Below are 57,671 nucleotides of genomic sequence, written 5' to 3'. Positions count from 1 at the left end.
TAAGCACAGCTACGTTCCCAATCTACATAAATTTTTAATGGCATTAAAGGCACAGTAGTATTTTTTTCGATCAATACAAAGAAGATTAATAATACTGCTGCCAAAATCCCTGTCAATATTTTGTATTGCTCACCGACAATGCTATAGATTAAGAGTGATAGGCCTAAAATTGAAAGAGCAGTTCCAGCCAAATCGATTTTTTGTTCTTTCTTTTCCGTGTAATCCTTAACGAAAATAACTGTCAAAACGAATAATAATATTCCCACTGGTACATTTACGAAGAATCCCCAACGCCATGTCCAAAAACTGGCAATTAATCCACCGATTACTAAGCCAAAGCTAGCACCAATTCCTGCCGTAGCACCATAAGCTGCGATCGCACGAATCCTCATTTTACCCGTGTAACTATCCATCAGTAATGCTAAGGTCGTTGGAGCTAGAATTGCTGATCCAATGCCTTGAGCGGCACGCATAAGAATAATCATCAGACCATTCACTGATGCTCCTACAAATAATGAGCTGATGCTAAAAATTAGCAATCCAACTAAAAGCATTTTTTTGCGACCAAAAATATCACCCATCCGACCGCCGATTAATAATAATCCGCCAAAGGTTAAGGCATATGCAGTGCTAACCCAGGATAATGACGTGGCAGTTAACCCTAAGTCATTAGATATTTTAACTGTGCTTGTAAAGATTATTGAGTTATCCAATACCAACATAAAGTAGCTAATCAAGATAATAGGTAAAACCATACCAAATTTACTTCTATTTGAATTCACGTTTACACACCCTCATCCATTTCAATGTTTTCTACGATAAACCTTGAAGTGGACTTAAAGGCAAGCTGTTTGATAAAAAATATGTGTGTCATTTACTCTCAAAAAAGAAAAAAACAACAATCAAATTTACAAAAAATTCACTTATTGAATAAAATTTAGATAAATTCTGTTCTTTTCGAATAAGACATATCATATGTCCATTCAGTAAATCTTTGTGCCAAAGAATTTGCCCAAATTTGGTTATCATAGATTAGCATTGATTAATGCCCCTTCTTTTTTGAATTCATAAAAATATGGATGCTTTTTTATTTAAAAATAAAAAGCCCAATAAATTGGGCTTCTGAGCTAATTCAGATCTTATTTTTATCCTTGACTATTTCGAACGCTTGCCGGAGTACCATTCTACCATTGAATCGTACTCATAGTAATTTCTCCTTGTCGTATCAACGTTTGTCGCGTGTTGAGTTTTATATTTTATAAAATTTGTAAGGCCAATCTTACGCGTAACAGCAGTCATAACCCTTATGAATTTTACGTGAAGGTATAAAGGGTTTCATCGTTTTTTTAAAGACATCCCTTATCCTTTATCAGCGCACTGTAAAAGAAAAGATAACCTAAAATTTGATCAGCTTATCTTCAATTTTACCATTTTCCAAGTGATTTTATATAGTGACGTTGCTTCCAATAAGGAAAACTTTCATGAACTTGCGCCACCGGTACTATTTTCTAATGTAGGTTCATCACTTAAAACCTCCCGCAAAACCGGAACCTTCACTGGTTTGCCATTTAACAATGTCCCAAATCGCTTTTTAAATGTCAACGAAAAAGCGCAATCTCTTAGTGTAACAAAGATTGCGCTGATGACAATTCTATCTTTTCTTACATCAATAAAGGGCTTGCTACTAAGTACGCGTCCGAGCACTATAAACCAGCCAACCACCGATACCAAAAATAATCGGTCCGACCAACATCCATAGGGCACTTTGATAGTCACCGTTTACCAAAATCGGATGAATAACCGTGAATATGTTAGCCGCCAACACAACAACAAAGACGACCCAACTGATAATCGTAGTCCAGGTTATCGATTTATAAACTTCAAATGGTTTCATAATATCCTGATTTCGTTTGAACTTTGGAAAAGCATATAACAAAAACAAGTATGGCAGTGTCATCGAGACATTGGCCATTAACGTCAAAATATTGTAAAACGCCGATGGATCTGTTGTGGCAAACGAAGCAATCAAGATGATCACAAGCACGATTGCGCATTGAACCCACATCGCAAAGCTTGGCATCTCATTTTTATTCAATTTCGTAAACTTCGCAGGCCATAATTTCTTCGGTGTCCCCATGATCAACGTTTTCAGCGGTGAATAGGTCAAGGTGAAAAATGCCCCGGCATAGGCGAGGAACATGCCTAACCCGGTATAACGTGCGAACCACAACCCTAAATTAGCACTGGCCGCCGCACTGAGTCCCAGTGATTGACCTAAAACTAACCCTAAGTTACGCATCATAACATAACTGATATTCCCCATATTTGTTGATGAATCCGCTAATACCTTTTGCCAGTTTGCACTCACACCCCAGCACAAAATCCCTAAAGCGTAACCTAATGTAATCACAACAGCCGCGATCATAATCCCCCGCGGGAAGGCTTTTTCGGGATTCTTCGTCTTATCGACCATCCCACCAAGCACTTCCAGCCCGCCATAAGCAAAAATTGCAAAGACCGCAAAGCTTAATAGGCCCACCGGATGCTGGTAGTTCGGATTTGGTGACGATAAAATGTGAGTCAACGGCTGCGCTAACTTGCCGTGTTGTAAAACTAAAATAATACCTGAAACAACGAATAATATCACATTCAAACTCGTAACCGCAATCCCGCCAAGACTCGTAATCCGTACGATGCCTTTGACCCCTTTAATTGAAACGACGGTGACAATCACCATCCACAGACAAGATAACAAACCAATCACTTGCGTGGCATTCAAACCTAGCCCAGCAAAGTTTTGCGTTTGGTCTGACCCGAAAAACATCGTTGTAAATGGAATCCAGACCTTGGCCGATGTGGACACCATCCAAATGACATATGACGCAAACCACATGAAGGTCCCAACGAAGGCAAAACGCGGATTAACGCTAACCTCTAGCCATTTGTACATCCCACTACTATCCGATTTGATAGCCGCACCATATTCAGCCATCATTAACGCAAATGGTATAAAGAAGAGTACCGCCGCGACTAAGTAAAATAGAATAGAGCCATACCCCATCAAATAAAATGCGACGGTTCCATTCGCAAAGCCAAACACGGTCGTAAAAATCATCATGACTAATGCAATCAATGTAATCTGCTTCTCTTTTGTTGCCATCTCAAACGCCCCTAACTTCAATTATTAATTTTTAATCACATCGCCCACTAACATTTTAAAATAACTACCTTTATTTTTAGCGTTAAGCCGATGATAATATCGTGTGACAACTGGTTAGTTTTATTGGAAATGAATTAATAATTAAAGTCTCTAGGGTCAGAATCAAAATCAATTGGCATTGACACCAGCACCTAGCCTGAATAGATAAAAAAAGAGTATCTTCTAAACTAATCGCCGTATAGTGGCGCTAACCCACTACACAAAAATGATAAATTGCACTATTTATAACTGACTTATTCTGCCGGTGCGGTAACTGTTGACCGGCTGATAATATTAAAAGCCTCTTGACTAGGCTGCCAGTGCTTTTCTAATGGCGGTAAAGTCGCATCATATTTCAAAGCATCATCCACAGAAACCGCCATAACTTTGCTTTCCGTATAAGCCCAATGCTTACCGCCTAATACGCCAGGCGTAAGTTCTTTGACCATCATCGCCGCCGGAAAACTGCCATCGGGCAGACTAGCATTTAAGTCGCGGCCACACTTAAACCCACGGGCCACATAGTTATCTGGCATACCAAAGATCACCACAGTATCTTCACCTGATGCTTGCGCCAATTCAAAACTAGCCTCGATCAGCTGCTTGCCGTACCCTTGACGCTGAAAACCCGGATCAACGGACAATGGCCCAAACGTCAATATCGGTTTCACATTACCATCATCATCTGTCAGCCAGGCCCGGGTATACATAATATTCCCAATCACCTTACCGTCAACTTCCAAAACTAAATCCAGGGCATCAATGAAATCGTCTGTTCCCCGCATCGTCCGCACTAAATAGTGTTCAATACAGCCAGGCATATATTCGTTATAAAAAGCAGCCCGAGTCATAGTTTCTACCCGCGCATAATCCTGTGGCACTTCATTACGGATTATAACGGTCTGATTAGTATTTGGATTGATAAGCTTCATTGAAGTCAAACAATCGCCCCCCTATTCACTGTTTATTTCAGTTTAGCATAAGCGCCCTAAAGTAAACAAAATGATTTATAGCACTAATTGATGACAGTTGATCCAAAAGAGTGACCGTCAAGTCCTTCTATCCGGCCGCTTGCACTTGGGGCAGCCAATCTTTACCAACATCTACCCATTTCACTGGATGGGCATAAACTTCTAACTCACTCGGTGAGATTTTTACAGTACTGTTCACACTGCCACCAGACGTATAGACCGTCTTAAAGCGTTGCAATGACATATCTAAATAAACAGCCACATCAGGTTTTAAAGCAAACGGACAAACCGCCCCCGGACCATGGCCCACTCGGGATTCTAACACTGTCCTAGGCACCATTTTAGCCTTTTTAGAAAATTCTGCCTTAAATTTTTTGTTATCCACTTTAGCATCCCCGGCCATCACGATTAAGACAACCTGTTCATTTACTAAAAAAGACATGGTTTTTGCAATATGCGCCGGTGTACAACCTAATACTTGCGCCGCATGGACCACCGTATCGCCAATGGCTTCATGCACAACAACCCGCTGTGCCAACCCTTGGCTTGTAAAATACTGTTTCACTTGTTCATAAGACATGGCTAACAACTTCCTTTTATTAGATTTATTCTAATTATATAACCATTTTATAATTTAAGTAAACTAGATATTTTTAATAGGGTGTTTCTAAAAAATTAGGTATATCTTTATACTATCGCTCTAGAAAAGGGGTACCTCCCATTTAGGGCTCTAAAAAGGTATATTCATTTAATGAAAAAATCGACCTTAGACTCAATGGCCTAAGATCGATTTTTTTATTTATTTAATTCATTCACAGCGGTTTGATAAGCTTGATCATGATCACTAATCAGCTGGCTTAAGGCTTCAATTAACGCCTCCCCAGTTGCCGGATCTACCGTACCTGTAGCGCTTAAAGCACCACTGTCGTCATTGCTTTGAGCTGTTTGGAATTGTGCCACAGCCGCCTGGGTACTTTCATCATAAACCCCATTTGTCTGATCTACACTATAACCCAGTGCCTTTAAAATCTTTTGAATTGAAATAATTGTCCGGCTGCTTTGACCTAGCTGATAAGTCTTAGACGTATCAAAACCAGATAGATAAGCATAGCTTGGATAATCTGCTTTAACCGTCGGCGTCACTCCTTTTTTATTAATCCAATGACCTTTAGGCGTTAACCATTTTGCCGTAGTGATCTTCATTTCACTGCTGCTGCCTAAATCCGATACGGTCTGTACCGTCCCTTTACCATAAGATTGGGTGCCAATAATTTGATCATGGGCTGATTCTTTCAGCGCACTGGCAAAGATTTCAGAAGCACTAGCCGAATCACCATCAACTAAAACAACCGTTTTTTCTTTTACTTTAAAGCCATTATCATAAGTCTTACCCGCCTTATACGTCTCCGTATTTCCGGAACGGTCTTGGACTTTCATAATTGTCTGGCCATCTTTTAAGAACATACTGGCCGTGGCTAATGCGGTTGGTAACGTCCCACCAGGATTGCCGCGTAAGTCGATAATAAACTTCGTAGCGCCTTTTTTCCGTAATTTTTTAACCTGTTGCTTTAATTCTTTAGCCGTTGGTTCTGAAAAAGTACTGATTTGGATGTAACCTACTGTTTTGTCTGTAGCATCCAATTTACCGCTGACAGTTGTCACTGGAATCTTAGCCCGAGTCAACGTCACTGTGAAAATTTTAGTGCCGCGTTTTAAAGTTAATTTCACTTTTGTACCAATTTTACCGCGAATCTTACTGACAACTTCAGATGTGGTAAATCCTTTGGCAGATTTACCATTAATCTTAATAATCACATCATTGGTCTTTAAACCTGCTTTAGCCGCTGGCGTATTTTTAACCGGCGCATCCACGGCCACATAATTACCATCTTGTTTTACAGAAGCCCCAATACCGCCAAAACTACCGGAAATTGTCGTGTTTAAATCAGTAGCATCTTCTTTAGGCAAATATTCTGAAAAAGGATCATCCAAACTAGCGATCATCCCGTTAATTGCCCCATTAATGAGCTTCGTGGAAGATACAGGTTTGTAATAATTCTGTTTGATCGTTTGGTACACACTATTAATTTTAGAGAAACTCGAACTTTGAGGCTGTAAGGAACGGCCTAAAAAGGCAAATACAACCATTAATGTTAAAGCGACACCGGCTAAGAAAGTGACGATGCCCACAAAAACCGGTAAAAAAATCTGCCGCTTTTTTTTCGGTGTTTTTGGTACAGTTACTTTTGAATTTTTATCCTGATCTGCCAATAATTTCGCCTCATTTTAAAATTGATCCATCGCTTGATAAGCCGCAAAAGCTTGATCAAAGATGTCCATATTTGGTAAATATGCGCCGCTTAACTCTAAATATTGGGCGACTTCATGGTAATCTTCAGACTGTTTTGGAAAACTTTGATCCAGCGCCGCATTGTTAGCGAAGTTCGCCAGCTCATCTTTACCGTCTGGATTTTTTTGAGTCATCAGCCACTGATAAAAACTGCGTTTCATCTTTTTACCTCACTTACTTAATTCGTTGGCAAATAAACATTAAATTCAATTTTATCTTGTTTTAAATCAATTTTTTTAGCGGTGAACTGCATGCCGTTTTTAAGCTTATATTCATTTAACCGCAAATTAATGGTTTTATCTTTTTGATTTACGCTAACCCATTTTGGCAAATTAAAATTATGCCCAATATAGCCTAAAACAAAATTCAAAGGCAAAGCCAACTGGCCCACGGCAATTTCTTTAGCCTTCAGCTGAACATTGCCATTTTCCGTAACATAGGGATCACAAATCATTGAAAATTGAACTGGCCGGTTTAAAAACTCCACACTGCCGGTCACAATCGCATGACTTTTTAACTGCAGGCCATATTTAATCGTTTCATCTTTGAGCTGATTATCAATAAAATACTTTGTAAATCCATTAACTTGTTTTTTATTAAAAGTCACACTAAAGGATTCATCCCGAGCAATTGTTTTACTGTTTGAAACTGCTTGACTGGGACTAAATGCCTTTACGCTCACAAATATAAGCCCAAATGCAAACACTAAAATTACAGCAAAAAAAGCAATTTGCCAAGGATTATGCTTTCGTTTTGCTTTTTGAACAACTGGTTTTTCCTCTGCCAAAATAGACAACTCCTAATTTTTTTGATATAGCCATAAACTTTTATGTTTGGTCATGACTTGATAAAGCTGATTGGTCATCCGAACATAACCGGTATGATTGGGATGAAAATGATCCTTTTTATATAAATAAGGATTAACCAGTTCTTTTTTAGTATCATTTTTAACGGTCACAGCTGTAAAATCCGTTGTGCTACTAGATGACGTACTGCTGCTGGCTTTTTCTTTAGCCACCGCTTTTAACCGCTTGTTAATAATTTTTTGGGTTTTTTTATCCCCTTTTGTTAAAACGCTATCCACCGGTACAAAATAACTCTCCACATTCATCTTTAAAACATTTTTTGTATTATCATTCCAATTGGCAACTGCGGTCTGCATCGTTGTTACCGTGGGTACTAAAACATAAAAAGGATTGTATAGACCGATGACAAACACCGGAACCTCACTTTGCTGCTGCCGGACTAGGCTGATGATCTGATTTAAATTTTGCCCCATCGTCTGGGCCTGGGCGCTGACCGCTTGAGTCGTCACGTTGGCAGGATCTTTTTCAATGACATGCATAATATCATTGCCACCCATCGTCATTACCACGGCATCCGAATTTTTAACGTCTTCTTGCAACTTTTTGTTTTCTTGTACCCGTTTTAAAATCTGTGCACTGGTATCACCGCTGACGCCATAATTGTGAGTAACCACTGTCACAGATTTGTATTTCTTTTCAATTGTTTTTTTGATTAAGCCAACATAACCGTGGTTTTTAGCGCCATCACCCACACCATAAGTTAAAGAATCCCCAATCGCTGTAATTTGAATTTTCTTTTTTACTTTTGGCGTTTTTTTAGTTTTCTTTTTGGCAGCATAAACCGTGTCTGTTACTGTTGCGGAAATAACCGGACTTAACACCCCTAAGCTTAAACTGAACAAACTGAGCAAAAGTCCTATCCGCCAAATTTTTTTCACAATCAATCACACCCGCTTAATTTATTTTGTATAAAACATTAATGCAAATGCTCCGGGCCCAGCATGTGTTGCAATAATCGGATCTGTTTCCCTTAATAAAATAGGTACTTCTGGAAACAGCGGTTTTAACGCCGCCATAATATCTTGCCCAATTTTTAACCCATCCGCATGAGAAATCCCAATCGCTTTAATTGGCGGCAAATTTTGCATCTGCGTAATCGTCTTATCTACGTAACGCATGAGTGTCTTGACACCCCGGCCTTTAGAAACAACATCTAACTGACCTTTTTTTAGTTCAAGAACAATTTTAATATTTAACAAACCGGAAATCATCCCGGAAACCCGACTCATCCGACCGCCCTTCACTAAGTTGGTTAAATCTGAAACCCCCATAACTAAGTGTGTCCGATCCCGGACATCCGCAATAATTTGTAAAATTTCTGGTACCGTTTTACCTGCTTGTGCCGCCTTAGCTGCTTCAATCACTTGAAAAGCCATGCCCCGATCTGTAAATTCGCTATCGACAACGGTCACATCTGCTCGGCTAATTTCGCCGGCTTGATGGGCCGCATTAACCGTGCCGCTGATTGTTTCCGTCATATGGATCGCTAAAACTGGACTACCATCAGCCGCTAAGCTATCAAATAAATCTAAAAAAGCACCAATTGAAGGCTGACTGGTTTTAGGCAGATTTTCCGCATGAGCCATGGCGGTCATAAACCCTTGCCGCGTAATATCTTGTCCATCCACATAAGTCTTTTGATCAATTTCAATAATTAAGGGAATCACATGAATTTCATATTTTTGAACTTCTTCAGGGGTTAATTGTACTGAAGAATCTGTTACAATTTTTACATTTGCCATATTAAACACTCACTTTCCGTTAATCGGCTTTCCCGATTCCACGCTTTAATTTATGAGTCTAAAGTTGATTTCATTGACTATTATGAATCCTTTAGCTTAAAAAATAAATAAATTCAAGTTTTCTTAACAAAAAAAATCAACGCTTCACCATCGAAAAACAATCTTTTTCATGGTACGATACTATTAGTCTATAACTAATTAGTATAGCAAAAAATCAGTATTACCGCACCCCACTGTATCTAATTTTATCGGCCAAGGAGGCTTTAAGTTATGCACCCATCTATTTTTCAAGAAAGACCTTACATGAGCCGCAAATACCAAATTACAAATGAAGTTTTAAATGCGGTGACCCATGGTATTGGCCTACTGCTGGCAATTGCCGGTTTAGTCTTATTAATTTTAAAAGGCGCCCACGCCCATAGTCCAATGGCTGTCGTGTCCTATGCAATCTATGGCGCTTCAATGATTATTTTGTATCTCAGTTCCACCTTATTTCACAGTTTAATTTTTACAAAGGCCAAACATGTTTTCCAAATTTTTGACCATAGCAGTATTTTTTTACTGATTGCCGGGACCTATACCCCTTATTGTTTATTAGCAGTCAAAGGCGCTTTTGGCTGGACGCTGTTTGGGATTGTTTGGGCCACAGCAATTGTTGGGATCCTTTATAAAATTTTTAATCTCGGCAGTCATCGAGGCTTAGAGACGACCATTTATGTCATCATGGGCTGGCTGATCATTGTGGCGATGCATCCTTTATATTTAGCTTTAGGGTTTAAAGGGGTTTTATTATTAATTTTAGGTGGGGTTTCCTTTACTGTAGGGGCTTTATTATATAGCTTACGGGCCATTCCATTTATCCACGTTATCTGGCATCTATTTGTTATATTAGGCACTGCTTTAATGTATTTCTCAATTTTATTTTATATTTAATAAATTTTTATAAAATACAAAAACGCAATGTTTTGACGGCAACTTAATCGTTATGCCGCCAAGCATTGCGTTTTTTATTATTTTTTCTGTTCGATAATCGCCCGCGTTAAAAGTGCCGTAAACAAATTAAAAATTAATGGTAAGGCACAATATAACCAGACTAAGGGCCCGTTAGCCCCTTGGATGCCCACAAAAAATACTGCCGTCAGCACAAAAACCAGCAGACCGATTAACGGCTGACCATAAATAAAATAAAGGCCTATCCCCTTTGACCAGCGTTTTGTATTCATCTACTTTGACGCTCATAAATTTCAAAAGTATGGGGATATTTTTTGCTTGGTGTCCCTGGAATACTTTCAATCTGCTTAAAATCAGCCATTGGTAAATCTGGCATTTTAGTATCTCCGGCAACAGCCACCTGAATTTTAGTCACATAAAGCCGATCTACCACAGATATGAACTGCTTAAAAATTTCCGCACCGCCAATGATAAAGAGCCATTCCGTCCGGTGCTTTTTTTCATAATCCAAGATATCTTGAACATTTCGACAGACCGTAACGCTGTTAAAATCAGATACAAAATCATCTTGTCGCGTTAAGACGATGTTTTGCCGCTTAGGCAAGGGTTTACTGCCAAAACTGGCAAACGTCTTACGGCCCATTACTAAAGCATGGCCTAAAGTGGTCTGTTTAAAGTATTTTAAGTCGTCAGGGATGTGCCAAGGCATTTTTCCCTCTGAGCCAATAACATGATCCTGGGCTTCAGCCCAAATAAATGCAAACATAAAAACCTCCTAAACGGCGACTGGCGCCTTAATTGCGGGATAAGGGTCGTAACCTTCTAATTTAATATCCGTCATATCAAAATCAAAAATATCTTTTTTGTCGGGATTTAAAATTAATTTGGGGGCGGGTTTTGGTGTCCGGGTGAGCTGGGTTTTAACTTGGGCCACATGATTTTTATAAATATGGGCATCCCCTAATGTATGCACAAAATCACCAACCCCTAACCCCGTTTCGTGGGCAATTAGATGTGTCAATAAGGCATAGCTGGCAATGTTAAACGGTACGCCTAAAAAGACATCTGCGCTACGTTGATACAGCTGACAAGATAATTTGCCATCTACAACGTAAAACTGAAATAACGTATGACAAGGCGGTAAAGCCATCGTAGGCACGTCTTCAGGATTCCAGGCCGATACAATCATCCGTCTAGAATCGGGATTGGTCTTAATTAAATCAATGACATTTTGAATTTGATCAATGGTTTCCCCATTTCTAGTCTGCCAATGCCGCCACTGACTGCCGTAAACATTCCCTAAACTCCCAAATTTTTGGGCAAAAGCCGTATCATTTAAAATTCGATCATCAAACATTTGCATTTGCTGATCATATTGCTGCTTAAAAGCAGGCTCTTTTAAAGCACGGTGTCCAAAATCAGTCATATCTGGCCCGTTATAATCTGCGCTTTCAATATAATTTTTAAACGCCCATTCATCCCAAATATGATTGTTGTGTTTTAACAAATATTGGATGTTTGTATCCCCTTTTAAAAACCACAACAATTCACTTTTAATCAAACCAAAGGGAACTTTTTTAGTCGTTAAAAGGGGAAAACCTGCTGTCAAATCAAAACGCATTTGATAGCCAAATAGACTGTAAGTCCCTGTGTTGGTCCGATCATCTTTGTAATGACCTTGTTCTAAAATTGTTTTTTGTAAGGTTAGATAAGCATCTTCTAGCATTGCGTGTCTCCTTTTAGCTCAAGTTTACTTGGCGAATTCACTTAAATAGGCCCAGCGATCCATTTTTTCATCAACAGTTTGATTTAACTGATCAATTTGATGCTGCAAATCTGCCAGCTGTAAATAATCTGAACCAGCCGTTGCGGCCATTGTTGCTTTTAAATCTGTGATTTTTTGATCTAGTTTCTCTAAATCTGCTTCAATAGTTTCATATTCTTTTTGTTCTTTATACGTTAATTTTTGTTTTTTAGCTTTTTCAGGCACTGAGTTGGTTGCCGCTGGTGTCGAAGTTTCTGGTTTTGTCTTCGCCGCCGCTGCCTTAACTGCAGCAGTCTGCGCTGCTAAATAATCCGTTAAGCGCCCGCTAAATTGATTAATCTGAGCATTGCCATGAAAAACCAGCAGCTCATCGGCCACATGATCCAAGAAATAACGATCATGGCTGACAGTGATCACTGTCCCGTTAAAATCATCCAAATAATGCTCTAGCACCGTTAAAGTTTGGATATCAAAATCATTGGTTGGTTCATCTAATAATAAAACATTCGGTTCACTCATCAATAATTTTAATAAATATAACCGCCGCTTTTCACCACCGGATAAACGTTGCACTAAAGTCCCATGCATTTGTCTTGGGAAAAGAAACTGCTCTAATAATTGCGTCACGCTGATATGGGCGCCGCTTTTACTCGTAACCACTTCGCCCACATCTTCTAAATATTTAATGACCCGTTTATCCGCCGGAATTGGCTCAGTAATCTGGGTATAATACGCTAATTTTACAGTTTCACCGATATCAATCAAACCACTATCTAATGGCAACCGCCCTGCAATAGCGTTTAATAAGCTACTTTTACCTGCGCCGTTTGTGCCGGTAATCCCAATACGATCTCCTGCTTGTACTAACAAGTTAAAATCTTTTAAGATGGGCTTTTGATCAAAGGCCAAGTTAGCAGCCTTTAGTTCAATCACCTTTTTACCTAAACGCTGGGCATTAATATCAATGGCCACATCTTGATTCGTATGGTCTGTTTTTAAATTACCTTTTAAATCATTAAAGCGTTGAATTCTAGCTTGTTGCTTTGTAGACCGTGCCTTAGCACCAGCCCGCATCCAAGCCAGCTCCTGTTTATATAATTGGCGCTGTTTGTGGGCTTGTTCGGAATCCAATTGATCTTGATGCGCTTTTTGCGTGACATAAGCTTCATAGTTGCCCTCAAAAATGGACAAACGACCATCGTCTAATTCAAAAATTTGATTCGTCACATCATCTAAGAAGTAGCGATCATGGGTAACGACTAAAACAGCCCCATTATAGCCCTGCAAATATTTTTCTAACCAAGCGATACTGTCAAAATCTAAATGGTTCGTCGGTTCGTCTAAAATCAACAAGTCGCCCTTATCCAATAAAGCTTGGGCTAAGGCTACCCGTTTTATTTGACCCCCAGAAAGCTGATCTGTCGGCTGATCAAAATCTGTGATTTTAAGCTCTGTCAAAATTGTTTTTAGTTCGGTATCCACTTGCCAAGCATTTAATCGATTCATAGTACTCTCAGCTTCAAAAAAGCGATCTTGCAATTTTTGACTTTCGGGTTCTAAATTATAGGCCTTTAACGTGCGTTCATAGTTTCTGATCGCCTCAAATTCTGGACCAGTTCCTCGCAAAGCCGCATCCAAAACCGTTGTGGCCTTTAACTTATTATCTTGTCGCAAATAAGAGATCTTATAGTCATTGGCGCCGGTTAATGTGCCGCTATCCGGTTTTTCTAAGCCCGCAATTGTATTAAGTAACGTTGTTTTACCCGTGCCATTTAAGCCAATTAAGCCTATTTTATCATGGTCATGAATCAAAAAATTAATTTTATCAAATAGGACTTTTTCGCCATATGCTCGGCTCAAGTCCGTCGCAGTTAATGTTCGCAACGAAATACCCCTTCTTTAAAAACGTTAATCTTATCTATTTTAACATACCTTTTCGCAGTCAATCTACGCATTAACCCCATTTTAAAACCAAATAAAAAAGATTGGGTCAAAATTTTACTTTTGACCTAATCCTTTTGAAATCTATCGGGCTTCTGGATATAATTCAAAAACCGTTCTTTCCGCATCAATGACAATATACAAATGGCCATTTTTGGTGGAAATATAACTGGTTTGATAAATGTTATCTAAACCAGAAGTGTCTTTATTCTTAAATGGGAAATAAATTTCGTTAGGCTTTTGGTCACCTTCAAAAATAATTTCACACCGCTCGATATCTTGGTACTTCATAGCTCGACCAAACATCCCCATTTCTAAAGACCCAGTATTAATGTCTTCAGTATTGGCATGGTCAGCTTCTGGTAAGATATCCGCTTTGAAGCTCTTGCAGGGATGAATTTCTTTCATTGGGCCACCTTCAATTCGGCCATAGCTTGTGGTTACCCGAGAAATCCACAAATCATTAAATTCATCATGGTTTACGACCCAGTCGTCACCATTTCTGAAATAAAATTTTAGTTCTTTAAAGACATGCTCCATAATCGTCATCCTTCCTTGAATATGCTTACATTACTATTCTAACACACTTCAATTGGAATTACATAATCTCAATTTTGGAGGATTGCTAACAGCGCTTTCGGCTGATTGGCCACTTTTCCAGCGACCACTTGCCGCTGCAATTGCTGCAGACTCTGTCCAATTTTAGGCCCCGGAGTCAGCCCGGCTGCCATTAAGTCCCGGCCATTAACTGCTAAATCTTGCGCGCAATGAATTGGCAAAGTGTCATAAATCTGCTGCAAATGCTGCTGCTGTGCAGAATCTATACGGTTGACCTGCCGCAACACCGCCAGCCCATCACGAACCGCCTGGGCCCCACTTTGATATAAGACCCAATCAATATCTGCTGGTTGTTTTTGCAATGTCAAACACAACTGTAAAGTCAGCTCACTTTGGTTAATCACCTGATTGGCCGTTTTCCACGTCTTTAAGCCCTTTTTCAACTTGTCAGGGGTTAGCCCTAAGTTCCAGGCTAAAAAGACCCATACTTGGGTTTCATTGGCAAATACGCCATCATAAGCTAATGCCTGTTTTAATTGTGCTTGATAAGGTAAAAATAAGGGAACGGCTGTGGCTAGTTTTGTTTCAATAAATGTTTGTAGTCCCGTAGCCCAATGTGGACTTAACATCATTTTTAAAAATTCACTGTGGATACGTTCAATTGCGATCTTAGTTAACAGCTGATGATTACTCGTAATTGCTGCTTTGGTGTTTGCTTCCAGCGAAAAATCTAATTGCGCTTCAAAGCGAACCGCACGCATCATCCGCAGAGCATCTTCATGAAAACGCTCAAACGGCTTCCCAACTGCCCGTAAGCGCTGCTGTTGCATATCTGCCAGTCCATCAAATAGATCAATAATGGTTCCGTCGGCCTTCATTGCCAGCGCATTGATCGTAAAATCCCGCCGTTTTAAATCTTCATCTAGAGACCGGACAAAAGTGACTTTATCCGGCCGCCGATAGTCTTGATAGGTGGATTCTGTTCGAAAGGTTGTGACCTCGTAGCCGGCACCATGGTCTAAAATGGTGACCGTCCCATGTTTAATTCCAGTGTCCACTGTTCTTTTAAATAAAGCTTTAACTTCTGCTGGATAAGCACTGGTGGCAATATCTACATCGTGAATTGGCCGCTTTAATAAAGCATCCCGAACAGCACCACCTACAAAATAAGCTTCAAAACCGGCCGCTTCAATGGTTTCTAAAATAGGCTGGGCGACTTGAAAATCTTGAGGTAATTGTGTTAATTTCATAAAACGTTTTCCAAACCAACCTTCAATGTTGTTAAGCCTTGAACTTTTCGAACTGCTAAAGCGACCCCTGTCATAAATGAAGCCCGATCATAAGAATCTTGACGAATGGTTAAGCCTTCCCCTACGCCGCCAAACTGCACTTGCTGATGGGCAATTAGTCCAGGCAGCCGTACGGAATGAATCCGCATGCCCTCATAATTACCGCCCCGAGCACCTGTTAGCGTTTCTTGTTCATCACTGGCACCTTGTTGTTTTGGTTTCCGGACAGCCGCCATTAATTCCGCAGTCCGTAAAGCCGTACCGCTGGGGGCATCTTTTTTATTATCATGATGTAATTCAATAATTTCCACGTCCGGGAAGTATTTTACAGCTTCTTGGGCAAATTTCATCATCAAGACTGCACTTAAAGCAAAGTTAGGGACCACTAGACCACCTAGCTTTTGTTGAGCCGCAGTCGCTGTTAAAGCGTCAATTTCAGAGGCTGTTAAACCGGTTGTGCCGATAACTGGTGAAATTTGATGTTCTAAACAAAATTGGGTATTGCTTTGAACAGAAGCTGGGGTTGTAAAGTCCACCCAAACATCCGGTTTTGCTTGTAATGTTGCTTCAATTTTTGAAAAAGCGGGAATTTCAGAACCATCTGTTAAATTTAATTGCTGACTCAAATTTTGATTTGGGTCACTATAAGGATCAAAGCCACCAACTAATTCAAATTCTGCTGAATGTTCCAAAATCATATGACAAGTTGTCTGACCCATCCGGCCTTTAAAACCTGCAACTAATACTCGAATTTTTGCCATCTTCATCACTCCATCATAATTGTTCTTCATCTAATAAGGTATCTAATAACTCCTGCCGCTCAAAGTCGGTTGGTTCTAGTTTAACATAATTTTTTAAAGCCACAATTTCTTCTTTGACTAGACCCATTTCTTGGAAGAAATTAATTAAATCTCTCAAGAAATTTGGTTCTGTTTTTAAGCTGTTGTAAGCCAATAAATAATTTTCCTTAGCACTGTCATAATCTTCCAACGCTGCTTGGGCCTGGGCTAAATTCCAAAGCATCTGCGGATCTTTACCATTTTGACCATAATCCGTTAATAACTGAACCGTTGCTTCATAACGCCGCTGTTTAAGATAGAGATTACTTAAAGCCAGCACCGTACCTTGATTGTCTGGATTGATCTTTAATAATTGTTCTAAATACTGTTGAGCTGCAGTTTCATCCCCTAATTTAGTTGCTAAATCAAAGGCTTTTTGATATAAAACTTCATTAAATTCATCATAACCAATCCCCATTTGCACCGTCGCAAAAGCCCCATTTAAATCACCATTTTGTTCCTGAGCTTCTGCTAAATAAGCATAGAGGGATGTATAGTTAGGATCTGCTTGCTCCAGATGCTGCAAGACATCAATCGCTTGATCGTAATCTTTTAACTGCAAGTATAAAAAGCCCAGTTGAAAATTAGTATCTTTGTCTAAAGCTTCTTGGGGCAGCTGTTCTAAGGCGGCCACTGCTTCTTCATAAGCCCCCATGCCCGCTAAACTGGCCCCCATTCGCTGCAAGATCAATACCCCTGCGAATTCTGTTTCGTCTTCATCTAATAATTTTTGATACTGCGCCACCGCTTCTGCATAGCGGCCCAAGCTAAAATACAATTCCCCCAGGGCAAACCAAATCACAGGTTCATCTGAATAAAGCCGTTCTGCTTCTTTAAGCTTAGCCTCACTGACTTCCGGCAAACCTAATGTCTGATAAACATCTGCGGCGGTTAATAGCGCTTGACCATAGGCTGAAGAAGTGTTTTGAATTGTCTCTAAATAATTTAAAGCTGTATCGCTTTTACCCTCACCAATGGCAATATCTGCCAAAACGGTCTTTAACGCATCTTCCTGAGGATAAGCTTTTAAAAGCTGCAAATACACTTTTTTGGCCTGCTGCACAAAACCTAGAGCATAAAGTTCTTCTGCCAAGCTATAAAGGGTATCGTCATCATCACTGTGCAAGGCTCTTGTGAATAAAGCATCCGCCTGTTTAAGATCACCATCTTCTAGCATCTGCAGCATTTGTTCACTGTAACTCATCTCAAAAAACCTCTCTTCTCGTCAACACATAAACAAACATTTATATAATAAAAAAGAACTAGGGCAAAATCAAATTTTACCCCAGCTCCTTTAATGACCAAGCTATGTATTCCTACATGGCTCGCTTAATACTTTTACTATTTAACAGAATCCTTTAATGCTTTACCTGGTTTAAATGCAGGTACTTTACTAGCTGGAATTTGGATTTCTTCACCAGTTTGTGGGTTACGGCCTTTGCGGGCTGCACGTTCACGTACTTCGAAGTTACCAAAGCCAATTAATTGAACCTTTTCACCTTTAGATAAAGATTCTTGAATTGAGCCAAAAACAGCATCAACAGCAGCAGTTGCATCTTTCTTAGTTAAACCAGTTTCAGCAGCAACACTGTCGATCAATTGAGCTTTATTTGCCATGTTCGGATTCACCTCCTGAAACAATTCGTCTGAGTTATCTATCTTGAGTGGTCCAAGAAGATAAACAATGGCGATGACGATCACCATTTCACATCTTAACTTATCATACGAATGCTGTCATAGCAAGGTTTTTTATCATTAAAACCAATTTTTTTGTACTTTTCTAAAAAACTTAACGAAAATTTATATTGAAAGCACGCTCTTGTGCGTCACTACTTCCGTTTTCGCGGAATAATTTTGATTGGTGTCCCCGTGAAATCAAAGGTTGAACGCAATTGATTTATCAAAAAACGTTGGTATGAAAAATGCAGTAATTCTGGATCATTTACAAAAACAACAAAAGTTGGTGGTTTAATAGCAACTTGTGTCATGTAATAAACCCGTAATCGGCGACCGTGAATACTTGGTGTTGGTGTAAGCGCCACTGCATCCAATAAGACATCGTTTAAAACAGAAGACTGTATCCGCCGGATTTGATTATCATGCACCGTTTTAATCATCGCTGGTAAGGTTTGCAGCCGTTGTTTCGTCACTGCCGAAACAAAAACGACTGGCGCGTAATCTAAATATTGAAACTCCTGACGAATTTTAGTTTCAAACTTATCCATAGTGTGATTGTCTTTTTTCAAGGTATCCCACTTATTGACGACAATAATGATCCCGCGGCCAGCCTCATGGGCATAGCCGGCAATTTTTTTATCTTGCTCCCGAATGCCTTCTTCCGCATTCAAAACAACTAAAACAACATCCGAACGATCAATGGCCCGCATCGCCCGCATAACTGCGTAACGTTCTGTATTTTCATAAACTTTGCCTCGTTTACGAATTCCCGCCGTATCAATCATTGAAAATTCTTGACCGTCTGGATCGGTAAACTTCGTATCAATGGCATCTCGAGTGGTCCCTTCAATACTAGATACAATCACCCGATTATCTCCTAAAATCGCATTGACTAAGGAGGACTTCCCAACGTTAGGTCGGCCAATTAAACTAAAATGAACAGATTCATCTTCATCTTCTTGTTTTGGTTCTGGAAATTTAGAAATAATTAAATCTAATAAATCCCCTAAACCTGTACCTTGTGCACCGGATACGGGAATTGGATCTCCAAAACCCAAAGCATAAAAATCATAGATGTCTTGACGCTGTTCAGGGTTATCTGTTTTATTAACCGCTAAAACCACCGGCTTATCTGAACGGTATAAAATTTGCGCTACTTTTTCATCCGCATCTGTCAACCCTTCTTGTGCACTCACAAGAAAAACAATGACATCTGCTTCTTCAATGGCAATTTCAGCTTGTTCTTGAATTTGTTTCACAAATGGGGCATCACTGATATCAATCCCCCCGGTATCAATCAACGCAAATTCATGGGTCAACCAATCTCCCCGGGCGTAAATTCGATCTCTTGTTACCCCAGGTGTATCTTCTACAATCGAAATACGATCGCCAGCAATTCGGTTAAAAATTGTTGACTTGCCTACGTTAGGGCGCCCAACAATCGCAACAGTTGGTAAAGCCATCTTATCACCTCTAGTTCCTTTATATCATTTCTAATTTATGCCAAAAACTAAGAGGGCGATTCAAAACAAATTGTTTTGTCCCACCCTCTCAATCATTAAAAACTAACGATTAATCTTTATCGTCATCGGTGCTTTGTTTTAAAGCGTCACCGATCATTTCGCCAATACTAAAGCCGCTATCGTCATCATCTGTTGAGACAACATTGTTTTTTGGTTCAGCTTTAGGTGCTGGTTTTGCTGCAGGCTTTTGAGCTTCAGTATCACCTTGTTCAGGTTCTTCCAAAGCTTTGATAGATAAAGCTAAACGATGTTGAGCAGGATCAACACTCAAAACTTTAACTTTAACATCTTGGCCTTCTTTTAAAACATCATTTGGTGTTGCAATATGTTTGTGTGAAATTTGTGAAATGTGTACTAAGCCTTCCACGCCAGGGAATACTTCCACAAAAGCACCAAATGTTGTTAAACGACGAACTTCACCATCCAAGATAGCGCCAACTGGGGCCTTATCTTCGATGTTTGTCCATGGTTCAGGTAAAGTTGCTTTGATAGATAGTGAAATTCTTTCTTTTTCAGAATCTACGTTTAAGACTTTAACTTTAACTTCTTGACCTACTTTTAAGACATCAGAAGGTTGGTCAACATGATCATAAGAAATTTCAGAAACATGGACTAACCCGTCTACACCGCCTAAATCAACAAAGGCACCAAAGTTTGTTAAACGTGCAACTTTCCCATCAACTGTATCACCAGGCACTAATTTAGCCATAACGTCAGCTTTTTGAGATTCTTTTTCTTTTTCTACAATCGCTCTATGAGATAAAATCAAACGATTTTCGCTTGGTTCAATTTCCATAATTTGAAGTTCTAATGACTTACCTTTATAAGCATTTAAATCTTCAACGTAATGGTCTTCAACCATAGAAGCTGGAATAAAGCCACGGACACCAGCGTCTACTACTAAACCACCCTTAACCACGTTAGTAACTGTTGCTGTGATTGTTTTGCCATCTTTGAATTCTTGTTCGATTTCATCCCATACTTTACGAGCTTCTAGACGACGCTTAGATAATAGATAACTCCCGTTTTCTTTATCCTTGCCCATTGAAGAAATTACAACTAAGTCTAGTTTGTCACCGACATTAGCTTGATCTTTGATATCTGCACTTGAATCAGCAGTTAATTCCTTTAAAGGAACAACCCCTTCAACACCTGTACCTTCGATACCAACGATTAATTGACCGTCGTCAATAGCTAATACTTCACCGACAACTACGTCCCCAATTTTCACTTCGTGGACACTGTTTAAAGCATCTTCCATTAATTCCTTATTATTGTTCGTGTTTGCATCTTCGCTCATAACTAAAATCCTCCTTGCGACTAACTACGGTACTATTCTACTTGAAATTCATGCGTTTTACCAGAAAAAAGAATAAAAAATAAGAATCAATTCATTTTTTGCCGAATTATTCCAAGGATTTTAGCCGTAGATTGTTCGATATTTAAATCTGATGTATCAACGACAATCGCATCTTCTGCTTGTCGTAGCGGTGATACGGCGCGATGACTGTCTTTGTAATCACGATGTTCAATATCTGTTTTTATCGTTTCCAAAGAAGTTGTCATCCCTTTAGCAATATTTTCCTTATAACGCCGTTGTGCGCGCCGTAATACGCTGGCCGTCATAAATATTTTAACTTCTGCATCCGGTAAAACCGTTGTGCCAATGTCTCGACCGTCCATCACAATATTCGTCCGATCCGCAATTTGACGTTGCTGTTGGACAAGCGTCTGTCTGACTTCTGGTAAAGCAGCCACTTGTGACACTAAGCCCGTAACTTCAGCAGAGCGAATGACTTCTGTAATATCTTCACCATTCAAAAATACTTTTTGATCATTTTCCGGTCCATTTTGAAAGTCAATTGTCGCTTTAGCCAAAGCCTGGGCAATTTTAGGGGCATCATCTAAGGCAATTTTTTGCTGCAGCGCTAAGTAAGTCGTTGCCCGATACATGGCACCTGTGTCTAAATACGTAAAGTCCAAAGCCTGGGCCACAAGTTTAGAAATCGTGCTCTTTCCTGCGGAAGCCGGGCCATCAATGGCAATTTTCAAAATCTAATCTCCCCGTTTTACAAGCCGTTTTGCTTGATACTTTAAAACGCACTTATAGTTTATTTGATTGGCCTATCTTTATTATTTTACCCGTAATTGCTGACCAGGTGAAATGCTAGATCCTGAAGACAAACCATTTAATTGTAACAGTTCACTTAACGTCAAGCCGTTATTCACAGCAATTCGATACAAGTTTTCACCCTTTTGAACCGTGTGATAACCGGCACTGGCTGAGGTACTACTGGAAGCAGCTTGCGAACTGGCCGCATCTTGGGCCGCTTGGGCTGAACTGCTAGAAGCAGCCGCTTGCGATTGTGCGGCAGCTTGTTGACTCGACTGTGCGGCAGCCTGGGCATCTGCTTGAGCTTGAGATTCAGCAGCCGCTTGAGAATCAGCTGCAGCTTGGGATTTAATTTGGGCACTTTGACTTTCAGCCGCTTTTTTAGAGCTGGCAATAGATGCCTTTTTAGCCTTGGCTTTGCTTTCTGAACGTGATCTAGATAAAGAAGCCGATTCAGAATTTGATTTTTTAGATGAGCTTACTACAATTTTATTGCTATTACCGCTAGATTGTGCCGGTTTGTTCATATTCACAATGTAATAACCCACTGGAATCGACATAACCACCAATAACAATACCGTTAGCCCCACTACAAAAAACGTATTATTTTTTTCTTTTTTCTTATGGGCTACTCGTGAAAGACTGCTGTCTTCATCAAATTGTTTTTCCCACGGTTCTTGGGCATCGGCTGTGGCATCATCGTCTTTGGCCGTTTCATCTGCGGCCGCTGCCCCAGCTGCGGATTCAGTTTCTGCGGCCTTTGTTTCTGTTTCTGATGTTGCCGTCGTCTTTGGCGTCGCTTCAGATTCAGTGGCGTCTGACGCTTTTAGATCCTTTTCATCTTGTTTTTTATTATCGTCGCTCATTGATGGTCCTCCTAAATTCGTCTCATTTAATTGTATCATATCAATTTTTAAATAATTTTAAAGTTATTCAAAAATATGCTTTAAGACTTGCGGCCATTCCAAAGTATCTAAGTTTAAATCGGCGTCTGACGGGACTTCTTCTACATTGAGATGATAAAGCTTTAATTTTTCTAAAGTTGCCGTAATCGCTGTATCAAACCCTAGCGCACAGCACTGATCATCATGAACAATACGCTGCTGTTCACCAAAATAATGCACTAAATGCTGTCGCCGACAAGTTGTTAAATTAACAAACCGATTAAAAGCCCACAAACTTTCATTTTTTTCACGACGTTTATTTTCTAGCATTTGTGTCACTTCTGATTCCGTGAATCGATTTCTATAAAGCTGATTTAACAATTCAAACGCCGGTTCTGGACTGTTCTTAAACCTGTCTGGCCGTTTAAAAAAGGCTTTTACCATCACTGGCGTTGGTAACCCCATTTCCAATAAGCGGGCTTGGCGACCAGATTCATCCGGTAGCGTTAATAAGATCGCAATACTTTGATGCCCATCTCGCCCCGCTCGCCCCACTTCTTGAAGATAACTTTCAAAACTCACTGGCGCATGATAATGGATTACAAAGCGAATATCAGCTTTATTAATCCCCATCCCAAATGCATTGGTAGCACAAATTACTTTTAATTCACCCGTCATAAATCGCTGTTGAATTAAATAACGATCCTTTGTACTTAAAGCCCCATGGTAAAAGGCGGTTGGAATATGACATTGCTGCTGAATTAACTGTGCCATTGTTTCTGCACTTTGACGGCTGGAAAAATAAATAATACCTGGCAGCTGGAGTTGATGGATCAAGGTTAAGAGTTGCGCCTGCTTGGCTTGTCGATCTGCACATTGAATCACATCAAAAAAGATATTTGGCCGATCCACACTATAAATAACCTTTTGGGCTTTTGGCAACGCTAATTTTTCTAAAATATCCTGCTGCACTTTTGGCGTGGCTGTAGCCGTCAGCATCAATGTTGCTTTAGGCTGCAGCTGCTGGCGAATGGCGCCTAATTTTAAATAGCTGGGTCTAAAATCTACGCCCCATTGAGAAATACAATGGGCTTCATCAATGACTAAAGTCTGAATGTTTACTTGGCACAAAGCTGCCAATACATCTGGCCGATTCAATGTTTCTGGGGCACTGAAGAGGAAACGATAATTTTTCAAATGCGTTAAAACGAATTTTTGTGCCGACCAATTTAATGTTGAATTTAACGCAATACTTTGTTTTTCTCCTTGCAATTGCAACTGAGCCACTTGATCTTGCATTAACGAAATTAACGGTGACACAATAATCGTCAGCCCCTGCTGAATATAGGCCGGTAATTGATAACACAATGACTTACCTGAGCCGGTGGGCAAAATTCCCAATGTATCCTGACCCTGCAATATATTTTCAATAATCGCCTGTTGTCCTGGCCGAAACTCATAATAGCCAAATTTCTGCTCCAATGCCGCCAGTAAATCAACACTCATGTTTATTCAACTCCAAAATTTCATTTAATCGATCTGTAAAGTAGATATCTGCGGCTAAATCATTTCTCTTAAGCAGTGTTGTGACGTCAAAATCCGGTATTAATAACGCCGCTTCTAATAAATGTTCCCGGACAGTTCCGGCCTTCAACCGACGGCTTTGGCAGATTTGACTAAGTGTCAGCCCTTGTTGAAATAAAGCATAAGTGGCCTTGGTACTTCGACTTAATGGTAACTGCAAAAAAGCTTCTGATGGCAGTAACTGCTGGCACAAAGGCCAATTTTTGGGGACCTGCTGCAATTGCAGTAATAAACAGGCTATGGCATCTAACTGTACTAAAGTCCCATCATAAGCACTATACTTAAATCGTGTTGCCAATTGCGCTTGACTGAAACCAAACTGATAGCCGGAAAAATTAGCCGCCACAAAATTACTTTGGGCTGATGGCAGTAATGTGAACCAATGCGTCAGCTCTTGTTCAAAACGTTGACTTAAATTTTCTGTACGCTTGACCCTTTGAAACCATTGACGGACTTGCCATTGAATACTAAAATCAGTAACGACTGGGAAATACTGTTTGTTTTTATGTTGAAATTGGGAAAGGACTTGAATCGCTAAGTGTAACTGGGCTAACGCAACATTTAGCTTAGGCATTGTCAACCCGTTATAGTATTTCGTTAAAAACGGTGGTTGCTGTACGCACCACGCCTGGCCTTTTGCTGTTAAACACCATTCATTTTTTGAAACTGGTTGAATCAGCTGTTCTCGCTGCAGTTGACCTATGTGATGCTCAAACTGTCCCCAAGTTAAATCAGCGGCACTGTGAAAATATATTAAATAACCATGTTTCTTAGCGGCCAATAAATTAGAAAATGTCTTTTTGCCTCGTAAAGTATAATAAATCGGTTTTACCCGCTGAGGATCGGTACTAAAAAATCTTAATAAATCGGTTGTGATCATATTAATCTCACTTTCTAAATATAAAGGAGCTGTAAATTTGTATACTAAAGTGTGTCAAATTGATTGTATTGCTTGTGGCCTTTGTCAATTAAAGGCCCCTGAATTATTTGACTATGATCCGCAAGGTATTGCCTTTTGTAAACTGGATCATAATCAAGGCACTGTTGAAATACCAACGGCACAGTACACTAATTTTAAAGCCGCCTATCAAAAGTGTCCCACCGGTGCCATTAAACGCCAAAATACCCCTTTTACCGAGTAGTCAAATAATTGCCTGTTTAACTCCAATAAGTATAACAGGCAAGCACTAGTAATTGAAGTTGTATCTATAGCTATCGCTGCCCTTTTAACCGCAAAAAAAAAGCTCAAGTACACTATTTTTTCAGTGCACTTGAGCTTTTTTGGTTTAGTGTCTAAAAGCGGCAGCCTGGTTTTTAACCCAAGGCATCATCTTCACATAAACGACACTGAAGACGGCGCTTAAAATGACCCCTTTAATTAAGTTAAATGGTACTACAACAAATAATACGTATTTACCAATGGCCATTCCTAAGCTCATCCCCAAAACGCTCATATATAACGGGGTAATGATAATTAAGTTCAAAAAGCCCATTACGGCTGCTAAAAGAATGGTTGCTGTCCCAGATGCAAAAATTTGTCGTCTTGGATTGCTGCCCTTGCGAAGCATGAAATACATCGGTAATAAGAATGTGATTGAAGCTAAAACGCTGGCCACATCCCCGATCAAACTGGCAACATTAGCACCGGTTGTAATAAAGTGCAGGGTTGACCGTAATGTTGCGATCGCAATTCCACCAACTGGGCCGTAAATAAATGTCCCAATTAAAACGATTAGATCGCTTAAATCTGTTTTTAAATACCCAAAAGCCGGAATCAGTGGAAATTCAAAAAACATTACCACGTAAGCAATTGCGGCCATCATCGCGATACCAACTAATCTCTTGATCTTTGTACTTTGCACCATCAAGACCTCCATCAATTAAATCTAGTTTGGTAAATGAATGGGTGGTTAAGTCTTCAGTTCATTAAAATAGCTCATCCGCCAAATAATCAGGGGATGAGCTATCACGTATATACATACAAAATAAACTCTATCTTCTTCCAGCTAGACTATACTATCGGTTTTGGAATTACACCAAATCAGCCACAATGTGGGTAGCGGACTATACCGCCGGTCGGGAATTGCACCCTGCCCTGAAGACAATCAGTTATTCAATTACAGTTTTAGTCTAGCAAAGGTCTTCAAAAAAAGCAAGCGCTTTATTTAGCGTATTTGCTTACCTTGTGCCTGTTGTTTTAACAAATCAACTTCTTGGTGTGTCAATGGTCTATATTGACCAGAAATTAAGCCCTCTAAATTTAAAAAGCCTAACGATTCTCGAGACAGTTTAACCACATTACTGCCCACCGCTTTAAACATATTTTTGACCTGATGATTCATACCTTCATGAATCGTTAATCGAACAATCGCTGTTCTTTTACGTTTATCCGTTGAAATGATATTAACTCGAGCCCGGGCAGTTTTTCGTTTGCCTAAATAAACCCCTTTACGTAACTGCATCTGAGCCTGCACAGTAGGAATATTTTCTACCTTAGCCACATAGCTTTTTTCAATTTCATAACGGGGATGCATGAGCAAGTTCGCAAAATCACCATCATTGGTCATAATTAATAAACCTGATGTATCGTAATCTAAGCGGCCTACCGGATAGAGACGCTGTGGTATATCTTTAAAATAATCTGTTACAATTTTACGGCCCTTGTCATCAGCCGCTGCGCTAATAACGCCCCGTGGTTTATAAAATAAATAATAAGCCAGCCGTTCTTTTTCAATGGGTAAGCCATCTACACTAACTTCATCCCCACTGTCTACTTTAGTCCCTAATTTGGTAACGACTTGGCCGTTAACTTTAACGTGGCCTTCAGTAATTAAAACTTCCGCTTTACGTCTAGAAGCAACACCCGCGTTGGCAATCACTTTTTGTAACCGTTCTTCACTCATCTTCTATACTCCTTGATCATTATTGTCGTCGTTTAAAATATTTTGAAATTTATCAAAAAATAAATTCACATCAGCACCATCCGTATCGTCAGTCCCTTCAACTTCCGTTAATGGTGGCAGTTGTTTTAAATCGGTTAAGCCAAAATAATCTAAGAAATAATCGCTGGTAGCATAAAGAATTGGTCTCCCAGGAACTTCTTTACGGCCAGTTTCTTGAATCATCTGACGGGCTATCAGCGTTTGTAAAGCGCCTGAACTATTAACGCCACGCACATCATCAATTTCTAAACGGGTGATGGGCTGTTGGTAAGCAATGATTGCTAAAACTTCTAGGGCGGCTTGACTCAGATGCTGGCCCACATTGCCGGATAAGAAACTTTGAATAGCCGCTGAAAATTCCGGTTTAGTCGCAAGTTTAATAATTTTGCCATGTTCTAAAATGACTAACCCTTGGGTTGTATCAGCGGCTAAATTAGCCTTTAATTTTGCAATGGTTTGACGCACTGGGGCAATATCCATCTCCAGTGCTTGGGCCAACACATCCACTGTCGTACCGTCATCACCAGCAACATATAATAAAGCTTGTATCGCTGCGGTATAGTCCAAAAATCAAGCCTCCTTTAGCTTTTGAATCCATAAATCATCTTGGTAATCATTTTGCTGGCAATCTACTTGCCCGTTTTTAGCCAATTCTAGTACAGCTAAAAAAGTTGTTACAGTATCATCCAAAGCCTGTGTTGCATCTGCTGGCTCTGGGATTAATAAAGCGGAAAATTGAACTAAACCTTGATTCATTTTTAAATAATCTAAAATTTTAGTGATCTGTGCCCGAATCGAGACATTCTCTCGCTTAATGGCCCGTTTCACCGGTGCTTTAGCTAATTTCCGCTGTAAAATTAGATTCATTGTCTGCTGGAGCTGATTTAAGGAAACAACCCCGGTTTGTAACGGAATGTCTAACCGATTTGTCGCTGTTGTTGCTGACTTTACATGGTACTGTGCCCGAGCAGCTTCTTTAGCCTTTAAATCCGCAGCAGCCGTTTTATAAGCTTGATAACTTAATAATTGACTGACCAATTCATCCCGTGGATCCATTGCAATTACTTGGTCGTCTTCTGTCAAAATTTCTGGTTTTGGTAATAATAATTTACTTTTGATTTCCATTAAATTTGAAGCCATAACTAAATAGTCACCAACCGTCTCTAGCTTCATAACATTCATCTGATGCAAATAGGCTAGATACTGATTGGTGATCTCAGCAATGGGAATATCATAGATATCTATCTTTGAAGCTTTAATTAAATAAAGTAATAAATCTAACGGACCTTCAAATTCAGGTAAAACTAATTTTAATCCAGTCACAATTATACCTCAGTGTTAAGATGTCGATTATGTTCGGTCCACTTTGCGACCAATTTCGTTGTATCAAACGAGCCCATCATATTTTGATCTGGATACAATTGATGCAATTCATCTAAAATCTCTAAAGAATTACCCGTACCTCTTTCTGAAGGGATCAAAGAAATTTGACGAACAACAATATATTTATCCGCAACTTCTACCCCAACAACCCCTGAAAAATCATTATCTTTATTTTTCCAGAGATACAAAACATGACTCTCATCTTTTTGATACAGCGTCATCTCATTTGTTAGATTATTGAGATCCTTTAAATCTGGTATAAAAGAAAGCAACCCCATGGCTACTTTTTCATAACTGCCCCTATACTTAACTAACATGATGACCTCCATTTTCAGACGCCCAATATACCCTAACACTTTAGCACATAACCTTAATTTACTCAACTCAGCGTTATGCCCGGGGGTGCGTATGATTATAAACCTCTCGAATTCTTTGGGTTGATAAATGAGTATATATCTGCGTTGTTGAAATATCAGTGTGTCCCAATAAAGTTTGTACCACACGTAAGTCTGCGCCATTTTCTAACAAATGAGTCGCAAAAGAATGACGCAATGTGTGGGGTGTGACATCTTTTGTAATACCGCATTGAATGACATATTTCTTAATAATTTTCCAAATTGCCTGCCGGGTCATCCCTTGCCCACGAAAGTTTAAAAACACAATCGCACTTTGTGGGGCGTGCTTTGCTGCTAAATTCGGACGTACCTCTTGTAAGTATTGCTGCACCCAGCGACTCGCCACATCACCTACCGGCAGCATTCGTTCTTTATTGCCTTTACCAATGGCTTGGATTAAACCTATCGCCAAATGTAATTGTTCCAGCGTAATATGGGTCAGTTCGCTCACCCGTAATCCCGTCGCATATAAAATTTCTAAAATTGCCCGATCTCGAATACCCAAGGGTTTTTGCGTATCCGGCGCTTTTAACAGCTGTTCAACTTCGGCCATTGTTAAAGTTACCGGTAAAGCCTGTTGTTTTTTAGGTAATGTAATTTGCGTCATTGGATCAACTTTAACAACATGTTCGTTGATCAAATATTGATAGAACTTCCGTAACGTTGAAACCATCCGCGCCATGGAACTTGTTGCTTTACCTAATTGCCCCTGTTGTTTTAGGAAGATCGCAATTTCACTGCTGTCTTCTGGGAATTTAACTTGTTTTTGAGCCGTAACAAAGGCCACAAACTGCTTTAAATCCTCATAATAACTCGTTTGTGTTTGCTTTGATAGTCCCCGTTCAACCGCTAAATAACGAATATAATCCTGTACAGACTCCTGTAGTGTATCAGGCATTATTTTGTACCGCCACTTGGGTCACACATTCTGAGCAAAGGCCTTCAATATGCACATTATTAAAATCGTCATTCACCATAAAATTATAATCTTTTGCGATTACCTTAGAGAAATAAGTCATGAAATCCTGATCCACTTCAATAACGCGACCGCAGTTTTTACAAATCAATTGAATACCTTGATTTTGGATTAATTCATAACGAACAATGCCATCTTGATCAAACGAACTTTTCTTCAAAACTTTAATATTTGTCAACAATTCAATCGTCCGATATACCGTAGCTAACCCAATATCATTCGACAATTGTTTCGTCAGCATAAATATTTTTTCGGCAGTCAAATGGTGATCCCGATTTTGAACTAATACCGTCACGGTTGCTTCTCGTTGAGGTGTCATTTTATAACCGGCAACTTTTAATTGCTTCTTTATTAAATTTTTTAATTGCTGTTCTTTTTTCATATTTATTCCCAACCAATTATTAATCAGTTCACTCGTTACTACTAGTTTAGCGCAAACGGCGGTTCGGGGCAATTACTAATCATTTGTTAAGCAGCTATTTTAAATAAGTCCGGCCATCTCTTTGTTCAATTAATCTTGCTTTTAATAAATGGCCTAATGCCCGTTTAAAAGCCCCTTTAGAAATACCAAAGTAAGCTTTGATTTCTTCCGGATCGCTCTTATCGGTAAAGGCAATACTGCCACTAGGGTCTCTTTTTAAGACAGCTAATACCATCGCCGCATCGTCACCTATTTCTTCAAAAGCCCGCGGTTTTAATGAGATATTTAACATCCCATCTGCGGTTAAGCCAATCACTCGACCTGTCACATGTTCGCCTAATCTCGGCTCCACATCCCGTTCACTATGATGAATGAACCCTAAATAATAGTCATCCGTAATTAATAAACTGCCCACCGCCCGTAAACGATAAGTTGTCCCGGATACATTTTCATTACGCATATTTCGGCCAGAAGGACGATTGGAAATTGCTTTAAAAATGGTTTCATCTGCGAGTTTTGCCCACATCCGGCCTTTTTTGTCCACTTTTAGGGTAATCATTAAACGATCCCCTTTTTCAGGCCAAATTTGTTTGTTTTCAGGTAGATCATCTAATGAAATTACTAGATCTTTATCCGGTAAACCGCCATCAATAAATACCCCTAAATCCCGGCGAACATCAGTTACTGTCCCATAAGCATAATGATCTACCCGGACTTTAGGTAATTTAGGTGCCAAACATAATTGATGTTTTTTATTTTCATAAATAAAACCTGAAATTTCTGCACCTAACTGGGGTGCTGTTTCAAATTCTGTTTTCTTTGTCATTAATGTTTGACCGTCAATCTGACTAAAAACCGCTTTTTCATTAACATCTGACACAGTTGCTTTTTGGATTGTGCCCATTTTATCCACTAATTCTGCCATAACATTTAACCTCCATTTTATTTATAAATTCAAATTAAATTATTTTCCAGGTAGTAAATTGAATATCGTTAAAATCGTATAGGTGATCCCTGAAGCAATTACCGGACCTGCCGCAATTCCCTTTAAAAAGACAACACCCATAATCGTGCCAAAAACCAAGGCCACTGTGATTTCTGGGCTTTGCGCTAAAAGGCCCACGCCTTTTGATGACCAAACAGCCACCAGTATACCGCAAGCTACCGCGATAAAGCCGACTGGACTTTTAAATGCGTTAATCAGATCTTTAAAGCCCACTTTGCCCGTGGCGATCGGAATCAAAATTGCTACCGAGATCACCGTCACACCCCAATTAATCCCTTTAGCATTGATAACACTAAAGAGTTTGTCTGAAAATGGAAAGAGCTTCAAAACAATCACAACTGCCGCTGCAATTAATAAGGACTGGTTTTTTCCAAAAAAAGCAACTAACAAGATAACACCTAAAAATATCCAACTTTCCAAAAGTAACACCGCTTTCGTTAATATCCTTACTAGCTTATCAAAAAAAAACATGAAAAAGAAGCTAATTACAATAAAAAGCTAAGACGAGTGATCAATTCGCCTTAGCTTTTTAACACTTAAACTATTCTAGATAATTTTTTAATAAAATTATAGTGACTTAGAAGCGCCACGGTAAACAACACCACGACGAGAATCTACAGTGATAAGTTCGCCATTCTTGATTAATGAAGTTGCATTTTCAGCACCAACAACGACTGGAATACCCATTGCAATACCGACAACAGCGGCATGAGAAGTTAAACCGCCAGCTTCAACAACGATAGCAGCGGATCTTTCAATAGCAGGTAAGTAGTCTTTATCTGTTGTCTTAGTAACTAAGATACCACCATCAACAGCGTTATCAATAGCTTCTTTAGCACTGTTTGCAAGAACTGCTTTACCAACAACTGTTTCGCCACCGACACCTTGGCCACGTGTTAATTTAGAACCAATTAATTGGATCTTCATTAAGTTCGTTGTACCACTTTCACCAACAGGTACACCGGCAACGATTAAAATCAAGTCGCCTTCTTTGGCATAACCATGTTCTTGTGCTAATTGTGTTGCTGTTGTGAACATGTCATCAGTTGTTTCAGGTTTGTCAGCTAAAACAGGATCTACACCCCAGTTAACAGTTAAACCGCGTTGTACATTTTCATCAAAAGTCATTGCTAAAATGTTCGCATTTGGACGGTATTTAGAAATCATCCGAGCAGTATAGCCTGAAGCGGTTGCTGTAACAATTGTTTTGATGTTTAAATCTTCAGCAGCACGTACAACAGAACGACCTAAAGATTCAGTCGCATTTGTTGTTGGGAAAGCATTAAAACGTTCTGCAGTTAATGTCCCATTATTCAAGACTTCTTCTTCAGTGTGTTGGTCAATTTTGCTCATTGCAGCAACAGCTTCAACAGGATAATCCCCATTTGCACTTTCGCCTGAAAGCATTGTTGCATCTGTTCCGTCTAAAACAGAGTTAGCAACGTCGGTAACTTCAGCACGTGTTGGCCGTGGATTTTCTTGCATAGAATCTAACATTTGTGTTGCTGTAATAACTGGTTTACCTAATGCATTACACTTTTTGATCAAACGTTTTTGAACAAAAGGTACATTTTCAAATGGAATTTCAACACCCATGTCCCCACGAGCAATCATTAAGCCATCAGCAACTTTTAAGATGTCATCAATGTTGTCGATACCTTCTTGTGATTCAATTTTAGGGAAGATTTGAACATGTTCCATATGTTTTTCTTCAAGTAATTCACGAATATCTAAAACGTCTTGAGGTTTACGCACAAAACTTGCAGAAATATAGTTAATCTTGTTATCTAAACCAAAACGGATATCATCTGTATCCTTTTCGGTAATCCCTGGTAAGCGGATTTCAACGCCTGGTGCATTCACACCTTTACGAGAACCAATCATCCCGTCGTTTTCTACAACAGTAACAAGTTCTTTATTAGCGTCATCTTTTTCAGTGATCTTTAAATCAACTAAACCATCATCAATTAATACGTGACCACCAACATGTGTGTCATCGTATAAACCTGGATAAGTAACTGCGATTTTTTCAGGTGTGCCTTCTAAAGATTCATCCATAGAAATACGAATAATATCCCCAGTATGTGCTTCAAACTTCTTGTCCTTTTGAACAGTTGTCCGAATTTCAGCACCCTTTGTATCTAACATGATACCGACAATTTTGCCAGTTTTCTTTTCGGCTTCACGAACCATTTTCATTCTTGATAAATGTTCTTCATGATCACCATGAGAGAAGTTGAAACGGAAAACGTTAGCACCCGCTTGAATTAACTTTGTAACTGTTTCAACGTTATTACTTGCAGGGCCTAATGTGCTGACAATTTTGGTCTTTTTCATAGATTAAGATCTCTCCTCAATTGACTGAATTTATAAAAATCTAATGCTTACTATAATTGATTACCTGTAAAAATACAATTATTTGCACTTCACGGTTTGTTACTTAGATAAATCATGATTCAAATTATATAAAGATAATTCTGCATGATGTTTACTGTCAAATAAATCTGACATTCTGTGATAAGTTAACCGGTTGTTTTCAACACCAACCGCTAACCCGCCTTTACCTTCTAACAATAATTCGACTGCAAAAGCACCCATTTGGCTGGCCATTACTCGATCTCGAGCAGTTGGCGCACCACCACGTTGAACGTGGCCAAGGACAGTACTTCTAGCATGGAAATCGCCGTACTTATCCAGTTCTTTTTCAAACTCTTGGGCATGCATTACACCTTCTGCCAAGATGATCAACGTATGTTTCTTACCGCGATCACGACCTTGTTGGATGTGTTCTGCAACTTGCTTCATGTCAAACTCGTGTTCTGGGATGATAATTTCTTCCGCACCACCAGCAACGCCGGCCCATAAGGCAATATCTCCAGCACCACGGCCCATAACTTCAATAACGAACGTTCTTTCATGGCTGGTCGCAGTATCTCTAATTCTATCGATTGCTTCCAAAACCGTGTTAACTGCTGTATCAAAACCAATCGTGAAATCAGTGTAAGGTACATCATTATCAATTGTGCCTGGCAATCCAATGGCATTATAGCCATGTTCTGTCAATCTTAGGGCACCATGATAAGAACCGTCACCACCGATAACAACTAAAGCTTCAATACCAAATTTTTCTAGCTGTTCAATACCCTTTAATTGCCCTTCTTCTTGAGCAAATTCTGGATACCGAGCAGAGTACAAGAATGTCCCACCACGTTGAATTTTGTCGGCTACAGAGGCTTCATCCATTTTAAAGATGTCACCTGCTACAAGACCCGCAAATCCATAATTGATGCCATAAACTTCGAGACCTTCGTACATCGCTTTACGTGCAACCGCACGAATAGCTGCGTTCATGCCAGGGGCGTCACCGCCACTAGTTAAAATACCAATGCGCTTCATTTTGTCACCTCAATTAGAAATTCATGAAAATAGAAACCACAAATCATTTTCACAGACAATCATAATATACCACCAATTGTAAAAAAAGTCTTTAGGTTTTTGAAATGTAAAGGGTTTCAGGTAAAATATTTTTTTGTAAACTCATTTGAAAACAATGTTTTTGGCACCCAAAAATTGTGTTAGTTCATGCTGTAACTTGTCAGACCATGTAATCCAATGTGTTTCTTTTAACAAAATTTTTTTATCGTCTTTTTTAAAAAAGAGTACTACCGGACTGTGCCCCCTATAACGCAGCAATAGATCATAAAGCGCTGTTCTAAATTTAGGGGTATCTACATCTTCAGCAACTTGCAAATAAAGCCGCTGAATCGTTTTTTCCTGTTTTAAAACGTTTTCGGCGATACGAATACTTTGAGCTACAAATTGGGGATTATGATCTTGCCCCCATTCGAAGCGACCAGTGATCACCAAATTCTGAGCCTTATCCAATTGGTTTTGAACACTCTTGAATAAACCGGGAAAAATAGTCACATCAAAGCTTTGACTCAGATCTTCTCCGCTTAAAAAAGCCATTTGATCGCCTTTTTTTGTGCGGATGACTTTAACACGGCGAACATAATATAAAACCGTCCCTGATTTGTCCGGCTGTAAAGCTAGTATATTTTGATGGACAATTGATTTAAATTTTTCCAGGGGATGGCCCGAAATATAAGTACCTAGCAGTTCAGCCTCTAATTCAATTTTTCGATCTTTAGGAAAATCATTTACGTAATCCATTTCCGGCGTCAGCATTTCAAATAAAGACATGGAACTGCCGGCTAAAGTTATAGTGGCAATTAACTTATCAATATTGACTAAAAGCTGTTGTCGATTTGGGGCAATTGTATCAAACGCCCCTACTTTAATCAGCGTTTCCAAATAATCTTTTTTGACGAATCGACTGGGTATCCGCTTTAAAAAGTCAGTCATATCTTTGAATAAACCGGCTTGCCGAGCAGTCAAAATACTTTGAATTAAATCACGACGGATGCCTTTAATCGACACGAAACCAAAGCGAATCTGTTGATCATGTAATGTATAATTTTCAGCACTCGTATTAATATCCGGTCCTAAAATCTTAATCTGTCGATTTTTAGCTTCTTGTAAATAAGTTTTTGTTTTTACATTATTGCCAATCGTCGAATTTAAAATGGCTACAAAAAAGCTTGCCGGAAAATTTTGTTTTAAATAAGCTAACCAAAAAGCTAGTTTACTATAGGCTACAGCATGTGAACGATTAAACCCGTAGTTCGCAAAATGCTCAATATACTCATAAACTAAGCGAGCTCCATTAATACCAAAGCCCTTAGCAACGGCGCCATCAATAAACCGCTGACGATTATCATCAATTACCGCTTTTTTCTTTTTGCTCATCGCCCGCCGCAATAAATCGGCTTCGCCTAAGCTAAAGCCCCCCATAGTACTGGCCACTTGCATTACTTGTTCTTGATAAACCAGTACGCCATAAGTTGGCTTTAAAATTGTACTCAAAGCTTCATCCGGATAAACCACTGGTTCGCGACCGTTTTTTCGTGCAATAAATGTATCAATATTTTCCATCGGTCCCGGACGATATAAAGCGTTAGTGGCCACAATATCTTCAAAGCTGTCCGGATGTAATCGTTTTAAAACACGCTTAATACCATCCGATTCAAACTGAAAAACGCCGTTAGTATCCCCTTGTTGAAACAGTGCTAACGTCTGGGGATCATCCAAAGGAATCTTTTTAGGCTCAAAATCAGCTTGATAGTGCTTTTGAACGTCAGCAACAGTCTGCGCCAAAATATTTAGATTCTTTAAACCTAAAAAATCCATCTTTAAAAGGCCCACTTCTTCCACGTTACCCATTGGATACTGGGTTAAAGGAATTGTTTCTGCTCCTTTTTGCAATGCTACTTTCTGAGTCAAAGGTGCGTCACTTAACACAATCCCTGCTGCATGGGTCGAATAATGCCTTGGAAGTCCTTCTAAAGCGGCAGCTGTTTTAAAGATCAAACGATTCATCTCATTAGCTTGCACTAGCTGTTGTAAACTAGGCGACGTTTGGTAAGCCTGCTTTAGCGTAATCTTTAACACATTAGGTACTGCTTTAGACCAAGTATTGGCTTCTACTTGACTGATCCCAAAAACACGACCGACATCCCGCAGTGCCATCTTCGCGGCCAATGTGCCAAAGGTGATAATTTGCGCCGCATGGTTCTCACCATATTTTTGATAGACATATTGCAGCAAATCATCCCGTCGATTGTCCGGAATATCCAAATCAATATCTGGCATATTTGCCCGATTTGGATTTAAGAAACGTTCAAATAGCAAATTGTAGGTTAATGGATCTACTTCCGTAATTTCCAACGCGTAGGCAACTAAAGAGCCTGCTGCTGATCCTCGGCCAGCCCCCGTCATAATTTGAGTTTGATGGGCATAATTGACCACATCCCAAATAATTAAGAAGTAATCTGAAAAACCCATTTTTTTAATCGTCGCTAATTCATAGGTCACCCGTTTTTGATAAGCCTCGGGAATCGTCTGCCCTAACCGCCGCTGCAAGCCTTGATGCACTAAAGTATGCAAATAATCATCAGCGTTTTGCCCTACAGGCGTTTTAAAGCGCGGCAGTTGGGTCCGATGATGTAAATTTAAAGTAACATTACAATTTTCAACGATCATCTCTGTGGTTGCTAACGCCGCCGTCAGATGAGCGGCCTCAAAAGCTTGGGCGGCATTTTGAGGGTCTGGTAAATAAAATGCCCCGGTCTGAGACTGGCCCATCGTTGTTAAATCCAACTTTGTACCCGCATCAATATGTTGCAGTACTGCAGCATCAAAGGCCTGATCTGGCTGTAAATAATCCACCTTGCCCAATGCACATAGTGGTGTATCTGTCTGGTCAGCAATTTCTTGAAGTTTCGTGAGCTGGCGGCTGTAATTGCCCTGCAACGTTAAACCAATCGCTAAATCTCTAGGATTAACAAGCGTCTTTAGTTGATTCATATACTGGACCGCTGTATCCATATCTGTCCGGCCAGCTAAATATTCCAACTCGCCACGTGGCGGTAAAACAATAAAAAGGTCTGTCATAAACTTTTGAATTTCAGCAAAAGTTACCGCTGATGCTTTTTCACTCAACATAATAGCTGTTGAAATTTCTAAAAGATTTTGATAACCGCGTTCATTTTGAGCATACAGTAAATAAGGATAAGCTTGCTGGGAATCTCCCATCACGCCATAAATATGTGCTGTTAAACCTAAAATGGGTTTGATATCCGCAGCTCGACAGCGTTTATAAAAATCTACTAAGCCATAAACGACATTATTATCTGTAATCGCCAGTGATTGATACCCTAATTGTTGTGCCTGATCAACCAACTTAGCAATTGTCGTTGGGCTTTGCAGTAGACTGTAAGCCGTTTTGACTTGTAATTGTGTAAATACCATGGCACACCTCACAAAATTTTTTTACTCTCTATAAAGATAACAAGGTTCTCTAAAAAAAGGAAATTATGCTATACTAATAAGCATCATCATGATGAAAGAAGGTACTTATTGATGCGTTACGTTATGATGGTATTTTGGGGCGTGGTTTTTGGCTTTATTATTGGTTTTATTGGTTCAGCACTAACACAAACAACCTTTATTCTCCAACAGTCATTAATCGTCGGTGGCGTTTTCGGCCTACTTGTTGGTTTTGTACCACCATTACTCGGTTGGTCTAAAAAGCTCAGCTCTAAATAACCAAGTCTAGTAAAAAAAGGAACTTGTTGTCGTTGACAGCAGGTTCTTTTTTAGTTAGAGATCTATTCAGACACTGTTAATCAGTATATCTTTTCAAGATAATATATGATATATTCATTATGTTAATTGAAATGAGGCTGATTTTAATGAAAAAAAATCTTTATCAAATCATTGTAGATGACCTTTCCCGAGATATTCATAATGGTACCCTACTACCTAACACAAAAATTCCGACGGAACAAGCGTTGGCAAAACAGTACCAAGTTAGCCGGATTACTTCTAAGCGCGCCCTAAATGACTTAGAAACTGCTGGTTTAATTTATCGTAAGCAAGGCTCTGGCAGTTTTGTCCAGCCAGACCAAATTACGACAACAGCGTCATCCGCAGCTATTGCCGCTAGTCCTGCCAAAAATGATATACTCTTAATTGTTATACCCACTAACAACGTCTCTGAACACGATGCCTTAGCCACCGCCTTAAATCTGGCGTTACAGCAAACCGCATCCACAACGATCTGCAAACTTGTTCTTGCAGATAAACTATTAGCCACTATTACCGAGCTAAAAACAGATACGCTTTCGGTGCTTTTATTGGGGGACCATTTTGATCATGATATGATATATCAATTATACGAATTGAATATATTCTTTTTCCAAGTTGCTACCATCCCCGATCCATTAGAACGACCGCAGCTTTTATTGTCGACTACCACTGCCATTCAAGATCTCTTAGATAATCTACCACAAACAGCCACTCAACTTTATTATTGTGGGTTAACCTCTGAGAATAATTATAGTGATCAAGCTCTTAAAATTGACCTTTTAAAACTAACCCGACAACATCCTGAATTCAAATTACATCTACTGGATACACTGACGGACCTTGAGCTTAATTCTGAGTTAAATAATGTTTTAATTTTTAGAGATTTTTATACTTTATTGACTTACCGCTTACAACAGTCCGTTGTCCCTTCTCCTCCGACTTACCTAGTAGCGACTACTTTGACTAGCGCTCAGCAATCGTTACTAAAAACTTTTAATTTCTCCACTTATGCTATTGATACAGACTACTTGTTAAAAGTAATACTTCAATCTTTAACAACCTTCAAAAAAAGCGCCACGATGGTTAATAATCCCATCATAAGCGCTAAAAAACTAACTGATTAATCAACTAATCTATTTATAAGTCCCTTAATGCGTGACATAAACATAAATATTCTTGTTAGAGAACGCCACGTCAAATTTGATCCCTTTAGATTCAATTGTATCTATCGTTGTTTTACCATTTTTAACATCTTTTGTTTTCTTCGCAAATTGTTTTAAGACCTTTTTTGCATCCGCACCAGTAACCCCTGCTAAAGTACCTAGGGTAGAACCAAATTCATTTAAACCCTTAGTCGTCTTTAGATTACTATTCTTGGCGATTAAAGTTAAGCCCATCAACTGTTGATTGGTAATAATTGCCCGAATTTGACCATTATCATTTTTGGCAATAACACCATTTAAATTTTTTGTAGTAGTTAATGTATCATTTAACTTTAAAGCAGTGGGGTTTTGCTGAGTTGCAAATTCATAAGTCATCACAAACTTAGACAATGCCATAATTGGTGTTGCCTTTTTAACAACTGTCTTTTTCGTAACTGCCCCTGCTTTTAATTGAACGGTTTGTGTCTGATTATTTCGTGATACTGAAATAATAAAGGCACCTGAATTCACTTTCGCCTTTTGCCAGTCGCCATCAGCAAGCTTATACTTTAATTTATCAGCGTTAGTCCGTCCCTTTATAATCGTTGCCATAGCTTCTGGCTGGTAACTAGACTTTACATTACTAATTGTATCTTTAGAACAGCCAGTTAACATAATCAGGATTACGGCAAGTAAACTAACAAGTCCATATTTCAATTGCTTCATTTTTTCTACCCACTTTTAAAAACTTAGTAAAATCAAGAAAAGACCAAGGAAAACTAGCATCCCTGGTCTTTTAATCGTCAAACATTAGTCATTTTTAATAACTTGTTGACCTTTATAATAGCCTTTTGGTGAAACATGATGACTTACGCGATATTCACCACTAGTGGCATCAAAATGTACGTTTGGCACACTCAATTTAATATGTCCACGACGCATACGTTTTTTTGTTTTAGATGTTCTTCTTGCTGGTACAGCCATTTTATTCAAACTCCTTTATATCTTAATTTTCAAACTGTGTTATTCTTTGGATCTCGTGAGATCGCTCCAGTTAGACTCTAAAAGCCCACAACTAGTATCATACTATGACTTTAGCCTTGAAGCAAGAAAAAATTACACTAGATCTTGGGAATCTTCACTTTTTTTACTTCTAAAAACCAGTTTATCATCTTTTAAGTCAATTGTAACGATCGAATTAGGTAAAATTGTACCACTAATAATTTCTTTAGCCAATGGCGTTTCTACATAATTTGTGATAAATCGTTGCAACGGCCGTGCCCCAAAAGCTGGTTCGTAGCCCTTTTCAGCTAACCACGTTTCTGCTGCCTCTGAAATTTCCAACTGAATGCCTTGACCTTTTAGACGCTCTGATAATTCTGCGGTCAATTTTTCAACAATTTCCTTAATGGCCGTCATCGTTAACGGTTGGAATAAAATAATATCATCAATTCGATTTAAGAATTCTGGTTTAAAATGTTGCTGCAATACGTGTTGTACGCTTTGCCGCGTATTATCATCAATACCTTGCTGAGACTGTTGTGCATCTAACAAAATTTCTGAACCAATATTCGAGGTCATAATGATAATGGTATTTTTGAAATCTACGGTTCGCCCTTGACTATCCGTTAAACGGCCATCATCTAAGACTTGCAACAAAATATTAAAGACATCTGGATGCGCTTTTTCGATTTCATCTAATAAGACAATCGTATACGGATTTCGCCGGACCGCTTCCGTTAATTGGCCCCCTTCTTCGTAACCGACATACCCTGGCGCTGCCCCAACTAACCGGGAAACCGCATATTTCTCCATATATTCACTCATGTCAATGCGTACCATATGCTTTTCTGAATCAAACAAATTCGCTGCTAAAGCTTTGGCTAGCTCTGTTTTACCCACACCGGTGGGCCCTAAGAATAAAAAGGAACCCAATGGTTTATCTGGATTTTGCAGACCTGCGCGACTTCTTAAAACCGCATCTGAGACAGATTGTACGGCTTCATCTTGACCAATAACTCTTTGATGCAAGGTGTCTGCCAAGTGCAGTAATTTTTGCCGGTCACTAGCCAACAGCTTATTTACTGGAATGCCCGTCTGACGACTAACAACTTCTGCAATTTCATCGGATGTCACCGATTCCTGCACTAAGTTACCTTCACTTGTTTCGGCATCCTCTAATGCTTTTAATTCAGCTTTTAACTGTGGTAATGTCCCATGTTGCAATCTAGCAGCGGTTTCTAAATCATAAGTTGCTTCCGCATCCTCTAGTTCATGCTTAACCTTATCAATCTGTGCCTTTTTGTCATTGATCGTATTAATTTCATTTTTTTCTGCATCCCATTTAGCATTTAAGGCTGTGATCTGCTCTTGTAAAACCGCTTTTTTAGCTTTTAAGTCTTTCAGTCGTGCTAATGACGGTGCATCTGTTTCCTTATTTAAAGCAGCTTCTTCAATTTGTAATTGCATCATCTTACGCGTTTGCTGATCCAACTCAGTGGGCATGGAATTCATCTCAACATTGATGTTGGCGCTAGCTTCATCTACGAGATCAATGGCTTTATCCGGTAAAAAGCGATCGGTGATATAACGGTTAGATAACGTTGCTGCGGCCACTAATGCATTATCATGAATCCGCACACCATGGAAAATCTCAAATCTTTCTTTTAAACCTCTTAAAATGGTAATAGTATCTCCCACAGTTGGTTCTTGAACCAACACCCGCTGAAAACGACGCTCTAAAGCTTTATCCTTTTCAATATTCTCCCGATATTCATCTAACGTTGTTGCCCCAATAAGATGCAGCTCACCTCTAGCTAACATCGGCTTTAAAATATTACCAGCATCCATTGAGCCTTCCGTTTTACCAGCACCAACAATGGTATGAATTTCATCAATAAATAAAATAATTCGACCTTCACTTTTAGTGACTTCTTTTAAAACAGTTTTAAGCCGTTCTTCAAATTCACCTCGATATTTTGCACCCGCAATCAAAGCACCCATATCTAAGGAGATGATTGTCTTATCCTTTAAATTATCTGGTACATCACCACGTACAATACGTTGGGCTAAACCTTCCACAATGGCTGTTTTACCAACACCGGGTTCCCCGATTAAGACGGGATTATTTTTCGTTTTCCGAGATAAAATTCGAATGACATTGCGAATTTCTTCATCCCGGCCAATAATTGGATCTTGTTTCCCAGAACGGGCAACTTTGACAAGATCCGTCCCATATTTCTCCAGTGATTGATACGTATCTTCCTGGTTTTTAGAAGTAATCCGTTCATTGCCTCGTAAATTTTGAATGGCTTTTTTTAATTGATCGCTTGTTAAACCATGATCGGTTAAATATTTTGTTAAAGGCTGGTACTTCTGAGCCATTAATGCCAATGGTAATATGTCCACCGCAATATAATCATCTTTGAAAGTCTGCCGAATCTTATCTGCATCCGTTAACAATTGATAAAAATTGCGGCTTAAGTTTTGACCATAATTACTTTGGCCCTCAACGACTGGAATTTGATCTAACTGCTGATCAATTGTTTTTTCAAAATCATCAGGATCAATCCCGACTTGCTTCAATAAATCTACTAATAATTCACCGGGTTGAACTAATATTTTAAATAGGTGTGCTAAATCAACTTCAGTATGGCGTCTTGTTGCCGCAACTTGTTGGGCTTGGGCAATTGCTTCTTGAACGGCTTGTGTCAAAATATCTGGATTCAATATTCATCGCTCCTTTTTCTTTGAGTATAGCAAAAAAAGAGTCTCTGTTAGACTCTTTTTTTAGTTTTTTCAATTAAACTTACCAAAGGCCTAAGCTTTTGGTGCAGCAGTATTTGTTTTATCCGTTAATTCTGCTTTCAAATTTTCAATTTCTTTATCTTTTTCAGTGAGCTGTGCTTTGAATTGTTCCGAATTTTCAGCAACTGCTGCTTCAATTGCTTGATCTTGCTGTGTTTCCAGTTGTTCTACTTTACCTTGCATTGCCTTAAGTTCTTTTTTAGTGCTGTAATTACCAGTTGTTGCAAATAAATAGGTCACTAACGCCCCTAATAAGATACAAATAAATAAAATAATAATGAGTGGCAATTTAATAGATGCCACGACAAAGTTAATCATCACTGGATCATTATTAAATAAGGCAAAAATTACTAAAACAATCGCAATCACTAGCGCAATTACAAAATTTCGTTGTTTATTCATTCAAACGCATCCCCCAGCCACTAAATTATTTTTTATCAAATAATGTACTTGCTAAATAATCGCCCACTCTTGGAAAAAGATCATAGAAATGGGCCGCTACATTCATAATTAATGGTACATTAATTTCACGTACTGTAAAACCAACCGCATTAATCATCCGTTGGGCTAATTTATCAGGATCCAACGTAATTTGGCCCACTTTTTCCAAATAATTACCAGATTTATCCGCAATATTAAAGAAATTCGTATCTACAGGACCTGGATTAATTGTTGTCACTTGAATGTTAAACGGTCTCAATTCCAAGCGTAAACCGTTTGCATAGCCAACTACCGCAAATTTGCTAGCTGAATAAATTGCACTTTTAGCAGTGGCGATTTTACCAGCCATTGAGCCTAACAGGAAGATATGTCCAGGCCGACCCATCATCGAGCGGGCGACTAAGCGGGTTATATAAATCGTGCCTAATAGATTCACTCGAATCATTTTTTCAATCAACTTCGGATCAGTATCTACGGTATTTTCAAAATTACCAAAGCCGGCTGCATTGATCAAAACATCAATTGGGCCAACTTGTGTGGTTACTGCCTGGCAGAAAGTTTCAATGCTGTCGGGATCACCGATATCTAATGTATAGGCATAAGCCGCATGTTTTGATAATAGCTGGCATTCCCGTCTAACTGTTTCCAACTTTTCCATATTTCGAGCAGCTACGACAACCACTGCCCCTCGTTGCGCTGCTTGAAAAGCGCAGGCTCGACCAATACCAGAAGAACCACCGGTAATAACGACTACTTTTTCATTAAGATTCTTTAATGCTGCTAATTTTTTCATGAGCTGTCCTCTTCTTAAAGGGAATATCAATAATATCAAAGTCCGAAACAACCCGCGTATTGGCAAAAGCACTTTGCGCATCTTGAATTAATTCATAAATTTTGCGACCAACATAACGCGCTGAAATATGTGTCAGCAGTAATTGTTGAACATTTGCTTTTTGTGCCAATTTTGCAGCTTGAATATTTGTGGAGTGATAGTATTGTTTTGCCAATTTTGCTTCATTTTTGCCAAATGTGCTTTCATGGACCAGTACATCCGCATCTTGCGCAAGCGCCATAATCGATGCGGTTTGCCGAGTGTCCCCTAAGATCGTAACAATTCGGCCTGGTTGTGCTTCTGTAATATAGTTATGACCATCAATCTGACGACCATCACTTAAAATTACTTTTTCACCTGCTTTTAGTTTAGCATAAATCGGCCCTGCCGGAATATGGTCTGCTTGTAATTTATCCACCAATAAAACACCAGGATGCGGTTTTTCGACAATTCGATAGCCATAGCTTTTAATTCGATGATCTAATAAATCAGCCACTACCGTAAAGGTCTGATCATCCAAAATCGTCCCCGGCTGAACAGTCACAAAACTTAACGGATAGCTTAATCGGGTTTCTGAAACACGCAATGCTGTCCGTACAAAATCTTGTACCCCTTCTGGGCCATAAATTGTTAATGGCTCATCGCCACCTTGAAAAGAACGGCTAGATAACAGGCCGGGCAATCCAAATAAATGATCCCCATGTAGATGGGTAATGAAAATTTTAGTAATCTTTCTTGGCCGAATTGTTGTTTGTAAAATTTGATGCTGTGTGGCTTCACCCACATCAAATAACCAAACTTCATTGCGCTCCGCCAATAGTTTTAAGGCAATACTTGTTACATTTCTTTGCTTCGCTGGTGAACCAGCGCCTGTACCTAAAAATTCTAACTCCATGAATAACTTCCTATTCTTTACAAAATACAGCAATCTAAAAGTAACGAAATAGGAAAATGATCAGTTTACCTAAGTACGTCTAACATAAAAGATTAGATGAACTCACCTTTGTTACTTTAATTTGAAACTGGATCTTCTAAAATGTGTTTGGCAATGAAGGCTGCATAATAAGGCCCACCGTCTGTATTTGGATGGACACGGTCGTCATAGAACCATTCATCGTGACTGTTTGAATAACCATACCAGTCAATAACCGTCAAGTTTTTATATTTTTTAACCGCATCCTGTAAAGTTGCATTGACATTATTTTGCCAATCTCTTGTAGGAACGCGGACATTGATCCAATAAACATGCCGTTGCGGCCCAAAAACACGCATCAATTGATCCATTTGATCTGGTGTAAATGGTCCGTTTGTTCCCAAACCGACTAATACAGTATCCGCTAAAATACCTTTATCTGCTAAAGCTTGGGCCTCTCCTGGAACAGCGGTCATTTGTTTGCCCACGTCTGCTTTCATAATCATTTGTGGGAAAATTCGTTGCAACATACTTTGACCATCTAACATGACAGAATCACCAAAAGCCGTAATTTGCAGATTTTGCGCTTTTTGTAATTCAATTTGGGATAACCCGTATTTTTCCAAATCCTTGTTTACCGGATGGGCTTTGGCTTGTTTTTCTAATGATTTTTGTGTTGCTAAACTCGCCGACTTACTCAACGAAGCATTTTTAGCCAGCTTTAATTTTTCTGCGTTAGCTTCCTTAGCCTTCTGTGCTAAGCTGGCGTTGCGTTTTGAATTATCTTTTTTATTTTTATTAATTTTTTGTGCCAATTCAGAATTATTGGCTTTGGCCGGTTTAACCGTGGTCGCTTGTGCAACACCGGTTAAGCCTAAAGCCAAGATAACGACACAAATACCTGAAACAACTTTAGTAGCAGTGGACTGAGCATTTTTTAGTGAGAATAATTGCTTAAAGAAAACTTTAGTCTGACTGTAATCAAACTTAGCCATTGGTTGCTCAATAAACCGAAAAGATAGTTCACTGATTACTAAAATAATAATTGCTTCTGTAATGTGATAAGCAACTTGGTGTTCTGCAATATTGGTCATTTTGGATTCAAAGAAAATCATCACTGGAAATTGGTACAAGTAAATCCCATAACTTCTTGAACCGATCCAATGAAACAGCCTATTGGTAAAAATACTATTCCAATCTGCACCCGGATGGGCAATGACCCCCACTAAGACAGTGGCTAAAAAGGTAAATAGGAACATCCCGCCACGATATAATGCAGCCCCTTGATCTGTAAGCTGCATGAATAAAAAGGCCATTCCTACAAAACATACAATACCAATAGTATCTAATAATACTCGATCGCGCCGTTCAATATCTTGGCGTAAATGACTACTAGGCCAAATGACTGCCAAGGCACAACCGAATAGAATGCTAAACATCCGGGTATCTGTCCCATAATAAACCCGGCTGGCATCTACTGTTGGTTGGTATAAAAAGGCCATCAATAAGCCAGAAGCCACTGCTAAAATCATAATGATATTGAAAATATGTGACCGTTTTTTTAAGACCTTTAATAAAACAAGCAACAAAATCGGCCAAACAATATAAAACTGGCCTTCAATAGACAAGGTCCATAAATGGGTGAACGGCGATTCATTATTGGCAAAGCGTTCAAAATAAGATTGTCCATTGGCAATTTGCCACCAGTTATAAACATTTAACAAATTGGTTAAAACAATTTTATGCAGATTTTCTAATAAATTACGTTGAAATAAAACAATGTAAGCGCCTGTCGTAAATAAGACGGCACATAAACCTGGATAAAGTCGCTTCAATCGTTTTTTATAGAATGTTTTAAAATCAAATGAACTCTTTTGCTGATACTGCTTCACAAGTTGGTCTGTAATCAAATAACCAGAGATTATGAAAAAAATTGGTACCCCAAGATAGCCACCTTTAAAAACATTTGGATTCATGTGGTATAAAATGACACCTAATACGCCCAGTGCCCGCAGACCATCAAACCCAGTGATGTATCTGCGTTTTTGTATTGGTTGCTTTTCGTTCATCCTGCCTAACCCTCAATTTCTACTTCCCGTTATATAACACTGTACTACTAATCAATAAACTCAAATGTAAAGTCATCAATTGTCACGGAATCACCATTTTTAGCACCAGCCGCCCGTAAAGCTTCTTCTACACCCATAGACTTTAATTGGCGCGCAAAACGTAAAATGCTATCGTCGTGATTCAAATTGGTCATCTTGTAGAGCCGTTCAACTTTTTCACCAGTGACTACAAAAGTACCATCTTCATCTTTAGTAACTTCAAAGTCTTTAGACTGATCTGCTTCAAATGTATACAGTTTTGTTTCATCTTCAATTTTTGTAATTGTTTTAGGTACCGTTGCTAATGCATCTGCAGTAACCTCTAGTAGTTGCTGTACCCCTTTATGCGTCACACTAGAAATTGAATAGATTTGTAAATTTTTGATACTTTCTACAGTCTGTAATTGCGCTTTAAACGTTTCAAAGCGTTCTTGTGACCCGGGTAAATCCATCTTTGTAGCGACAACTAATTGCGGCCGTTGTAAAATAGTCGCATCATAAGACGCCAGTTCATGATTAATTTGATTAAAATCATCAATTGGTTCCCGGCCATTATCTGGATCCATATCTACAAGATGCAAAATAACCCGTGTTCTTTCAACGTGGCGCAAAAATTGAAAGCCAAGGCCCACCCCATTTGAGGCACCTTCAATTAAACCTGGTAAATCAGCCATTACAAAATCACGGCCATCTGACAACTGAACCATCCCTAAATTAGGGACTAGGGTTGTAAAATGATAAGCCGCAATTTTAGGCTTCGCACTTGTTGCTACTGATAATAGTGTGGATTTCCCAACAGATGGATAACCGACTAAGCCGACATCTGCTAAAACCCGCAATTCTAACTTAACTTCCAATTCTTCACCAGGCTCGCCGTTTTCAGCGATTTCTGGTATCCGATTCTTGGCACTTGCAAAATGGATATTTCCACGACCGCCACGGCCACCTTTAGCGACAACAAGTTCTTGACCGATTTCAGTTAAATCGCCAATTACTGCATCTGTAGCGACGTTTTTGACTAATGTCCCTTCTGGAACTTTAATCACTGTATCTTCGGCACCACGGCCGTACATCCCTTTTATCATACCATTTTCGCCACTGGCCGCCTTGAAATGACGTTTGTAACGAAAATCCATTAACGTTCTTAAACCTGGATCTACTTTTAAAATAATGCTGCCGCCTTTTCCGCCATCACCGCCGGCTGGACCACCGTTGGGTACATACTTTTCATGACGGAAGGCAACAGAACCGTCGCCGCCTTTTCCGGCTTTGACTTGAATTTTGACTTGATCGACAAACATTGATTTCTCCCTTTCGCTATACCTGTACTATCTTACTTATTTTAACAGGAAAAGTAAATATAACATAGCATAAAAATTCTTATTAATAATGTTTTAACCATTGCCATCAAAAACTTCATGAATGCTTTTGATTGTTTTTGAATGTTTTTGTTGCTTTTTTGATGTGTAGCGTTTACAATATGGTCATGGAGTTGAGTGATATGTTAACTGAAGAACGACAAAACTATATTCTACAGTGCTTAAGAACCCAGAAAATTGTAAAATCTCAAGAAATTATCGCTCGAACGAAGGCTTCTGAATCCACAGTTCGTCGAGATTTAAGAGAATTAGAACACCAAGGCTTGCTGACTCGAATTCATGGGGGTGCTAAAAGAATTGACAGTTTATTGGATGAACCGAGTCAGATGTTAAAGGCCAATACAAACTTGACTGAAAAACATCAAATTGCCCAATACGCTGCTAAAAAAGTCCATCCCCACGATATCCTTTACTTAGATGCCGGGACAACAATCCAAGCAATGATTCCTTACTTAGATCCAGATTTGAATTTGACGATTGTTACAAATGGAATTGATACCGCTTCAATGCTGGCAGAAACAGAATTGAAAGTTATTCTAATTGGCGGTCAAGTTAAAAATTTAACAAAAGCGGTTATTGGTTCTAAGGCTATTGAACAATTGAGTGATTATCGCTTTGACATTGCTTTTGTTGGTACGAATGGAATTGATTTAAATTATGGTTATTCCACGCCAGATCCTGAAGAGGCTGTTTTAAAGCGGACGATCCTTAAACAAACCGCTAATAAATATATTTTAGCGGATGTTAGTAAATTTGGTCATGTGGCTTTTGACCGCTTTGCACAATTAAATGAAGCAAAGATTATTACATCCGTTGTACCAAATGATTTTCAAGCACTTTTCCAAAAAACGCATATTGAGGAGGTCAATGATCGTTGATTTATACAATTACAGCTAATCCATCTATTGATTATGTTGTTACCGCGGATACTTTAACCTTAGGTACAATTAATCGTTTGAACACCAGTGTTTCATTACCAGGTGGGAAAGGCATTAATGTTTCTCGAATTTTAGATCAGTTAGATTTAGAAACTACGGCTTTAGGCTTTGTTGGTGGTTATACAGGTGCTTTCATCAAATCTACGCTACAAGCAGATCACTTGACTACAAACTTCACTGAAGTTGCTGAAGACACGCGAATCAATATCAAAATCAACGCCGACCAAGAAACGGAAATTAATGGCCAGGGCCCTAAAGTTACATCAGCTGAAGTTGAGACTTTTAAAACAACTTTAGAAACTGTTTTAAAACCTGGTGATGTCGTCGTTATGTCCGGTAGTCTGCCGCCAAATTTACCAGAAACCTTCTATAAAGATTTGATTCCACTAATTAAAGCTAAAAATGCCGACTTTGTCATTGATACAACCGGTCAAGCTTTACTGGATACATTAAGTGCACAGCCATTAGTCGTCAAACCCAATCATCATGAGTTGGCTGAATTATTTCAGACTGAACTACACAGCTTATCAGAAATTGCTGCTTATGGCCGTAAACTATTAGATTTAGGTGCCAAAAATGTTTTAATCTCAATGGCTGGTGACGGTGCGTTATTGATCACCAAAGCTAAAACTTACTATTCTAAAGCACCTGTTGGGACTGTGGTTAATTCTGTAGGTGCTGGTGATTCAATGATTGCTGGCTTCACAGGCACTATGGCCACCACCAATGACCCACAAAATAGTTTCAAAATTGGTTTAGCCTGCGGCAGTGCCACGGCATTCACCAAAGATTTAGCAACTAAAGCACAAATTGATGCCCTCTTACCGCAAATTGTCATTACTGAATTTAAGGCTTAGTTAACCGGGAGGATTACTTAAATGGACATTAGAGATCTATTATTAAAAGACGTTATGATCATGGATTTAAAGGCGACTACTAAACAAGCCGCCATCGATGAATTAGTACACCAATACTATGAAAAAGGCATTATTGACGATGAAGCAGCTTACAAAGCAGATATCGTTAAACGTGAAGCCTTGTCTACAACGGGGATTGGGGACGGCATTGCTATGCCCCACGCTAAAAATAGCGCTGTTAAACGAGCTACTGTCTTGTTCGCTAAAAGTGAAAAAGGTGTAGATTATGAAGCTTTAGACGGTCAACCCGTTTATTTATTCTTCATGATTGCTGCCCCAGAAGGTGCCAATAATGAGCACTTACAAGCATTAGCTGCCCTTTCTTCTTTATTAATTGATCCAGATTTAGTTGCTGCTTTGAAAAAAGCACAAACCCCTGATGAAGTGCAACAACTTTTCGGGGATGCACAAGCAGCTAAAGAACAAAAAGAAGCTGAAGAAGAAGCGGCCGAACAGGCAAAAGCCGCAGAACAAGCTAAACATACAGATGAAGCGGCAGAAACTGAGCGACCATTCATTGTTGCCGTAACCGCTTGTCCAACAGGGATTGCCCATACGTATATGGCTGAAGCTGCTTTAAAGAAACAAGCTGAAGCGATGAATGTCGATATCAAAGTTGAAACCAATGGTTCTGAAGGCGTTAAACATTTATTAACTGCTGATGAAATTAATCGGGCCACCGGGGTTATCGTTGCGGCTGATAAAAAAGTCGAAATGGCTCGTTTTGATGGTAAACATCTGTTAAATCGGCCAGTTACTGAAGGCATTAATAAACCCGAAGAACTAATTCAAACAACTTTAGATCAAAAAGGCCCTATCTACCATAGTGATGGTGCTGCTGAAACTACTAATGAAAGCTCTGAACAACGCTCTGTTGGTAGCCAGATCTACGCCAACTTAATGAATGGGATTTCAAATATGCTACCATTCGTTGTTGGTGGTGGGATTTTGATGGCCATTTCCTTCCTATTAGAACAAAGTGTTGGCCCTAAATCTGTTTGGTTCGTCTTTCCTAATACAATTGGGACGTATGCTTTTAACTTCTTAATTCCAGTATTAGCCGCTTATATCGCCGTTTCTATCGGTGATCGACCAGCATTGATGCCAGGGTTTGTCGGTGGTTTTATGGCCTCGCAAGCTGCAGCCAGTGTCTTCCCTTCTAACAGTCCGGCCGGTTTCTTAGGTGGTTTAGCCGCAGGTTTCATTACCGGTTACGTCATGATCGGCTTAAAGAAACTTTTCAAAAATCTCCCCCATACACTGGATGGCTTAAAACCTATTTTGATTTTCCCAGTCCTAGGCTTACTCATTGTCGGCGCGATCATGTACTTTGCCGTTGATCCTGTATTCGCTATTATTAACGCCGGGATTACTTCATTCCTTAAAGGGATGGGTACTGGTAACGCCGTCTTATTAGGGATTGTCCTTGGTGGGATGATGTCCATCGATATGGGTGGTCCTTTCAACAAAGCAGCTTATACTTTCGCTATCGCGGCTTATACAGCCACTGGTGATGGTACATTGATGGCCGCTGTCATGGCCGGTGGGATGGTTCCACCTTTAGCAACAGCCATTGCCACAACTTTTTGGAAAAACAAATTTACCGAAGACGAACGTCGTGCTGGGATCAGTAACTACGTTTTAGGGATTTCTTTCATCACTGAAGGTGCCATTCCATTTGCTGCCAGTGATCCATTGCACGTTATTACATCCAGTGTGATTGGTTCCGCGATTGCCGGTGGTTTAACGCAATTCTGGCATGTCAACGTTCCTGCACCCCATGGTGGGATCTTCGTTATTGCTTTAGCTAATAAGCCATTATTATACTTCCTATCTTTCCTAATCGGTTCAGTTATTGCCGGTGTGATCTTAGGTATTTGGCGGCCAGTACGCAAAGATGCTGAAGTTGTTGCTGAAAAGCAAGCTGCTTAACTTTTAAAAATAAGTCAACTTAAATAATCGTAAGTTTTAGATTCGAATTGAATTTAAAACCTACGATTATTTTTAGTTATAGCCATTTTATTAAACTTTAGTGGTATTAGTTAAAGAGACCTTAATCATCTGGGCAATATTTTTAGGAATACCCAGTGCTTGTATATCTTCTAAGGAGGCCTCTTTAATTTTACTCAAAGAACCGAATTCTTTTAATAACTTTGTCCGTGTCTTTGGGCCAACTCCTTTAATAGATTCCAACTGTGAACTCAAACTATTTTTAGCATGGGTTCGCCTATGGAATGTAATGACAAAACGATGGACTTCATCTTGAATTCGTTGCAACAAGTAAAATCCTTGGCTTTTATGGTCTAAAGCAACTTCATAAATAGCATCATCTGGACCGAATAATAAACCAGCCGTTTTATGTTTGTCATTCTTGACCATCCCGGCTACCGGAATGTGTAAATCTAATTCGTTTTCTAAAACATCCCGAGCCGCTAATAACTCAATTTGACCACCATCCATCAAAATTAACGCCGGTAATGCCGCATGTTCCTTTAATAATCGACTATAACGACGTCGAATTACTTCTCGCGTATTACTCGCTTCATCCGCCCCGTTTTGATGTTCTACTTCACCTTTTAATTTGTATTTTCGATATAATTTTTTAGCTGGACGGCCGTCTTGAAAAACAACCATCGCCGAAACCGGATCTTGTCCCATAATATGCGAATGATCAAAAGCTTCAATGGTGTGCCCGCTTGGAATACCGAGTGCTTTAAAAATTTCATCTTGAGCGCCGGAAGTTTTGCTTTCATCCAATTCCATTAAACGGAATTTCTCGTCTAAAACTAACTTCGCATTTTTCTTAGCTAACGCTAATAACGCCCGCTTTTCCCCTCTTTGCGGCGTTCTAGTAGGAATATTTAACACCGTTTCAATTGTTTCAGCCTCTAAATTAGCTGGTACTAGAATTTCTTTAGGCGGCAAATTATTTTTACGATTATAAAATTGTAAAATAAAAGTGGTTAAAGCTTCCACTGGATCGTTGATAATCGGTAAAACTCGCTTTTCTCGTTTCATCAACTTAGCTTGCCTTATAAAAAAGACTTGAATAGAAATATAACCTTTATCATAATAAAAATTAAAAATATCTCTTGGTGTATGATCGTTTGAAATAATCTTTTGTCGTTCTACAGTTTGTTCAATATAACGAATTTGATCTCGCAATTCCCCTGCACGCTCATATTGCATGGCCGCAGCAGCGGTTTGCATTTTCTCGCTTAATTCCCGTTTAACACTGGTCACATTTCCATTTAAAAAGCGCTTAATTTTTTCAATTTGTGCTGCGTACACTTCTTCTGGTACCTCTTTAAAACAAGCACCTAAGCATTGCCCCATATGATAATACAAACAAGGTCGGCCTAGATGGCCTTGGCAGCGACGCAACGGATATACTTTTTGGATAAAACGAACCGTCTCCTCAGCCGCATATACGTTAGGATAAGGTCCAAAATAATAAGCCCCATCCTTAGCAATTTTACCAGTAATCATAATCACCGGGTCCCGCTCATTAGTGATTTTAATATAAGGGTATCCCGTACCTTGTTTTAAACGAATATTATAATAAGGCTGATGTTTTTGAATTAATGTGATCTCTAACAAAAAAGCTTCCTTATCCGTTGACGTAATAATCGTTTCAAAATCTCGAATTTCCGAAACTAATTTTTCTGTTTTTCCAGTATGACTGCTCTTAAAATAAGAACGGACACGATTTTTTAGATTTTTAGCCTTACCGACATAGATGATGTGTCCATTAACGTCTTTCATCATGTAACATCCTGGCAAACCAGGAAGTAAGGCTAATTTATGTTCAATATGTTCTGAAGCCATAGTTATCACTTCCTATTTTTAGGCCGTTTTAATAATAATAATAATTCAGTATTCGTACCCCTTATTGTACAAATAAAAAGTGCGCTTGGCAACACACGTTCTGCCAAACACACTTTACTTATTTTTAAATTATTGTGCTAAAACTCGAGATAAGAAATCTTTTGTCCGATCATTTTTAGGATGATCAAAAATATCTTCTGGTGTGCCTTTTTCGGCAATGTTGCCACCATCCATAAACCAAACTTCATCCGCAACTTCTCTAGCAAAGCCCATTTCATGAGTGACGACAATCATCGTCATCCCGCCAGCAGCTAAGTCTTGCATAACTTTCAAAACTTCACCAACCATTTCAGGGTCTAAGGCACTAGTTGGTTCATCAAACAACATTACATCCGGATCCATCGCTAGTGCTCTCGCGATAGCTACCCGTTGCTGTTGGCCCCCAGATAAACTATCTGGGTAAGCGTCTTTCTTATCGGCCAAGCCGACTTGTGCCAATAGTTCTAGTGCTTTTTTCTGTGCATCAGCTTCACTTTGGCCTTTAACCCGTTTTGGTGCCAATGTTAAATTATCTAAAACATTCATATTTGAAAATAGGTTAAAACTTTGGAATACCATGCCCATTTTTTCTCGAATGTCATCTAATTGTTTTTCACCTAAATTAGTCAATTCTGTGCCTTCAAAGAAGACTTTACCAGAAGTTGGTGTTTCTAAAAGATTTAAACATCTTAGGAAGGTACTTTTACCGCCACCAGAAGGCCCGATAACAACGATCACTTGACCGCTGTTCACCACACCGTCAATTCCGGTTAAAACTTCATTTTTATCATATGCCTTTTTTAGGCTTTCAACTTTTACCATTTCAGTCATGCTGCATCTTCCTTTCAGCCCGATTTAAAATTCTAGATAATGTGAAGGTCAAGATGAAATAGATCACCATCGCAACCGCAATTGGCGCCACGCCACGATAAGTCGCTGCCTGAACTGCCCGTAATTGATAAATCAAATCGGTTACCCCGATAATTGAAACAATAGAACTTTCCTTAATTAAGGAAATAAATTCATTCCCTAATGATGGCCAAATAATTTTAACGGCTTGCGGTAAAACAATCGTCCGCATAGCATCTGTTTTTGACATACCTAAAGAACGAGCGGCTTCAATTTGACCATTCGGTACAGAATCAATCCCGCCACGAATAATTTCAGCTACATAGGCGGCACTGTTTAAAGCAACTGCGACTACGCCGGCAAAGAATGCAGGAATATTATTCCATAATAAACCAATCCCAAAATAAACAAACATTACTTGAATCATTAAAGGTGTACCTCGAACGAATTCGATGTACCAAACTGAAGGATAATGGAAAATTTTCTTTTTGCTTAAACGTCCTAAAGCAAAGATGGCCCCTAAAAGTACCCCAAAGAATACGGCAATTAAAGTGATCAGCAATGTATAGCCAATCCCTTTAGCAAAATAAGACCAATAATGTAACATAGACGTATTTTGTGTGTTCTCAGACATATATTGCCCGGCATTATCAATATAACCCTTTGTTAGGTTTTTTGCCTTAATTTGGGCAATTGATTTGTTGGCTGCCGCAACTAAAGTACCTGAATTTTTAGAAAAAGCAATAGCGGTAGATGTTTCATCGCCACCCAAATCAAATTTAGCATCAATCATTGCCAGTCGGCTATCATTAGAAACATAGGCCCGGGCAACGGCATCTTCGGCAACAATCCCATCAATTTTATTCGTTTCTAATGATAAAATTAAATCGGTTACTTTCGTCAATGCTTTTAAATTAGATTTTTTCATCTGCTTTTTAGCTAAGTCTTGTTGCAAGCTCCCAGTCTGTACACCAACTTGTTTGTTAACAAATGAATTCTTATCTTTGTATAAACTCTTATCCTGCTTACGCACAATAATGGCTTGACCTGCATTATAATATGGTTCGGAGAAATCAACACTTTGTTTTCTTTCCTCTGTTGGTGTCATCGCTGATAAAACCATATCTACTTTGTGTGTTTCCAAAGCAACTAATAAACTATCAAAATCCATTTGCTTAACTTTGAGTTTTACCCCTAAGTCATCCGCAATTTTTTGAGCAACTTGCACATCCATCCCAACGACTTTATTTTTGCCGTCGACTTTGGTGATAAATTCATAAGGCGGATAGTCTGGACTAGTCCCCATGACTAAAGTTCCCTTGTCCTTTACCCGTTGTAACGAATCATCTGCCGCATGGACTGTCTGCGGTGTAAAACTTAAAATCATCCCCAGCAACATTACTATTGCTGCAAAAACCAAATTTGCCTTCTTCTTATTCATTTTCACTATCAAAACTCCCATAAAAAACTTAATAAAAGTTATTATACAACTATTTTAATTTTTATTCAATAATTATCTGTACTTTTTGATATTTATGCATCGTAGTTTTATCTATAAGAGTTGAGTTTTAATTAAATTTTGTTATGATAGTAATTAAGAAAGGACTGATTATATGGGTTTAGTAGCTAGACGCAATGTCGATTTGAATGGCTTATTAGATAGTTTTGCCAGTGTCCCCGACTTAGAAAAAGATAAAAAGCAGAAAAAAGAAACAGCTAAAGCTGAAGACAAAAAGAAATCAACTAAAAAAGCTGACAAAAAAGATTAATCTTTAATAGAGTGCCATTCTACCCGCTGACAGGTTTTGTATTGAAACTGTCAATGGCGATGTAAAAATGTAGGTTTATGGCGGTTAGAAAATGTAGGTTTTAGGCGGTCAATCGGCACCCTTCA

56 protein-coding genes and 1 riboswitch (1 of these 57 running past the window's edge) are annotated in these 57,671 nt (G+C 39.2%); of the genes, 8 read left to right on the top strand and 48 right to left on the bottom strand.

The window, feature by feature from the left end; genetic code table 11:
* From EKM93_RS11195 to EKM93_RS11155, 10 genes are all read right to left on the bottom strand, one after another.
* Positions 1–782, bottom strand: the 5' portion of a protein-coding gene (locus tag EKM93_RS11195; RefSeq protein ID WP_225423707.1) for an MFS transporter. 556 nt of this gene lie to the left of the window's left edge; the window shows 782 of its 1,338 coding nt (coding positions 1–782); the start codon lies at positions 780–782; the stop codon falls past the left edge of the window.
* Between the two features lie 697 nt (positions 783–1,479).
* On the bottom strand, positions 1,480–1,602 hold the full coding sequence (locus EKM93_RS13740; RefSeq protein WP_263853583.1) for a hypothetical protein: 123 nt from the start codon (positions 1,600–1,602) through the stop codon (positions 1,480–1,482).
* Between the two features lie 82 nt (positions 1,603–1,684).
* Positions 1,685–3,160, bottom strand: coding sequence for a glutamate/gamma-aminobutyrate family transporter YjeM (gene yjeM, locus EKM93_RS11190; RefSeq protein ID WP_125715672.1), 1,476 nt, complete (start codon positions 3,158–3,160; stop codon positions 1,685–1,687).
* Positions 3,161–3,453: 293 nt separating this feature from the next.
* Complete coding sequence (locus EKM93_RS11185) at positions 3,454–4,131, bottom strand: GNAT family N-acetyltransferase (RefSeq protein ID WP_125715685.1); 678 nt, start codon at positions 4,129–4,131, stop codon at positions 3,454–3,456.
* 127 nt (positions 4,132–4,258) lie between these two features.
* On the bottom strand, positions 4,259–4,750 hold the full coding sequence (locus EKM93_RS11180) for a YbaK/EbsC family protein (protein ID WP_125715671.1): 492 nt from the start codon (positions 4,748–4,750) through the stop codon (positions 4,259–4,261).
* Between the two features lie 215 nt (positions 4,751–4,965).
* A complete protein-coding gene (locus EKM93_RS11175) occupies positions 4,966–6,441 on the bottom strand; it encodes a S41 family peptidase (protein ID WP_125715670.1) in 1,476 nt (491 codons plus the stop codon).
* A gap of 15 nt (positions 6,442–6,456) precedes the next feature.
* A complete protein-coding gene (locus tag EKM93_RS11170; RefSeq protein ID WP_125715669.1) occupies positions 6,457–6,681 on the bottom strand; it encodes a YozE family protein in 225 nt (74 codons plus the stop codon).
* Between the two features lie 17 nt (positions 6,682–6,698).
* Positions 6,699–7,307 (bottom strand): YpmS family protein, encoded by a 609-nt coding sequence (locus EKM93_RS11165; protein WP_164507073.1) that lies wholly within the window; start codon positions 7,305–7,307, stop codon positions 6,699–6,701.
* Positions 7,308–7,319: 12 nt separating this feature from the next.
* Positions 7,320–8,264, bottom strand: a complete 945-nt coding sequence (locus EKM93_RS11160) for a GDSL-type esterase/lipase family protein (protein ID WP_164507072.1) — start codon at positions 8,262–8,264, stop codon at positions 7,320–7,322.
* Between the two features lie 21 nt (positions 8,265–8,285).
* A complete protein-coding gene (locus tag EKM93_RS11155; protein WP_125715666.1) occupies positions 8,286–9,128 on the bottom strand; it encodes a DegV family protein in 843 nt (280 codons plus the stop codon).
* 270 nt (positions 9,129–9,398) lie between these two features.
* Between EKM93_RS11155 and trhA the strand changes: the two genes are divergently transcribed.
* Positions 9,399–10,061 carry a PAQR family membrane homeostasis protein TrhA gene (gene trhA, locus EKM93_RS11150; RefSeq protein WP_125715665.1) on the top strand — a complete coding sequence of 221 codons (663 nt, stop codon included), beginning with the start codon at positions 9,399–9,401 and terminating at the stop codon, positions 10,059–10,061.
* Positions 10,062–10,138: 77 nt separating this feature from the next.
* On the opposite strand, the gene EKM93_RS11145 is transcribed toward trhA, so the two are convergent.
* The 15 genes from EKM93_RS11145 to EKM93_RS11075 form a co-directional block, all read right to left on the bottom strand.
* Positions 10,139–10,351: a hypothetical protein gene (locus EKM93_RS11145; RefSeq protein ID WP_125715664.1), complete on the bottom strand. Its 213-nt coding sequence runs from the start codon at positions 10,349–10,351 to the stop codon at positions 10,139–10,141.
* Positions 10,348–10,845 carry a dihydrofolate reductase gene (locus EKM93_RS11140; protein ID WP_125715663.1) on the bottom strand — a complete coding sequence of 166 codons (498 nt, stop codon included), beginning with the start codon at positions 10,843–10,845 and terminating at the stop codon, positions 10,348–10,350. Before EKM93_RS11140 ends, EKM93_RS11145 begins: the two co-directional genes overlap by 4 nt.
* Positions 10,846–10,854: 9 nt before the next feature.
* Entirely contained in the window at positions 10,855–11,805 is a 951-nt protein-coding gene (locus tag EKM93_RS11135) for a thymidylate synthase (RefSeq protein WP_125715662.1), read from the bottom strand.
* Between the two features lie 24 nt (positions 11,806–11,829).
* Complete coding sequence (locus EKM93_RS11130) at positions 11,830–13,728, bottom strand: ABC-F family ATP-binding cassette domain-containing protein (RefSeq protein WP_125715661.1); 1,899 nt, start codon at positions 13,726–13,728, stop codon at positions 11,830–11,832.
* A gap of 141 nt (positions 13,729–13,869) precedes the next feature.
* The gene (locus EKM93_RS11125) at positions 13,870–14,328 is read right to left on the bottom strand and encodes a hypothetical protein (protein ID WP_125715684.1); all 459 of its coding nucleotides are present in this window, start codon (positions 14,326–14,328) and stop codon (positions 13,870–13,872) included.
* A gap of 65 nt (positions 14,329–14,393) precedes the next feature.
* Positions 14,394–15,593 carry a CCA tRNA nucleotidyltransferase gene (locus EKM93_RS11120; protein WP_125715660.1) on the bottom strand — a complete coding sequence of 400 codons (1,200 nt, stop codon included), beginning with the start codon at positions 15,591–15,593 and terminating at the stop codon, positions 14,394–14,396.
* Positions 15,590–16,393, bottom strand: a complete 804-nt coding sequence (gene dapB, locus EKM93_RS11115) for a 4-hydroxy-tetrahydrodipicolinate reductase (RefSeq protein WP_125715659.1) — start codon at positions 16,391–16,393, stop codon at positions 15,590–15,592. The genes EKM93_RS11120 and dapB overlap by 4 nt, the downstream gene beginning before the upstream one ends.
* 13 nt (positions 16,394–16,406) lie before the next feature.
* Positions 16,407–17,675 (bottom strand): tetratricopeptide repeat protein, encoded by a 1,269-nt coding sequence (locus tag EKM93_RS11110; protein WP_125715658.1) that lies wholly within the window; start codon positions 17,673–17,675, stop codon positions 16,407–16,409.
* Between the two features lie 137 nt (positions 17,676–17,812).
* A complete protein-coding gene (locus tag EKM93_RS11105; RefSeq protein WP_125715657.1) occupies positions 17,813–18,088 on the bottom strand; it encodes an HU family DNA-binding protein in 276 nt (91 codons plus the stop codon).
* Between the two features lie 212 nt (positions 18,089–18,300).
* The gene (gene der / locus EKM93_RS11100) at positions 18,301–19,611 is read right to left on the bottom strand and encodes a ribosome biogenesis GTPase Der (protein WP_125715656.1); all 1,311 of its coding nucleotides are present in this window, start codon (positions 19,609–19,611) and stop codon (positions 18,301–18,303) included.
* 109 nt (positions 19,612–19,720) lie between these two features.
* Complete coding sequence (rpsA, locus tag EKM93_RS11095) at positions 19,721–20,971, bottom strand: 30S ribosomal protein S1 (protein WP_125715655.1); 1,251 nt, start codon at positions 20,969–20,971, stop codon at positions 19,721–19,723.
* A gap of 86 nt (positions 20,972–21,057) precedes the next feature.
* Positions 21,058–21,723, bottom strand: coding sequence for a (d)CMP kinase (gene cmk / locus EKM93_RS11090; protein WP_125715654.1), 666 nt, complete (start codon positions 21,721–21,723; stop codon positions 21,058–21,060).
* Positions 21,724–21,804: 81 nt separating this feature from the next.
* The gene (locus EKM93_RS11085) at positions 21,805–22,650 is read right to left on the bottom strand and encodes a LysM peptidoglycan-binding domain-containing protein (RefSeq protein WP_125715653.1); all 846 of its coding nucleotides are present in this window, start codon (positions 22,648–22,650) and stop codon (positions 21,805–21,807) included.
* Positions 22,651–22,713: 63 nt separating this feature from the next.
* Entirely contained in the window at positions 22,714–24,174 is a 1,461-nt protein-coding gene (locus EKM93_RS11080; protein WP_125715652.1) for a RecQ family ATP-dependent DNA helicase, read from the bottom strand.
* A complete protein-coding gene (locus EKM93_RS11075; RefSeq protein ID WP_125715651.1) occupies positions 24,164–25,132 on the bottom strand; it encodes a helix-turn-helix domain-containing protein in 969 nt (322 codons plus the stop codon). Before EKM93_RS11075 ends, EKM93_RS11080 begins: the two co-directional genes overlap by 11 nt.
* A gap of 37 nt (positions 25,133–25,169) precedes the next feature.
* On the opposite strand from EKM93_RS11075, the gene EKM93_RS11070 reads away from it, so the two are divergent.
* On the top strand, positions 25,170–25,394 hold the full coding sequence (locus EKM93_RS11070; RefSeq protein WP_125715650.1) for a ferredoxin: 225 nt from the start codon (positions 25,170–25,172) through the stop codon (positions 25,392–25,394).
* A gap of 144 nt (positions 25,395–25,538) precedes the next feature.
* Here the strand turns inward: EKM93_RS11070 and EKM93_RS11065 are convergent, their stop codons facing one another.
* From EKM93_RS11065 to dnaE, 12 genes are all read right to left on the bottom strand, one after another.
* Entirely contained in the window at positions 25,539–26,117 is a 579-nt protein-coding gene (locus EKM93_RS11065) for an ECF transporter S component (RefSeq protein ID WP_225423706.1), read from the bottom strand.
* 125 nt (positions 26,118–26,242) lie between these two features.
* Positions 26,243–26,359, bottom strand: a riboswitch (FMN riboswitch).
* Positions 26,360–26,417: 58 nt separating this feature from the next.
* A complete protein-coding gene (locus tag EKM93_RS11060; RefSeq protein ID WP_125715649.1) occupies positions 26,418–27,155 on the bottom strand; it encodes a pseudouridine synthase in 738 nt (245 codons plus the stop codon).
* Between the two features lie 3 nt (positions 27,156–27,158).
* On the bottom strand, positions 27,159–27,761 hold the full coding sequence (scpB, locus tag EKM93_RS11055) for an SMC-Scp complex subunit ScpB (protein WP_125715648.1): 603 nt from the start codon (positions 27,759–27,761) through the stop codon (positions 27,159–27,161).
* Positions 27,762–27,764: 3 nt separating this feature from the next.
* A complete protein-coding gene (locus EKM93_RS11050; RefSeq protein WP_125715647.1) occupies positions 27,765–28,517 on the bottom strand; it encodes a segregation and condensation protein A in 753 nt (250 codons plus the stop codon).
* Between the two features lie 2 nt (positions 28,518–28,519).
* Positions 28,520–28,894, bottom strand: coding sequence for an N-acetyltransferase (locus EKM93_RS11045; RefSeq protein ID WP_125715646.1), 375 nt, complete (start codon positions 28,892–28,894; stop codon positions 28,520–28,522).
* A 73-nt stretch (positions 28,895–28,967) separates the two neighbouring features.
* Positions 28,968–29,870, bottom strand: coding sequence for a site-specific tyrosine recombinase XerD (gene xerD, locus EKM93_RS11040; RefSeq protein WP_125715645.1), 903 nt, complete (start codon positions 29,868–29,870; stop codon positions 28,968–28,970).
* Positions 29,863–30,330 carry a Fur family transcriptional regulator gene (locus EKM93_RS11035; RefSeq protein ID WP_125715644.1) on the bottom strand — a complete coding sequence of 156 codons (468 nt, stop codon included), beginning with the start codon at positions 30,328–30,330 and terminating at the stop codon, positions 29,863–29,865. Before EKM93_RS11035 ends, xerD begins: the two co-directional genes overlap by 8 nt.
* Before the next feature lie 94 nt (positions 30,331–30,424).
* Positions 30,425–31,282 carry a CvfB family protein gene (locus tag EKM93_RS11030; protein WP_191988497.1) on the bottom strand — a complete coding sequence of 286 codons (858 nt, stop codon included), beginning with the start codon at positions 31,280–31,282 and terminating at the stop codon, positions 30,425–30,427.
* Between the two features lie 51 nt (positions 31,283–31,333).
* Complete coding sequence (locus tag EKM93_RS11025) at positions 31,334–31,795, bottom strand: DUF441 domain-containing protein (RefSeq protein WP_125715642.1); 462 nt, start codon at positions 31,793–31,795, stop codon at positions 31,334–31,336.
* 147 nt (positions 31,796–31,942) lie between these two features.
* Positions 31,943–33,712 (bottom strand): pyruvate kinase, encoded by a 1,770-nt coding sequence (pyk, locus tag EKM93_RS11020; RefSeq protein WP_125715641.1) that lies wholly within the window; start codon positions 33,710–33,712, stop codon positions 31,943–31,945.
* Between the two features lie 99 nt (positions 33,713–33,811).
* Positions 33,812–34,771: a 6-phosphofructokinase gene (gene pfkA, locus EKM93_RS11015; protein ID WP_125715640.1), complete on the bottom strand. Its 960-nt coding sequence runs from the start codon at positions 34,769–34,771 to the stop codon at positions 33,812–33,814.
* Positions 34,772–34,912: 141 nt separating this feature from the next.
* Positions 34,913–38,245, bottom strand: a complete 3,333-nt coding sequence (gene dnaE / locus EKM93_RS11010) for a DNA polymerase III subunit alpha (RefSeq protein ID WP_125715639.1) — start codon at positions 38,243–38,245, stop codon at positions 34,913–34,915.
* A 111-nt stretch (positions 38,246–38,356) separates the two neighbouring features.
* Between dnaE and EKM93_RS11005 the strand changes: the two genes are divergently transcribed.
* Positions 38,357–38,542: a YjzD family protein gene (locus EKM93_RS11005; RefSeq protein WP_125715638.1), complete on the top strand. Its 186-nt coding sequence runs from the start codon at positions 38,357–38,359 to the stop codon at positions 38,540–38,542.
* Between the two features lie 146 nt (positions 38,543–38,688).
* The gene (locus EKM93_RS11000; RefSeq protein WP_125715637.1) at positions 38,689–39,708 is read left to right on the top strand and encodes a GntR family transcriptional regulator; all 1,020 of its coding nucleotides are present in this window, start codon (positions 38,689–38,691) and stop codon (positions 39,706–39,708) included.
* 24 nt (positions 39,709–39,732) lie between these two features.
* On the opposite strand, the gene EKM93_RS10995 is transcribed toward EKM93_RS11000, so the two are convergent.
* From EKM93_RS10995 to obgE, 8 genes are all read right to left on the bottom strand, one after another.
* Positions 39,733–40,452, bottom strand: a complete 720-nt coding sequence (locus EKM93_RS10995) for a hypothetical protein (RefSeq protein ID WP_125715636.1) — start codon at positions 40,450–40,452, stop codon at positions 39,733–39,735.
* Positions 40,453–40,536: 84 nt separating this feature from the next.
* The gene (gene rpmF, locus EKM93_RS10990) at positions 40,537–40,710 is read right to left on the bottom strand and encodes a 50S ribosomal protein L32 (RefSeq protein ID WP_125715635.1); all 174 of its coding nucleotides are present in this window, start codon (positions 40,708–40,710) and stop codon (positions 40,537–40,539) included.
* A gap of 132 nt (positions 40,711–40,842) precedes the next feature.
* Positions 40,843–43,455 (bottom strand): ATP-dependent chaperone ClpB, encoded by a 2,613-nt coding sequence (gene clpB / locus EKM93_RS10985; protein ID WP_125715634.1) that lies wholly within the window; start codon positions 43,453–43,455, stop codon positions 40,843–40,845.
* 90 nt (positions 43,456–43,545) lie between these two features.
* Positions 43,546–43,935, bottom strand: coding sequence for a LapA family protein (locus tag EKM93_RS10980; protein ID WP_125715633.1), 390 nt, complete (start codon positions 43,933–43,935; stop codon positions 43,546–43,548).
* A 25-nt stretch (positions 43,936–43,960) separates the two neighbouring features.
* Positions 43,961–44,767, bottom strand: coding sequence for an SDR family NAD(P)-dependent oxidoreductase (locus tag EKM93_RS10975; RefSeq protein ID WP_125715632.1), 807 nt, complete (start codon positions 44,765–44,767; stop codon positions 43,961–43,963).
* Positions 44,736–45,701, bottom strand: a complete 966-nt coding sequence (gene rnz / locus EKM93_RS10970; protein ID WP_125715631.1) for a ribonuclease Z — start codon at positions 45,699–45,701, stop codon at positions 44,736–44,738. Before rnz ends, EKM93_RS10975 begins: the two co-directional genes overlap by 32 nt.
* Before the next feature lie 116 nt (positions 45,702–45,817).
* Positions 45,818–47,788, bottom strand: a complete 1,971-nt coding sequence (locus EKM93_RS10965; RefSeq protein WP_125715630.1) for an acyltransferase family protein — start codon at positions 47,786–47,788, stop codon at positions 45,818–45,820.
* 47 nt (positions 47,789–47,835) lie between these two features.
* Positions 47,836–49,128: a GTPase ObgE gene (gene obgE / locus EKM93_RS10960; protein ID WP_125715629.1), complete on the bottom strand. Its 1,293-nt coding sequence runs from the start codon at positions 49,126–49,128 to the stop codon at positions 47,836–47,838.
* 200 nt (positions 49,129–49,328) lie between these two features.
* On the opposite strand from obgE, the gene EKM93_RS10955 reads away from it, so the two are divergent.
* The 3 genes from EKM93_RS10955 to EKM93_RS10945 are packed head-to-tail and all read left to right on the top strand — an operon-like array spanning position 49,329 to position 52,993.
* Positions 49,329–50,084, top strand: coding sequence for a DeoR/GlpR family DNA-binding transcription regulator (locus tag EKM93_RS10955; RefSeq protein WP_125715628.1), 756 nt, complete (start codon positions 49,329–49,331; stop codon positions 50,082–50,084).
* A complete protein-coding gene (gene pfkB, locus EKM93_RS10950) occupies positions 50,081–51,001 on the top strand; it encodes a 1-phosphofructokinase (protein WP_125715627.1) in 921 nt (306 codons plus the stop codon). Before EKM93_RS10955 ends, pfkB begins: the two co-directional genes overlap by 4 nt.
* Positions 51,002–51,022: 21 nt before the next feature.
* Positions 51,023–52,993 carry a PTS fructose transporter subunit IIABC gene (locus EKM93_RS10945; RefSeq protein WP_125715626.1) on the top strand — a complete coding sequence of 657 codons (1,971 nt, stop codon included), beginning with the start codon at positions 51,023–51,025 and terminating at the stop codon, positions 52,991–52,993.
* Positions 52,994–53,083: 90 nt separating this feature from the next.
* Here the strand turns inward: EKM93_RS10945 and uvrC are convergent, their stop codons facing one another.
* The 3 genes from uvrC to EKM93_RS10930 all read right to left on the bottom strand — a co-directional run bounded on the left by uvrC (position 53,084) and on the right by EKM93_RS10930 (position 57,218).
* A complete protein-coding gene (uvrC, locus tag EKM93_RS10940; RefSeq protein ID WP_125715625.1) occupies positions 53,084–54,889 on the bottom strand; it encodes an excinuclease ABC subunit UvrC in 1,806 nt (601 codons plus the stop codon).
* Between the two features lie 129 nt (positions 54,890–55,018).
* The gene (locus tag EKM93_RS10935) at positions 55,019–55,759 is read right to left on the bottom strand and encodes an amino acid ABC transporter ATP-binding protein (protein ID WP_125715624.1); all 741 of its coding nucleotides are present in this window, start codon (positions 55,757–55,759) and stop codon (positions 55,019–55,021) included.
* Positions 55,752–57,218 (bottom strand): ABC transporter substrate-binding protein/permease, encoded by a 1,467-nt coding sequence (locus EKM93_RS10930; protein WP_125715682.1) that lies wholly within the window; start codon positions 57,216–57,218, stop codon positions 55,752–55,754. The genes EKM93_RS10935 and EKM93_RS10930 overlap by 8 nt, the downstream gene beginning before the upstream one ends.
* A gap of 172 nt (positions 57,219–57,390) precedes the next feature.
* Between EKM93_RS10930 and EKM93_RS13525 the strand changes: the two genes are divergently transcribed.
* A complete protein-coding gene (locus EKM93_RS13525) occupies positions 57,391–57,546 on the top strand; it encodes a hypothetical protein (RefSeq protein ID WP_164507071.1) in 156 nt (51 codons plus the stop codon).
* Positions 57,547–57,671: the final 125 nt, after the last annotated feature.

This window comes from Agrilactobacillus yilanensis (genome assembly GCF_003946725.1).
Classification (GTDB): domain Bacteria; phylum Bacillota; class Bacilli; order Lactobacillales; family Lactobacillaceae; genus Agrilactobacillus; species Agrilactobacillus yilanensis.
Note: the sequence above shows the minus strand (reverse complement) of the source record. Positions and strands in the feature narration are given on the sequence as shown.

What these genes read in the sequence shown, in the direction of transcription:
- EKM93_RS11180 (WP_125715671.1), bottom strand. Translation starts at nt 4,750, where the DNA reads ATGTCTTATGAACAAGTGAAACAGTATTTTACAAGCCAAGGGTTGGCA.
- dnaE (WP_125715639.1), bottom strand. Translation starts at nt 38,245, where the DNA reads ATGGTATTTACACAATTACAAGTCAAAACGGCTTACAGTCTACTGCAA.
- pfkA (WP_125715640.1), bottom strand. Translation starts at nt 34,771, where the DNA reads ATGAAGCGCATTGGTATTTTAACTAGTGGCGGTGACGCCCCTGGCATG.
- EKM93_RS11045 (WP_125715646.1), bottom strand. Translation starts at nt 28,894, where the DNA reads ATGTTAGTTAAGTATAGGGGCAGTTATGAAAAAGTAGCCATGGGGTTG.
- EKM93_RS11065 (WP_225423706.1), bottom strand. Translation starts at nt 26,117, where the DNA reads ATGGTGCAAAGTACAAAGATCAAGAGATTAGTTGGTATCGCGATGATG.
- EKM93_RS11060 (WP_125715649.1), bottom strand. Translation starts at nt 27,155, where the DNA reads ATGAGTGAAGAACGGTTACAAAAAGTGATTGCCAACGCGGGTGTTGCT.
- EKM93_RS11110 (WP_125715658.1), bottom strand. Translation starts at nt 17,675, where the DNA reads ATGAGTTACAGTGAACAAATGCTGCAGATGCTAGAAGATGGTGATCTT.
- EKM93_RS10995 (WP_125715636.1), bottom strand. Translation starts at nt 40,452, where the DNA reads ATGAAGCAATTGAAATATGGACTTGTTAGTTTACTTGCCGTAATCCTG.
- yjeM (WP_125715672.1), bottom strand. Translation starts at nt 3,160, where the DNA reads ATGGCAACAAAAGAGAAGCAGATTACATTGATTGCATTAGTCATGATG.
- EKM93_RS11155 (WP_125715666.1), bottom strand. Translation starts at nt 9,128, where the DNA reads ATGGCAAATGTAAAAATTGTAACAGATTCTTCAGTACAATTAACCCCT.
- EKM93_RS11005 (WP_125715638.1), top strand. Translation starts at nt 38,357, where the DNA reads ATGCGTTACGTTATGATGGTATTTTGGGGCGTGGTTTTTGGCTTTATT.
- uvrC (WP_125715625.1), bottom strand. Translation starts at nt 54,889, where the DNA reads ATGGCTTCAGAACATATTGAACATAAATTAGCCTTACTTCCTGGTTTG.
- EKM93_RS10980 (WP_125715633.1), bottom strand. Translation starts at nt 43,935, where the DNA reads ATGAATAAACAACGAAATTTTGTAATTGCGCTAGTGATTGCGATTGTT.
- EKM93_RS10930 (WP_125715682.1), bottom strand. Translation starts at nt 57,218, where the DNA reads ATGAATAAGAAGAAGGCAAATTTGGTTTTTGCAGCAATAGTAATGTTG.
- EKM93_RS10945 (WP_125715626.1), top strand. Translation starts at nt 51,023, where the DNA reads ATGGACATTAGAGATCTATTATTAAAAGACGTTATGATCATGGATTTA.
- EKM93_RS11145 (WP_125715664.1), bottom strand. Translation starts at nt 10,351, where the DNA reads ATGAATACAAAACGCTGGTCAAAGGGGATAGGCCTTTATTTTATTTAT.
- rnz (WP_125715631.1), bottom strand. Translation starts at nt 45,701, where the DNA reads ATGGAGTTAGAATTTTTAGGTACAGGCGCTGGTTCACCAGCGAAGCAA.
- rpsA (WP_125715655.1), bottom strand. Translation starts at nt 20,971, where the DNA reads ATGAGCGAAGATGCAAACACGAACAATAATAAGGAATTAATGGAAGAT.
- EKM93_RS10955 (WP_125715628.1), top strand. Translation starts at nt 49,329, where the DNA reads ATGTTAACTGAAGAACGACAAAACTATATTCTACAGTGCTTAAGAACC.
- EKM93_RS11120 (WP_125715660.1), bottom strand. Translation starts at nt 15,593, where the DNA reads ATGAAATTAACACAATTACCTCAAGATTTTCAAGTCGCCCAGCCTATT.
- der (WP_125715656.1), bottom strand. Translation starts at nt 19,611, where the DNA reads ATGGCTTTACCAACTGTTGCGATTGTTGGGCGCCCTAACGTAGGCAAG.
- EKM93_RS11000 (WP_125715637.1), top strand. Translation starts at nt 38,689, where the DNA reads ATGAAAAAAAATCTTTATCAAATCATTGTAGATGACCTTTCCCGAGAT.
- EKM93_RS11075 (WP_125715651.1), bottom strand. Translation starts at nt 25,132, where the DNA reads ATGATCACAACCGATTTATTAAGATTTTTTAGTACCGATCCTCAGCGG.
- rpmF (WP_125715635.1), bottom strand. Translation starts at nt 40,710, where the DNA reads ATGGCTGTACCAGCAAGAAGAACATCTAAAACAAAAAAACGTATGCGT.
- pyk (WP_125715641.1), bottom strand. Translation starts at nt 33,712, where the DNA reads ATGAAAAAGACCAAAATTGTCAGCACATTAGGCCCTGCAAGTAATAAC.
- EKM93_RS11170 (WP_125715669.1), bottom strand. Translation starts at nt 6,681, where the DNA reads ATGAAACGCAGTTTTTATCAGTGGCTGATGACTCAAAAAAATCCAGAC.
- EKM93_RS11140 (WP_125715663.1), bottom strand. Translation starts at nt 10,845, where the DNA reads ATGTTTGCATTTATTTGGGCTGAAGCCCAGGATCATGTTATTGGCTCA.
- EKM93_RS11085 (WP_125715653.1), bottom strand. Translation starts at nt 22,650, where the DNA reads ATGAGCGACGATAATAAAAAACAAGATGAAAAGGATCTAAAAGCGTCA.
- EKM93_RS13525 (WP_164507071.1), top strand. Translation starts at nt 57,391, where the DNA reads ATGGGTTTAGTAGCTAGACGCAATGTCGATTTGAATGGCTTATTAGAT.
- EKM93_RS11185 (WP_125715685.1), bottom strand. Translation starts at nt 4,131, where the DNA reads ATGAAGCTTATCAATCCAAATACTAATCAGACCGTTATAATCCGTAAT.
- EKM93_RS11105 (WP_125715657.1), bottom strand. Translation starts at nt 18,088, where the DNA reads ATGGCAAATAAAGCTCAATTGATCGACAGTGTTGCTGCTGAAACTGGT.
- dapB (WP_125715659.1), bottom strand. Translation starts at nt 16,393, where the DNA reads ATGGCAAAAATTCGAGTATTAGTTGCAGGTTTTAAAGGCCGGATGGGT.
- xerD (WP_125715645.1), bottom strand. Translation starts at nt 29,870, where the DNA reads ATGCCTGATACACTACAGGAGTCTGTACAGGATTATATTCGTTATTTA.
- EKM93_RS10965 (WP_125715630.1), bottom strand. Translation starts at nt 47,788, where the DNA reads ATGAACGAAAAGCAACCAATACAAAAACGCAGATACATCACTGGGTTT.
- EKM93_RS10935 (WP_125715624.1), bottom strand. Translation starts at nt 55,759, where the DNA reads ATGACTGAAATGGTAAAAGTTGAAAGCCTAAAAAAGGCATATGATAAA.
- trhA (WP_125715665.1), top strand. Translation starts at nt 9,399, where the DNA reads ATGCACCCATCTATTTTTCAAGAAAGACCTTACATGAGCCGCAAATAC.
- EKM93_RS11135 (WP_125715662.1), bottom strand. Translation starts at nt 11,805, where the DNA reads ATGCTAGAAGATGCTTATCTAACCTTACAAAAAACAATTTTAGAACAA.
- EKM93_RS11035 (WP_125715644.1), bottom strand. Translation starts at nt 30,330, where the DNA reads ATGAAAAAAGAACAGCAATTAAAAAATTTAATAAAGAAGCAATTAAAA.
- EKM93_RS10975 (WP_125715632.1), bottom strand. Translation starts at nt 44,767, where the DNA reads ATGAAAAAATTAGCAGCATTAAAGAATCTTAATGAAAAAGTAGTCGTT.
- obgE (WP_125715629.1), bottom strand. Translation starts at nt 49,128, where the DNA reads ATGTTTGTCGATCAAGTCAAAATTCAAGTCAAAGCCGGAAAAGGCGGC.
- EKM93_RS11080 (WP_125715652.1), bottom strand. Translation starts at nt 24,174, where the DNA reads ATGAGTGTTGATTTACTGGCGGCATTGGAGCAGAAATTTGGCTATTAT.